This window comes from Herpetosiphon geysericola (assembly GCF_001306135.1).
Taxonomy (GTDB): domain Bacteria; phylum Chloroflexota; class Chloroflexia; order Chloroflexales; family Herpetosiphonaceae; genus Herpetosiphon; species Herpetosiphon geysericola.
In genome coordinates this window covers 1-57,671 of record NZ_LGKP01000012.1, presented here as the reverse complement: position 1 = coordinate 57,671, position 57,671 = coordinate 1, and the positions used below count along the sequence as shown (strand labels likewise).

Annotated in this window: 51 protein-coding genes (1 of these 51 running past the window's edge); 22 read left to right on the top strand and 29 right to left on the bottom strand. The window is 48.8% G+C overall.

The annotated features are described in order from the left end of the window. Together SE18_RS06565 and SE18_RS06560 are read left to right on the top strand one after the other, a co-directional pair. On the top strand, positions 1 to 379 hold the 3' end of the coding sequence (locus tag SE18_RS06565; RefSeq protein ID WP_054533637.1) for a discoidin domain-containing protein. The gene continues 1,445 nt to the left of window position 1, outside the view; 379 of the gene's 1,824 nt are visible here — the last part of the coding sequence; the start codon falls outside the window, past its left edge; its stop codon occupies positions 377 to 379. A gap of 89 nt (positions 380 to 468) precedes the next feature. After that, on the top strand, positions 469 to 834 hold the full coding sequence (locus tag SE18_RS06560; RefSeq protein ID WP_054533636.1) for a cupin domain-containing protein: 366 nt from the start codon (positions 469 to 471) through the stop codon (positions 832 to 834). A gap of 57 nt (positions 835 to 891) precedes the next feature. Here SE18_RS06560 and SE18_RS06555 read toward each other — a convergent pair whose 3' ends face one another. Both SE18_RS06555 and SE18_RS06550 read right to left on the bottom strand, forming a co-directional pair. Then, positions 892 to 1,239, bottom strand: a complete 348-nt coding sequence (locus SE18_RS06555) for a hypothetical protein (protein WP_152976566.1) — start codon at positions 1,237 to 1,239, stop codon at positions 892 to 894. 178 nt (positions 1,240 to 1,417) lie between these two features. Then, complete coding sequence (locus tag SE18_RS06550) at positions 1,418 to 5,758, bottom strand: hypothetical protein (RefSeq protein WP_054533634.1); 4,341 nt, start codon at positions 5,756 to 5,758, stop codon at positions 1,418 to 1,420. Positions 5,759 to 6,359: 601 nt separating this feature from the next. Here SE18_RS06550 and SE18_RS06545 point away from each other — a divergent pair. After that, positions 6,360 to 8,243 carry a cellulase family glycosylhydrolase gene (locus tag SE18_RS06545; protein ID WP_054533633.1) on the top strand — a complete coding sequence of 628 codons (1,884 nt, stop codon included), beginning with the start codon at positions 6,360 to 6,362 and terminating at the stop codon, positions 8,241 to 8,243. Between the two features lie 266 nt (positions 8,244 to 8,509). On the opposite strand, the gene SE18_RS06540 is transcribed toward SE18_RS06545, so the two are convergent. Continuing rightward, positions 8,510 to 9,061 (bottom strand): sigma-70 family RNA polymerase sigma factor, encoded by a 552-nt coding sequence (locus tag SE18_RS06540; protein WP_054533632.1) that lies wholly within the window; start codon positions 9,059 to 9,061, stop codon positions 8,510 to 8,512. Positions 9,062 to 9,369: 308 nt separating this feature from the next. Here SE18_RS06540 and SE18_RS06535 point away from each other — a divergent pair, with 308 nt between their 5' ends. After that, entirely contained in the window at positions 9,370 to 9,720 is a 351-nt protein-coding gene (locus SE18_RS06535) for a hypothetical protein (RefSeq protein ID WP_054533631.1), read from the top strand. 474 nt (positions 9,721 to 10,194) lie between these two features. Here SE18_RS06535 and otsB read toward each other — a convergent pair whose 3' ends face one another. The 5 genes from otsB to SE18_RS06510 form a co-directional block, all read right to left on the bottom strand. Further along, positions 10,195 to 11,013 (bottom strand): trehalose-phosphatase, encoded by an 819-nt coding sequence (gene otsB / locus SE18_RS06530; protein ID WP_054533630.1) that lies wholly within the window; start codon positions 11,011 to 11,013, stop codon positions 10,195 to 10,197. After that, positions 10,994 to 12,640: a maltose alpha-D-glucosyltransferase gene (gene treS / locus SE18_RS06525; RefSeq protein WP_054533629.1), complete on the bottom strand. Its 1,647-nt coding sequence runs from the start codon at positions 12,638 to 12,640 to the stop codon at positions 10,994 to 10,996. Before treS ends, otsB begins: the two co-directional genes overlap by 20 nt. 16 nt (positions 12,641 to 12,656) lie before the next feature. After that, on the bottom strand, positions 12,657 to 14,126 hold the full coding sequence (locus SE18_RS06520; RefSeq protein WP_054533628.1) for an alpha,alpha-trehalose-phosphate synthase (UDP-forming): 1,470 nt from the start codon (positions 14,124 to 14,126) through the stop codon (positions 12,657 to 12,659). A 340-nt stretch (positions 14,127 to 14,466) separates the two neighbouring features. Next, the gene (locus SE18_RS06515; RefSeq protein ID WP_054533627.1) at positions 14,467 to 15,048 is read right to left on the bottom strand and encodes an HDIG domain-containing metalloprotein; all 582 of its coding nucleotides are present in this window, start codon (positions 15,046 to 15,048) and stop codon (positions 14,467 to 14,469) included. A gap of 188 nt (positions 15,049 to 15,236) precedes the next feature. Next, complete coding sequence (locus SE18_RS06510) at positions 15,237 to 15,488, bottom strand: hypothetical protein (protein ID WP_054533626.1); 252 nt, start codon at positions 15,486 to 15,488, stop codon at positions 15,237 to 15,239. Positions 15,489 to 15,640: 152 nt separating this feature from the next. Between SE18_RS06510 and SE18_RS06505 the strand changes: the two genes are divergently transcribed. Beyond that, positions 15,641 to 16,846 (top strand): trehalase family glycosidase, encoded by a 1,206-nt coding sequence (locus SE18_RS06505; RefSeq protein ID WP_054533625.1) that lies wholly within the window; start codon positions 15,641 to 15,643, stop codon positions 16,844 to 16,846. Between the two features lie 83 nt (positions 16,847 to 16,929). On the opposite strand, the gene SE18_RS06500 is transcribed toward SE18_RS06505, so the two are convergent. Beyond that, positions 16,930 to 18,261, bottom strand: coding sequence for a M20/M25/M40 family metallo-hydrolase (locus tag SE18_RS06500; protein ID WP_054533624.1), 1,332 nt, complete (start codon positions 18,259 to 18,261; stop codon positions 16,930 to 16,932). Between the two features lie 284 nt (positions 18,262 to 18,545). Here SE18_RS06500 and SE18_RS06495 point away from each other — a divergent pair, with 284 nt between their 5' ends. The 5 genes from SE18_RS06495 to SE18_RS06475 all read left to right on the top strand — a co-directional run bounded on the left by SE18_RS06495 (position 18,546) and on the right by SE18_RS06475 (position 23,340). Beyond that, entirely contained in the window at positions 18,546 to 18,770 is a 225-nt protein-coding gene (locus tag SE18_RS06495) for a hypothetical protein (protein WP_054533623.1), read from the top strand. A 276-nt stretch (positions 18,771 to 19,046) separates the two neighbouring features. After that, positions 19,047 to 20,684, top strand: coding sequence for a DHA2 family efflux MFS transporter permease subunit (locus SE18_RS06490; protein ID WP_083469754.1), 1,638 nt, complete (start codon positions 19,047 to 19,049; stop codon positions 20,682 to 20,684). Positions 20,685 to 20,860: 176 nt separating this feature from the next. Then, the gene (locus tag SE18_RS06485) at positions 20,861 to 21,706 is read left to right on the top strand and encodes a substrate-binding periplasmic protein (protein WP_054533621.1); all 846 of its coding nucleotides are present in this window, start codon (positions 20,861 to 20,863) and stop codon (positions 21,704 to 21,706) included. An 82-nt stretch (positions 21,707 to 21,788) separates the two neighbouring features. Next, entirely contained in the window at positions 21,789 to 22,592 is an 804-nt protein-coding gene (locus tag SE18_RS06480) for an amino acid ABC transporter permease (protein ID WP_054533620.1), read from the top strand. After that, positions 22,582 to 23,340, top strand: a complete 759-nt coding sequence (locus SE18_RS06475) for an amino acid ABC transporter ATP-binding protein (protein WP_054533619.1) — start codon at positions 22,582 to 22,584, stop codon at positions 23,338 to 23,340. Before SE18_RS06480 ends, SE18_RS06475 begins: the two co-directional genes overlap by 11 nt. Here the strand turns inward: SE18_RS06475 and SE18_RS06470 are convergent. From SE18_RS06470 to SE18_RS06450, 5 genes are all read right to left on the bottom strand, one after another. After that, on the bottom strand, positions 23,337 to 23,645 hold the full coding sequence (locus tag SE18_RS06470) for a hypothetical protein (RefSeq protein ID WP_054533618.1): 309 nt from the start codon (positions 23,643 to 23,645) through the stop codon (positions 23,337 to 23,339). The genes SE18_RS06475 and SE18_RS06470 overlap by 4 nt on opposite strands. After that, positions 23,645 to 24,151, bottom strand: a complete 507-nt coding sequence (locus SE18_RS06465; protein WP_054533617.1) for a hypothetical protein — start codon at positions 24,149 to 24,151, stop codon at positions 23,645 to 23,647. The genes SE18_RS06470 and SE18_RS06465 overlap by 1 nt, the downstream gene beginning before the upstream one ends. Positions 24,152 to 24,282: 131 nt before the next feature. Beyond that, a complete protein-coding gene (locus tag SE18_RS06460; RefSeq protein WP_054533616.1) occupies positions 24,283 to 25,383 on the bottom strand; it encodes a M24 family metallopeptidase in 1,101 nt (366 codons plus the stop codon). A 44-nt stretch (positions 25,384 to 25,427) separates the two neighbouring features. Beyond that, the gene (locus tag SE18_RS06455) at positions 25,428 to 26,300 is read right to left on the bottom strand and encodes a class I SAM-dependent methyltransferase (RefSeq protein WP_054533615.1); all 873 of its coding nucleotides are present in this window, start codon (positions 26,298 to 26,300) and stop codon (positions 25,428 to 25,430) included. Positions 26,301 to 26,443: 143 nt separating this feature from the next. Further along, the gene (locus tag SE18_RS06450) at positions 26,444 to 28,009 is read right to left on the bottom strand and encodes a glycosyl hydrolase family 18 protein (protein ID WP_054533614.1); all 1,566 of its coding nucleotides are present in this window, start codon (positions 28,007 to 28,009) and stop codon (positions 26,444 to 26,446) included. A 618-nt stretch (positions 28,010 to 28,627) separates the two neighbouring features. Between SE18_RS06450 and SE18_RS06445 the strand changes: the two genes are divergently transcribed. Then, on the top strand, positions 28,628 to 29,074 hold the full coding sequence (locus SE18_RS06445) for a response regulator (RefSeq protein WP_054533613.1): 447 nt from the start codon (positions 28,628 to 28,630) through the stop codon (positions 29,072 to 29,074). A 41-nt stretch (positions 29,075 to 29,115) separates the two neighbouring features. Here the strand turns inward: SE18_RS06445 and SE18_RS06440 are convergent, their stop codons facing one another. After that, on the bottom strand, positions 29,116 to 30,903 hold the full coding sequence (locus tag SE18_RS06440; protein ID WP_054533612.1) for an ABC transporter ATP-binding protein: 1,788 nt from the start codon (positions 30,901 to 30,903) through the stop codon (positions 29,116 to 29,118). 164 nt (positions 30,904 to 31,067) lie between these two features. Between SE18_RS06440 and SE18_RS06435 the strand changes: the two genes are divergently transcribed. From SE18_RS06435 to thrS, 4 genes are all read left to right on the top strand, one after another. Then, positions 31,068 to 32,012, top strand: coding sequence for a hypothetical protein (locus SE18_RS06435; RefSeq protein WP_054533611.1), 945 nt, complete (start codon positions 31,068 to 31,070; stop codon positions 32,010 to 32,012). A gap of 496 nt (positions 32,013 to 32,508) precedes the next feature. After that, positions 32,509 to 33,117 (top strand): hypothetical protein, encoded by a 609-nt coding sequence (locus tag SE18_RS06430; RefSeq protein ID WP_054533610.1) that lies wholly within the window; start codon positions 32,509 to 32,511, stop codon positions 33,115 to 33,117. Positions 33,118 to 33,257: 140 nt separating this feature from the next. Next, positions 33,258 to 33,482, top strand: coding sequence for a hypothetical protein (locus SE18_RS06425; RefSeq protein WP_054533609.1), 225 nt, complete (start codon positions 33,258 to 33,260; stop codon positions 33,480 to 33,482). A gap of 144 nt (positions 33,483 to 33,626) precedes the next feature. Then, on the top strand, positions 33,627 to 35,438 hold the full coding sequence (thrS, locus tag SE18_RS06420) for a threonine--tRNA ligase (protein WP_054533608.1): 1,812 nt from the start codon (positions 33,627 to 33,629) through the stop codon (positions 35,436 to 35,438). Positions 35,439 to 35,485: 47 nt separating this feature from the next. Here thrS and SE18_RS06415 read toward each other — a convergent pair whose 3' ends face one another. From SE18_RS06415 to SE18_RS06395, 5 genes are all read right to left on the bottom strand, one after another. Beyond that, complete coding sequence (locus tag SE18_RS06415; protein ID WP_054533607.1) at positions 35,486 to 35,998, bottom strand: hypothetical protein; 513 nt, start codon at positions 35,996 to 35,998, stop codon at positions 35,486 to 35,488. Continuing rightward, positions 35,995 to 37,224, bottom strand: a complete 1,230-nt coding sequence (locus SE18_RS26680) for an AAA family ATPase (protein ID WP_083469753.1) — start codon at positions 37,222 to 37,224, stop codon at positions 35,995 to 35,997. Before SE18_RS26680 ends, SE18_RS06415 begins: the two co-directional genes overlap by 4 nt. Positions 37,225 to 37,335: 111 nt before the next feature. After that, the gene (locus SE18_RS28240) at positions 37,336 to 40,812 is read right to left on the bottom strand and encodes a S8 family serine peptidase (protein WP_054533605.1); all 3,477 of its coding nucleotides are present in this window, start codon (positions 40,810 to 40,812) and stop codon (positions 37,336 to 37,338) included. A gap of 271 nt (positions 40,813 to 41,083) precedes the next feature. Continuing rightward, positions 41,084 to 42,016, bottom strand: coding sequence for an aldo/keto reductase (locus SE18_RS06400; protein ID WP_054533604.1), 933 nt, complete (start codon positions 42,014 to 42,016; stop codon positions 41,084 to 41,086). A gap of 162 nt (positions 42,017 to 42,178) precedes the next feature. Continuing rightward, complete coding sequence (locus SE18_RS06395; RefSeq protein ID WP_054533603.1) at positions 42,179 to 43,354, bottom strand: phosphopentomutase; 1,176 nt, start codon at positions 43,352 to 43,354, stop codon at positions 42,179 to 42,181. A 492-nt stretch (positions 43,355 to 43,846) separates the two neighbouring features. Here SE18_RS06395 and SE18_RS06390 point away from each other — a divergent pair, with 492 nt between their 5' ends. From SE18_RS06390 to SE18_RS06380, 3 genes are read left to right on the top strand one after another with little or no spacing between them, the layout of a single operon-like run. Then, positions 43,847 to 44,854, top strand: a complete 1,008-nt coding sequence (locus tag SE18_RS06390; protein WP_054533602.1) for a metal ABC transporter substrate-binding protein — start codon at positions 43,847 to 43,849, stop codon at positions 44,852 to 44,854. 14 nt (positions 44,855 to 44,868) lie between these two features. After that, complete coding sequence (locus tag SE18_RS06385; RefSeq protein ID WP_054533601.1) at positions 44,869 to 45,735, top strand: metal ABC transporter ATP-binding protein; 867 nt, start codon at positions 44,869 to 44,871, stop codon at positions 45,733 to 45,735. Continuing rightward, the gene (locus SE18_RS06380) at positions 45,704 to 46,549 is read left to right on the top strand and encodes a metal ABC transporter permease (protein WP_054533600.1); all 846 of its coding nucleotides are present in this window, start codon (positions 45,704 to 45,706) and stop codon (positions 46,547 to 46,549) included. Before SE18_RS06385 ends, SE18_RS06380 begins: the two co-directional genes overlap by 32 nt. Here the strand turns inward: SE18_RS06380 and SE18_RS06375 are convergent. The 8 genes from SE18_RS06375 to SE18_RS06340 form a co-directional block, all read right to left on the bottom strand. Further along, positions 46,546 to 46,938, bottom strand: coding sequence for a response regulator (locus SE18_RS06375; RefSeq protein WP_054533599.1), 393 nt, complete (start codon positions 46,936 to 46,938; stop codon positions 46,546 to 46,548). The two genes, SE18_RS06380 and SE18_RS06375, sit on opposite strands and share 4 nt — an antisense overlap. Before the next feature lie 218 nt (positions 46,939 to 47,156). Continuing rightward, the gene (locus SE18_RS06370) at positions 47,157 to 47,909 is read right to left on the bottom strand and encodes a hypothetical protein (RefSeq protein WP_054533598.1); all 753 of its coding nucleotides are present in this window, start codon (positions 47,907 to 47,909) and stop codon (positions 47,157 to 47,159) included. Further along, the gene (locus SE18_RS06365) at positions 47,899 to 48,213 is read right to left on the bottom strand and encodes a hypothetical protein (RefSeq protein WP_054533597.1); all 315 of its coding nucleotides are present in this window, start codon (positions 48,211 to 48,213) and stop codon (positions 47,899 to 47,901) included. The genes SE18_RS06370 and SE18_RS06365 overlap by 11 nt, the downstream gene beginning before the upstream one ends. Positions 48,214 to 48,243: 30 nt before the next feature. Beyond that, positions 48,244 to 48,741 carry a 6-pyruvoyl trahydropterin synthase family protein gene (locus SE18_RS06360; protein WP_054533596.1) on the bottom strand — a complete coding sequence of 166 codons (498 nt, stop codon included), beginning with the start codon at positions 48,739 to 48,741 and terminating at the stop codon, positions 48,244 to 48,246. Next, positions 48,738 to 49,061, bottom strand: coding sequence for a hypothetical protein (locus SE18_RS06355; protein WP_054533595.1), 324 nt, complete (start codon positions 49,059 to 49,061; stop codon positions 48,738 to 48,740). The genes SE18_RS06360 and SE18_RS06355 overlap by 4 nt, the downstream gene beginning before the upstream one ends. Before the next feature lie 44 nt (positions 49,062 to 49,105). Continuing rightward, complete coding sequence (locus SE18_RS06350) at positions 49,106 to 49,621, bottom strand: CRISPR-associated protein Cas4 (protein ID WP_054533594.1); 516 nt, start codon at positions 49,619 to 49,621, stop codon at positions 49,106 to 49,108. Continuing rightward, positions 49,618 to 49,851 carry a hypothetical protein gene (locus SE18_RS06345; RefSeq protein WP_054533593.1) on the bottom strand — a complete coding sequence of 78 codons (234 nt, stop codon included), beginning with the start codon at positions 49,849 to 49,851 and terminating at the stop codon, positions 49,618 to 49,620. Before SE18_RS06345 ends, SE18_RS06350 begins: the two co-directional genes overlap by 4 nt. Before the next feature lie 4 nt (positions 49,852 to 49,855). Continuing rightward, complete coding sequence (locus SE18_RS06340; RefSeq protein WP_054533592.1) at positions 49,856 to 50,953, bottom strand: M50 family metallopeptidase; 1,098 nt, start codon at positions 50,951 to 50,953, stop codon at positions 49,856 to 49,858. A gap of 547 nt (positions 50,954 to 51,500) precedes the next feature. Between SE18_RS06340 and SE18_RS06335 the strand changes: the two genes are divergently transcribed. From SE18_RS06335 to SE18_RS06320, 4 genes are all read left to right on the top strand, one after another. Then, positions 51,501 to 52,658 carry a homogentisate 1,2-dioxygenase gene (locus SE18_RS06335; RefSeq protein WP_054533591.1) on the top strand — a complete coding sequence of 386 codons (1,158 nt, stop codon included), beginning with the start codon at positions 51,501 to 51,503 and terminating at the stop codon, positions 52,656 to 52,658. Between the two features lie 262 nt (positions 52,659 to 52,920). Then, positions 52,921 to 53,730, top strand: a complete 810-nt coding sequence (locus SE18_RS06330; protein ID WP_054533590.1) for a TrmB family transcriptional regulator — start codon at positions 52,921 to 52,923, stop codon at positions 53,728 to 53,730. A 34-nt stretch (positions 53,731 to 53,764) separates the two neighbouring features. Next, on the top strand, positions 53,765 to 54,886 hold the full coding sequence (hppD, locus tag SE18_RS06325) for a 4-hydroxyphenylpyruvate dioxygenase (RefSeq protein WP_083469752.1): 1,122 nt from the start codon (positions 53,765 to 53,767) through the stop codon (positions 54,884 to 54,886). 212 nt (positions 54,887 to 55,098) lie between these two features. Further along, positions 55,099 to 55,338 (top strand): helix-turn-helix domain-containing protein, encoded by a 240-nt coding sequence (locus tag SE18_RS06320; protein ID WP_054533589.1) that lies wholly within the window; start codon positions 55,099 to 55,101, stop codon positions 55,336 to 55,338. Positions 55,339 to 55,406: 68 nt separating this feature from the next. Here SE18_RS06320 and SE18_RS06315 read toward each other — a convergent pair whose 3' ends face one another. Then, positions 55,407 to 57,002, bottom strand: coding sequence for a peptidase inhibitor family I36 protein (locus SE18_RS06315; protein ID WP_054533588.1), 1,596 nt, complete (start codon positions 57,000 to 57,002; stop codon positions 55,407 to 55,409). Positions 57,003 to 57,671 lie beyond the last annotated feature (669 nt).

Here is a 57,671-nt window from a genome sequence, read left to right as displayed (position 1 = left end):
TTTGCCAGCAGGCCAAACCACTGGCGATTGGCATACCTACGCCGTCGAATGGGACCCAACCTTTATCAAATGGTTCGTCGACGATCGTGAAATTCTGAGCTTTACTCGGGCCCAAATCATTGCCGATTATGGTCAATGGACGTATGACAATCCCAAATTCTTCATCTTGAACTTGGCTTTGGGCGGCGAATATCCCGCTGGCTACAATGGCTGTACTGGCAATCCATTACCAGCAGGCTGTGCCTACTTCGGGGTCAAACAATCAACCGTCGATAGTATTGTGGCGGGCAATGGCTTGCTCGAAGTTGATTATGTCGAAGTTTGGCAAAAACCAGCTTTAGCAGCCCAATACTTGCCACTTGCCCAACAATCCAAATAGCATTAACCTCAATCAGCAACCAGACGGATATTGAATGGTATTCGTCTGGTTATCATTTAACCAGCGCATTCGCTGTAAGGAGCCAAGCTATGCCAGCAGTCATCAATCTGCTTGAGAAATTCGGTCACTTCAACGATTATTGGAATCCACGGGTAATTGGCGAGCTTAACGGTCAACAAGTTAAATTGGCAAAACTTCAAGGCGCATTCGAGTGGCATCATCACGAGCATGAAGATGAATTATTTTTCGTGGTGCAAGGCCGCTTGCGCATGCAACTGCGTGATGGCGACCAAGTGCTGAATCAAGGCGAGATGTTGATTGTGCCCCGTGGAGTAGAGCATTGTCCAGTAGCAGAAACCGAGGAAGTTTGGTTGATGATGTTCGAGCCAGCGACCACGCTCAACACTGGCAATTTGAATAATGAGCGCACTCGTAGCCAACTCGAACAGCTTTAGCCAAGATTTACAAGCAAGCCTCTCATAGTTTTGATCCTATGAGAGGCTAATGATCAATTAAACCGTGCCGCGCACGTAGGCCTGGCCAATTGTAAACGTCATAATCACAAACAAAAACGAGCCAACGGTGACCGCTGCTGCAAAGCGAGTTTTGATTTGCGGGCGGGCAATTGGAATCCAATAAAACAGCGAACAAAAGAAAAGTGGCGCTAGTCCACCGACATAATGAATATATAGCTGCACCACACCAAGCCCTTGATCAAGCAACTTAATCCCCAACAGCGCTTGAATCATAATCACCAGTTGCATGCTAATAATCGCCACATTCGCCCAGCGATTAAGCTCCTTACCTTTCCAAGCCAACCAACAGGTATAACCCATCGCCAAAAGGCTAACTATGATCACAAGCGACCCCATATGCATGTGAATAGTCGGCGAAAGGAACATGCGATCGATCACAAAGACCTCCTAAATAGATTCTGAGAACCATGCTCACCGCATCTCGAACTGTATCATAAAAATCTCGCTTAATAAAAAGCCGCCCTGTTTGTTGAACAAACAGGGCGGCTGAGCTTGCGCAGATTTATTCGCCTCTCATTGCGATTGGCAAGAAAATCTTGAATTGGGTTGGGACGTTCGTACTGGTCGCGGTTGGCACATTGGTTGCCGTTGCCGTTGCCGTTGGCACGTTCGTACTGGTCGCCGTTGGCACATTGGTTGCCGTTGCCGTTACAATTGCCGTTGCCGTTGCCGTCGGTACGTTAGTTGCCGTTGCGGTCGCAATCGACGTTGCGGTCGCAGTTGCAATCGCTGTGGCTGTTGCGGTTACGGTCGGGACCTCAGTCGCCGTCGCGGTTGGGACCTCAGTCGCCGTTGCCGTTGGGACCTCAGTCGCCGTTGCCGTTGGGACCTCAGTCGCGGTCGCCGTTGGCACATCGGTTGCTGTTGCGGTTGGAACCTCCGTTGCCGTTGGGACGTCAGTCGCCGTCGCCGTTGGAACCTCAGTCGCGGTTGCGGTTGGAACCTCAGTCGCCGTCGCCGTTGGAACCTCAGTCGCGGTTGCGGTTGGAACCTCCGTTGCCGTCGCCGTTGGAACGTCAGTCGCCGTCGCCGTTGGGACGTCAGTCGCCGTCGCCGTTGGCACATCGGTTGCTGTTGCCGTTGGCACCTCAGTAGCAGTTGCCGTTGGCACCTCGGTTGCCGTCGCCGTTGGAACCTCGGTTGCCGTCGCCGTTGGAACCTCGGTTGCCGTCGCCGTTGGAACCTCAGTAGCAGTTGCCGTTGGCACCTCGGTTGCCGTTGCCGTTGGAACCTCAGTTGCCGTTGCGGTTGGAACCTCAGTCGCGGTCGCCGTTGGAACCTCGGTCGCCGTCGCCGTTGGCACCTCAGTAGCAGTTGCCGTTGGCACCTCGGTTGCCGTTGCCGTTGGAACCTCAGTTGCCGTTGCGGTTGGAACCTCAGTCGCGGTCGCCGTTGGAACCTCGGTCGCGGTCGCCGTTGGCACCTCGGTTGCTGTTGGGACTGGTGTATTGGTTGCTACAGGTGCATCAAAGACTATTGGACTAGTACCATTGGCAAATTCTGTTGCATTGTCATAACTGTCATTATCAGGATTGCCAGCTGCACCATCATCACCAGTGCTGCTCAATGGATCAAGCCCATAACTTACTTCCCAGCCATCGGGCAAGCCATCGTTATCGCTGTCGCTATCGTTTGGATTCGTGTTATTAGCATATTCAGCTGCGTTATTCAAACCATCATTGTCAGGATTGCCAGCTGCACCATCATCACCAGTGCTGCTCAATGGATCAAGCCCATTATCAACTTCCCAACCATCAGGCAAGCTATCGTTATCGCTGTCGCTATCGTTTGGATTAGTACCAGCGCTGGCCTCAGCGCCATCATTCAAGCCATCGTTATCGGTATCGTTATCATTTGGGTTGGTGCCATTTTGATATTCTTGCAGGTTATTCGAGCCATCAGCATCGGGATCTCCTGCTGCCCCATCATCACCAACCCCACTCAATGGATCAAGATTGTTGTTGACCTCCCAGCCATCGGGCAAGCTATCATTATCGCTATCGCTGTCGTTTGGATCAGTACCAGCCAAAGCTTCAGCGCCATCATTCAATCCATCGTCGTCACTGTCATTGTCATTAGGATTGCTGCCATTTTGATATTCTTGCAAGTTGCTTGAGCCATCAGCATCAGGGTCGCCTGTTGCGCCGTCATCGCCCATGCTGCTCAATGGATCAAGGCTGTTATCAACTTCCCAGCCATCGGGCAAGCCATCGCCATCGCTATCAGCATTATTTGGGTTTGTCCCCAGGCTAGATTCTTCACCATCCGTCAAGCCATCGTTATCACTGTCATTGTCATTTGGATTCGTGTTGTTGGCATATTCGGCAGCGTTATTCGAGCCATCAGCATCGGGGTCGCCTGCTGCGCCATCATCGCCAGTACCACTCAATGGATCAAGCCCATTAGCGGCTTCCCAACCATCAGGCAAGCTATCGTTGTCACTATCACTGTCGTTTGGATTGGTGCCTGCTGCGACCTCATCACCATCGTTCAAGTTATCGCCATCGCTATCAGCAACCTGGGGATTGGTATTATTGACAAATTCAGCGCCATTATCTAAGCCATCGTTATCAGGGTCACCAGCAGCATCATTAGGATTCAATGGATTCAAGCCATTATTCAATTCCCAGCCGTCAGGCAAACCGTCATTATCGCTGTCGCTATCATTTGGATCAGTACCAGCCACAGCTTCAGCGCCATCATTCAGGCCATCATTATCGCTATCGTTATCATTTGGGTTGGTGCCATTTTGATATTCTTGCAGGTTATTCGAGCCATCAGCATCGGGGTCGCCTGCTGCACCATTTGCACCAGTGCCGCTCAAGGGATCAAGCCCATTATCGACTTCCCAGCCATCTGGCAAACCATCGCCATCACTATCAGCATTATTGGGATTCGTCCCCAATGTGGCTTCTTCACCGTCAGTCAAGCCATCGTTATCGCTGTCATTATCATTTGGGTTGGTGCCGTTTTGATATTCTTGCAGGTTATTCGAGCCATCAGCATCGGGGTCGCCTGCTGCACCTTGGGTGCCAGTTGGGTTCAATGGATTCAGGCTGTTGTTGACTTCCCAGCCATCGGGCAAACCATCGCCATCACTATCAGCATTATTCGGGTTGGTTCCTAAGGCAGCCTCAGCGCCATCATTCAAGCCATCGTTATCGCTGTCATTATCATTTGGATGGGTGCCTGCTGCATATTCGGCTGCATTATTCGAGCCATCAGCATCGGGATCGCCGGTTGCGCCATTGTTTCCCGTGCTGCTCAATGGATTCAAGCCATGGTTGACTTCCCAGCCATCGGGCAAGCTATCACCATCGCTATCGGCATTATTTGGGTTGGTGCCAGCACTAACTTCTTCACCATCAGTCAAGCCATCGTTATCGCTGTCATTATCATTTGGGTTAGTTCCATTTTGATATTCTTGCAAGTTGCTTGAACCATCAGTATCAGGGTCACCAGCTGCACCATTCGCGCCAGTTGCACTCAATGGATTGAGGGTGTTTGCAACTTCCCAGCCATCGGGCAAACCATCGCCATCACTATCAGCATTATTGGGATTCGTGCCCAAAGTCGCTTCTTGACCATCAGTCAAGCCATCGTTGTCGCTGTCATTATCATTCGGATTGGTACCATTTTGATATTCTTGGAGGTTGGTCGAGCCATCGCTATCTGGGTCGCCTGCTGCACCTTGGGTGCCAGTTGCATTCAATGGATTGAGGCTGTTGGTTACTTCCCAACCATCAGGCAAGCCATCGCTATCACTATCAGCATTATTGGGATTCGTGCCAATTGCTGCTTCAGCACTATCATTTAACCCATCGCCATCAGTATCGGCATTTTGGGGATTGGTACCATTTTGATATTCTTGCAGATTGCTTGAACCATCAGCATCAGGGTCACCAGCTGCGCCATTCGCGCCAGTTGCACTCAATGGATTCAAGCTGTAGGTCACTTCCCAACCATCGGGCAAGCCATCACTATCACTATCAGGATTGTTCGGATTGGTGCCGGCGGTCGTTTCAGCACCGTCATTCAAACCATCGCCATCAGTATCAGCATTCTTAGGGTTGGTCGATTTTTGATACTCTTGCAAGTTGGTCGAGCCATCGCTATCTGGATCGCCAGCTGCGCCATTTGCGCCAGTTGCATCGTTTGGATTTAGCGTATAGCCGACTTCCCAACCATCGGGCAACCCATCACCATCACTATCAGGATTATTCGGGTTAGTCCCATTGACGATTTCCTGGCCATCATTCAAGCCATCGTCGTCACTATCAGGATCGAGGGGGTTAGTGCCGTTGGTAATTTCATCGGTGTCATTCACCCCATCGTTGTCGCTATCGGGGCGGAATGATTTTGCCTCAACTGCATCAATTTGATATGCAGTTAACAGTGAGGTAAAGCGGACATAGCGGTAAGGGGTAGGCTTATTTGCATAGGTTACGGTAGTTGAATAAATCGAACCAATTGATAAACCAATCAGGCTTAATGGAGCCGTAGCAATTACTTGACGGCTACCATTGAGAAACTGAATATTTGGCGTGACTTGTACGCCAAGCCCAGCATAATAGACCACAAGGTCGCCAGTGCCTTCTTCGTTTAAGCCCATATCGAGGGTCAAATTTAAGCCAAGCGCACCAATCACAGTTGTTGTAGTACCATTTGGTGCACCAACCGCATTATTACCATTAACAATCACCCCACTGGTGCTTGAATCAACAGCATTAGCGTAAGGGGTCTCTCCAGCAGCTGCCGCAGAGCGTGCCATACCAAGATTAAGCACGACGATTAAGGCCAGTAAAAGCCGCCCATAATTGCGCTGAGACCGGAAGAAATTCATACGATTGCTCCTCTGAAATGGCTACATGTCGCGTTCAAGAATGCTGAAGTAATGAGTGATTTGGGCTAACAGCTGCATCACAGTGGTTAATCGCTGCATTCGATAAAAATCAATCGTACCGATTAGGTAATGCAGCACAATAAACTGGAACACTCACACATCAAAGCTACAAATATCAATCATATAGACCACAAGACACTGCATCAAATCATGGATGTCAGCATATCCATCACAAGCTTGTTATTGATCAACTTTGATCGACGACCGGCAGAAAATGCAGCTACATCCTATATCATGCTGATTCAAATTTCGGCAATCTTTAGTCCTATATGCTTGAATTACCATGGTAATACAGGGGATGGGCTAGTACCACTTCTTGCTTAACCGTTATCACCCTAAACGGTGGTTTATACCGCCAAGGGGTGATATACTTTTTTATGGCTCAATTGCCCAAAATAGGGCTTCACAAATCAAAACTATTAATGTATTTTTAGAATTATCAATAAGGGTTTTGCGAACCTTGAGGAATCGGTCTCAATAATGAGCATGCAGATGCGCAAACGCATCAAGCAAGATCAATTCAAGCACGAAGGGACAATGTATGTCACAGAAACACCGTTCGTTTCGCACTAGACTGGCAATGCTTAGTGGCCTCGTAGCGCTGGTTCTAGCCAGTCAGCCTGCAAGCACCAAGCCCACTGCCGCCGCCGCAGCCTGTGAGGTCACGTATACAATTTCTAATCAATGGGAGACTGGCTTTACCGCCAATGTAAGCGTTAAGAATATTGGAATCGGTCTCAATAGTTGGCAACTAAGCTGGGGGTTTGCTGGCAATCAGACAATTACGAATCTCTGGAATGGTACACTTAGCCAAACTGGGCCTAATGTAAGCGTGGCGAATTCAGCATGGGCCGCTAGTTTGCCAAGCAATGGTACCGCTAGCTTTGGCTTCCAAGCGAGTTATAGTGGTACTAATGCAGTGCCAACGGCGTTTAAGCTCAATGGAGTCAATTGTGGCGACGATCAGCCCAATCCAACCGTAACCAATACGCTTGTTCCAACCACACGGCCAGCAACGAGCACGCCAACAACCCCACCAAATACCACAATTCCCACATTAACTAGTACTCCGCGCCCAACCAACATTGCAACAGCCACTAGCACACCTCGCCCAATCAACACGGCGATTCCAACCAACATTGCAACGGCTACCAGCACGCCAATTGGCAATAACAATACTGACGATTGGTTGCATACCAATGGCAATCAAATTGTTGATAGTGCAGGCCGCCCTGTTTGGCTAACAGGAGTTAATTGGTTTGGATTTAACGCAACTGAACGAGTTTTTCATGGTTTGTGGTCGGCAAACTTAACTACAATGCTGCAAAGCATCGCCCAGCGTGGCTTGAATATTATTCGGGTGCCAATCTCGACCGAATTAATTTTGGAGTGGAAGGCTGGGGTTTTCAAAGCACCTAATGTCAATACTTATGCCAACCCCGAGTTAGAAGGCTTGAATTCACTGCAAATTTTCGATCGTTTTGTGCTGCTTTCAAAGCAATTTGGCATCAAAGTGATGATCGATGTGCACAGTGCCGAGGCTGATAACGCTGGCCATTATGCCCCATTGTGGTACAAAGGCTCAATCACCAGCGAACAGTTTTATCAGGCCTGGGAATGGATTACCGATCGTTACAAAAACGATGATACGGTTATCGCAATGGATATTAAAAATGAGCCACATGGCACAGCTCACGATAATCAAATCAGCGGCCAATTTGCCAAATGGGATAATTCCACCGACCTCAATAATTGGAAATATGTCTGCGAAACTGCCAGCAAACGGATTCTGGCAATTAATCCCAATGTGTTGGTCTTGTGCGAGGGCAACGAGGTTTACCCCAAAGCAGGAGCCAATTACAGCTCAAATAATAAAAACGATTACTATTTCACTTGGTGGGGCGGTAATTTACGCGGTGTGCGCGATTATCCAGTCAATCTCGGAGCTAACCAAGATCAATTGGTCTATTCGCCGCACGATTATGGCCCGTTGGTGTTCAATCAATCGTGGTTCTACCCTGGCTTCACCAAAGAAACGCTTTACAACGATGTTTGGCAACCCAACTGGTTCTTTATTCATGAAGAGAATATTGCGCCTTTGTTTATTGGCGAATGGGGTGGCTTTTTGGATGGCGGTGCCAATGAACAATGGATGAAAGCTCTGCGCGATTTGATCAAAGAGCACTATTTACACCATACCTTCTGGGTGCTCAACCCCAATTCTGGCGATACTGGTGGCCTTTTGGGCTACGATTGGGCCACGTGGGATGAGGCCAAATATGCCTTGCTCAAGCCAGCATTATGGGCTGATCGCAATGGTAAATTCGTCAGCCTCGATCATCAAATTCCGCTTGGTGGCGCCGCAACTGGCACAACGATCACCACCTATTATCAACAAGCAAATCCAGCCCCAACCAACCCCTAAGTAATCGTTTAAATAGCAAAAGGCCTTGACGATAGAGCATGTCAAGGCCTTTTATACTATGTCAATAAAAAGCTAGCAACAATCGCAGCAAGCGTCTGAGCAGCAGGTTGCTTGTTCTTCTGCTGAGCAGCAGTCGTTGTTCGATTGGGTGGGTTCGTTCGTTGCCATGAGTGGCCTCCTGTAAATAAATAGTGTTGCAGCATGTGCTTTGCATACTTCACATGCGTTGTATTATTAAAGACGGCCAATTAGCAAAAGGACGCAGCTTAAACGAGTTGAATTGGTTGAGGCTGTGGATAACAACCCAAAACATGGCCATCTGCATCGCGCTCGACGGCACAACATTGCTCAAACAGCAGGCGTAATTTCTGGCGCGCGCGCTGAACACGAGATTTTGTGCCCGAAAACGACAAGCCCAATTCGCTGCTCAAGGCCTGTTGGCTCATTCCTTCAAAGGCTGTACGCTGCAAAACTAAGCGATCTTGGGCAGGCAAACGGGCCAGCATGTGCTGCATACACTGATCAAAACCAGCTAAAATCGGCGGTGCTGATTGCGCTTCAGCTGCCACGTTTTCATCAAGCTCGCTGGTTTCGCGGCGGCTACGATAGCGATCGATAAGTTTGCGGCGGGCAATTTGCCACAACCAAGCCCGGCTCCGCTCAGGGTCGTGGAGTTGCTCGCGTTTAAGATAGGCAGCCAGAAAAATATCTTGCACCAAATCTTCAACCCCAGTGGAATCAGCCAAACGTGCAGCTAAAAATCGGCGTAATGGCTCGGCTAAGTTCAACCAAAGCTGGTTCAAATCAAACTGATTCATTGCCACACCACCCAGCAAAATACCCAATTACTAGTGTTTGATTATGCATTGCTTATACCTCGAATAAAATTTATTATTGTCGAATTGAAAATTTTCAATATCTAGCTGAAACAACAATCCACCAACCACCAAAAATAATAATGGATTGAATTTTTTCGATGGGACAATGATCGAAGTTCGTTAGCCTAGAGCTAGGCTTAGCTTAGCATAGAGATTGAAAAAAATCAATATAGAAATTGCACCTACCTGCTGATTGCTTCGTACTATTGCCTTGGATATAATAAAAACACCAAATCAGGAGAGAAGCAATGAAATTCTATCTTTCACTTAATTCGCTGCCAGAGCTTGACGGCTACGCTAAACCGCAAAAACGCCTTCTGTGGAAACAAGCACTAAAAGCAAATCGTAAAAATAAACAGGTTTGGCTTGGCTACGCTATACTCTATCTTGGGGTCATTACTGCGATACTTCTTTTTCCAAAGCTCGATAGTCTTTGGATGGGAATGCTGATGGGTGCAATCACGGGAGGAATTATCGGCTTAATCAGTAATTCGATTATTATTGCTGCGCTGCGGCCAACTTTAGCCCACTATCGCCGTGAACGTGAGCAAGTACAAAATCAGCATGATGATGATTATTTTGTACCTCATGCTTTTTAATTCCTATAGTTCAAATAATTTAGGATGTCATCGATGAAAATCTACTTTTTAACGACCTCAATACCCGAACTTCAGGATTATCCTAAAAATCAACATCGTTTATTAATTAAGTAGGCAACTAAAGAAAATACGCTGAATCCACTATTATGGCTTGGCTATGGCATACTGATTCTCAGCATGTTGATTTTGGTCCCAGCGGCAAGTATCTTCATGGTTTTTTATATGCAGCTAGTATTACCATTGTCATTCCTAATTAACACTCTTATCGGTGGAACTATTGGATTTGTAAGTGTCCAAATTATCTATGCTGCACTTCGGCCAACTTTAGCCCGCTATCGCCATGAACTTGAGCAGGCTACTGCTCAAACGATGATAACGATTATTTTGTGCCACCTGCATTTTAATCATAAAAGCTCCAATTCATAGCCAGTTTAGGCAATTGGCCATAAATTGGAGCTTTTAGCATGGAAATCGTTAACTGTTCGTCGCTTGAACCTGGGTCATGCGCTGCTCAAGAATCCATTGCAGCACTTCGGCGGTCGAACCAACGCCATCGATACAAATATCGGCAGTTTCGGCCACCGATGGATGCGATTCTGGATTGATTACGCCAATCGCCACAGCTTGGCAGCCACGTTCACGGGCAGCTGCGATCGCCCGAAAGCCATCAACATCGGTCAAATCGTCGCCAAAGAACATCGCCGCATCAAGTTTTTGATCGTCGATCAGCCAGCCAACTGCACTGCCTTTATGCCAACTAACTGGTGGCCGAACCTCGAAAATCATCAAGCCTTCAGTAATGATCAAATTGTGGGCTGAAGCTAATTCGCCCAGCACTTTGCGCAACCAAGCTTCAGCAGCAACTTGATCGGTGGCCAAACGATAGTGCAAGGTTGCGGTGATGCCCTTGGATTCGAGCACAACCCCTTCGGGCAGCTCGTAGCGCTCCATCGCCACCACGAACTCACGCACCGCAGCGCTAAACGGTTGAGCGGCAGGCACGAGCACACCACCATCTTGGCCCCACACTTCCAAACCATGGTTGCCGATATAGCGCATGGCTGGCAACTGCAACATGCGCTGCACATCGCGGGCCGCCCGACCAGAAACTGCCGCAACTAAGGGCAAATGCTCAGACAATTGGCTCAAAGCAGCGCGGCACAAAGGATCAACTGTCGCACCATCGGGCGTTGGCGCAATCCTGCTGATCGTTCCATCAATATCGGTGATCAATCCCAGTCGCTCGACGGCGATAAGTGGTTGAAGGCGTTGTTTAAGCGTCGTCGAGAGCAAGGCGCGCTCCTTCTAAGCGGAACCACATAAAACCATGTGGTGCTAACGAGAGAAAATAGGGAGTTTCAGCAACCGCTGGAAATGGCGTTTCGCCAATCAATTCGACCAAACGCATACCAGCAAATTCAGCCAAATCTAGCTCGACTGGCTGAATAAAGCGCGAAAGATTGTTGACAATCAGCACAATTTGGTCGGAATGGCTGCGCAAATAGGCCAACACTTTGCGATTTTGAGTTTCGAGAATTCGAATATCGCCGCGGCCAAAGACCGAATAGCGCTTGCGCACCCGAATGAGCCGCTTCATCCAATTCAGCAACGATGATTGGACTCGCTCTTGGGCTTCGACATTGATCGCTTGATAGCCATAAACCGGATCGATAATTACAGGGCTATACAAACGGGCAAAATCGGCAGAGGAAAAGCCTGCATTGCGGTCGCCATTCCACTGCATTGGGGTTCGCACCCCATTGCGGTCGCCAAGATAAATATTATCGCCCATGCCAATTTCATCGCCATAATAAATAATTGGTGAGCCTGGCAAACTCAATAGCATGCTATTCATTAATTCCATGCGGCGCCGCGCGTTATCCATCAAGGGTGCTAAACGACGACGAATGCCGATATTGATTTTCATACGCGGATCTGCCGCATATTCACGATACATATAATCACGTTCTTCGTCAGTAACCATTTCGAGAGTTAATTCATCGTGATTACGCAAAAATGTTGCCCATTGGCAATTATCGGGAATTTTTGGTGTTTGGCGCACAATATCAATAATTGGTGTGCTATCTTCCTTACGCAACGCCATAAACATACGTGGCATAACCGGAAAATTAAACGCCATATGAAATTCATCATCATCGCCAAAATAATGGCGCACATCATCAGGCCACTGGTTCGCTTCAGCGAGCAACACACAATGTGGATAATGCTCATCAACAAATTCACGCATTTTACGCAAAATTGTATGAGTCTCAGGTAAATTTTCGCAATTTGTGCCATCGCGTTCAATCAAGTAGGGTACTGCATCGACCCGAAAGCCATCAACTCCACGATCGAGCCAAAAACGCATAATATTAAACATTTCTTCGAGCACAGCAGGATTTTCATAATTTAAATCGGGCTGATGACTAAAGAAACGATGCCAATAATAGGACTCCGAAAGATCATCCCAAGCCCAGTTGGAGCGTTCAGTATCAGTAAAAATAATCCGCGCATCGCGATACAGTTGATTATTATCGCTCCAAACATAATAATCGCGATACGGCGAATCAGGTTGGCGCGCAGCTTGGAACCATGGATGTTGATCTGAGGTGTGATTAACTACAAGGTCGATCATCACCCGCAAGCCACGGGAATGGGCTGCTTCGAAAAAAGTAACTACATCCTCCATCGTACCATAACTAGGATGCACATTACAATAATCAGCCACGTCATAGCCATCATCTTTGCCAGGCGATGGATAGAACGGCAACAACCATAAACAATCGACCCCTAAACTTTGCAAATAATCCAAGCGCGAAATCAGGCCGCGAAAATCGCCATTCCCATCGCCATTACTATCTTGAAAAGCTCGTACATGCAATTCGTAAAAGATTGCATCTTTATACCAATCGTTTTGCATATAACTCCTTTAGTAGCTAGCGCGCTTCCAAGCCTGAGGCTTGTTCAACCGACTCTGAAGGCTTAACATTAGCGGCTTGTAAAAATGTATCAACCCACCAGTAAATATCATATTGATTGATTGAATGGCGTAATTTGCTAATGTGTTCCATTCGTTCAGCACGCGGCATTGTGACTGCATTATAAATTGCTTGAGCCGTGCCAGTAAGATCATACGGATTAACGGTCAATGAATGTTCAGATAGTTGCATTGCAGCGCCAGCAAATTCACTCAGGATCAGCACGCCATCATCAGGGCCGCAAACCGCATATTCCTTTGCTACAAGATTCATGCCATCCTTTAATGGCGTGATTAATGCAGCATGAGCAGCGCGATAATAGGCTAATAATTCTTCGCGGGGCAACGAGCGATAAATATAATGAATTGGCACCCAACCAATTTTAGTATACTTTCCATTAATTTCGCTCACCAATTGCTGAATTGTTTGCTTCAAATCGGCATATTCGCTAATATCTTCGCGGCTTGGCACGACTACTTGAGTTAATGAAATTGCTTGCTGAAGATCAGGATAGGTTTCGAGCAAGGTACTAAATGCTTGCAAGCGTTCAGGAATCCCTTTGGTATAATCCAAACGATCAACCCCAAGAATTAATTTACGGGCTGGAAACGATTCGCGAATTTGGCCATAGAGGCTATCGACATCTTGGGTATGCGCAGCTGCGCGAAATTCGTTCGGATCGATACTAATCGGAAAGAAACCAACTTTAGTTGGATTGCGATCAGCATGCAAAATTAATGGATATTCACCAGAACGATCGATCTCAGCATCAGGCAATAATGCTTCAACACAAATCAAAAAATTATTCAAATCGCGATTAGTCTGAAAGCCAAGCAAATCGTATTCGAGCAAACCATTGAGAATTTGATCGCGCCACGGCAATTTGAGAAAAATATCGATGTGTGGAAAAGGAATATGTAAAAAGAAGCCAATATGGGCATCGATGCCAAGTTGGCGTAATTCACATGCCACATTAATCAACTGATAATCTTGTACCCAAATATAGGTATCATCGCGATAATGTTCAGCGATGGTTTCAGCATATTTACGATTAACTTGCTCATAGGTTGTCCAATAACTTGGGTCAAAATTACAGCGCGATTGCAAATCGTGAAATAATGGCCAAATAATTTCGTTGGAAAAGCCCAAATAAAACTTTTCCTGCTCTTCTTGGCTCAAGTGAATCGCATGCATATCATAGCCAATGGAATTGGTAGCATCTTCGAGCAATTGATCAACCGTTTGATCAGCATCATTGGTTCCCGACCAGCCGATCCATGTGCCGCGAGCTTGACGCAAAATTGGGTCGAGCGCAGTAACCAAACCACCAGAGGCAGGTTTGAGTAGCGGCGTGCCATTGGGCTGCTCAGCGATTGTAATCGGCAGGCGATTAGAAACAATCATCAGTCGATTCGGTAACTCTTGCATGATTTGCCATCCTCCTTAAAAAACACAGCTTTTATATCAATTCACAGCAAAATACGCAGCAATACAGCAGTATTGCAGGCAAATACAGCACAGCGTTGAGCAGATTCAGAGGTTGAGTAGCAGGGATAATGCCAGAAATAGCAGGAATTTCGTGGGTTAAGCGGAGCGTTTAAGCGATTAGAATGGGCTATTTCGTGGTTTAAGCACAAGCGTATACTGCAATCTAATGTTAATGGATGTTCAAAGATGTAACGTTTTTAACCACGAAGAGTACGAAGAAACACGAAGTTAAGTATTCCAATTTAGCGATCCTTCGCGTTCTTCGCGGTTACGTTAAAAGCTAGATTCCATTCAAGCCGAGGGCGACCGCATTGCCGCGCAGAGCCATAATCACTTCCTCGATCAAGGTTTCGAGTGGTACGTCGAGTTCTTGGGCGCCGCGCAGAATATCATCGCGATTGACGGCGCGGGCAAAAGCTTTATCCTTCATTTTCTTCTTGACCGAGCTGACTTCAACGCTATGCACGCTTTTATCGGGGCGCACCAACGCCACAGCAGTCACAAAACCAGAAAGTTCATCGACCGCATAAAGCGTTTTTTCCATAGGCGTGATCCGCTCAACATGGCAATAATCGGCATGTGATAAAATAGCGCGACAAATCTCCTCGCTCCAGCCGAGTTCACGGAGCACCCGCACTGCTTCGGAGGGATGTTCTGCTGTAGGAGATTGGGCTGCATTGGGAAAACGCTCATAATCGAGGTCGTGAATCAGGCCTACAGTTGCCCAAAGCTCGGCATCAGCCTGTTGACGTTGCGCCATATGACGCATGGAGGTAGAAACCGCGAGGCAATGTTTGCGCAAACTTTCGCTTTGCACCCACTCAGCAAGTAATGCTTCGGCGGCAGCATAACTATTCACCATACAGATCTCCTAAAAATAGCGAGCAAATTGGAGCATATTGCGGGAGCTAAAAAGCAAAGAACACAGAACCAACTCGTTCTATGTTCTTCTTGTATCCATCGCTCCAGCCATATCCACGCAAATGAAACACGAGGCACTGGAAAACGCATTTGGGGTTATAGATGGGTCATTGGCATTGCAGCAAAGGGTTATAAGCCTTCGCCATCAAGCCATGCTTGAACCGCAGCATCATCAGCGCCGGTCTGACCACCTGAGATATAGCGAAAACGTTCGCCATAGCCTTCCATAATATCGTTGCGCTTTGCTTCGGTATCAGCGTCGGAAGCCGTGTCATCAATGCTGATAACACTCCCCGACTCAAGATCGAGATAACAACTAATCGTCGTATCGGCGGTGCGCAAGGCCTCCAGAATTTGTGCGCGGTCAATGGGCGCAGCCATGGTTGAGTCCTCCTAAGGGTTAGTTGAACGTCGTGGTTCAAACATAGCTTAACATACAAACGCGCCCCGAACGGACAATGGAGCGCGGAAGTACGTGCGGCATCGCGATCATACTACAGCACACGGTAGAAGTCAAAAAGAACAGGAAGCGTATGCGACAGCCTGCAATCACGCAGTACATCGATACTTATTGGGACAAACTTGTTCGTCAACAGCCGGAAGATCGAAAAACCTTAATTGGCTTGCCCCATACGTTTATGGTGCCAACCCACGACCCAACCTTCCAAGAAATGTTTTATTGGGATAGTTTCTTTATTGCCTTGGGCTTGGGTGGCACGCGCTACGAAGCGGCGATTGTGGGCATGGTCGAAAATATGGCTTATCTCTACCAGCGTTTTGGCGTGATTCCCAACGCCAGCCGCTATTATTTTCTTTCGCGCAGCCAACCACCGTTTTTCACCCAATTAATTTGGCTGGCCTACCAAAGCAAACAGGCAGCTGGCGATGCTGATTGTGCAACCTGGCTGCAAAGCATGATGGCCTTGGCTGAGCAAGAACATGCCAGCGTTTGGCTCGCAACCACCCACCCGCATCAACGCCAAGTGCATCGCGGCTTGTCGCGCTATTTTGATATTAATTATCTTGATACCTTAGCCTGCTGTGAAAGCGGCTGGGATCATTCGACCCGCTGCAATGGCCAATGGATGAGCCATTTGCCAGTTGATTTGAATAGTATTTTGTATCTGCGCGAATGTGATTTTGCCCAAGCAGCCCGTCTGCGTGATGATCAAGCGGCTGCTGAGCAATGGCAAGTCCGCGCCGCCGAACGCGCTACAACCATGCAAGCAGTCTTTTGGGATGCAGCCAGCGGCTTTTTCTACGATTACAATTATCTTAATGAAGAACTAGATTTGGAAAACCCATCGTTGGCAGGGTTTTACCCGCTCTGGGCTGGCTGGGCAAGCGAAGCCCAAGCAGCGCAGGTTGTTGAACAATGGCTACCCAAATTTATGCGCGCTGGTGGGTTGGTGACGACGCTCAAAACCCATTCAAGCTATCAATGGGCAAGCCCAAATGGCTGGGCACCCTTGCAATGGATCGTAGTTGAAGGCTTGTTGCGCTATGGCTATCAGCAACAGGCTCGCGAAGTGATGCAAGCATGGTGCTCGCTCAACGAAACAGTCTTTGAGCGCACCAACGCTATGTGGGAAAAATATAACGTGGTTGATCCAGCAGGCGAGGTCGAAGGTGGCAAATATGGTTCGTTGCCAGGTTTTGGCTGGTCGAATGCAGTCTATCTCGATTTCAAACGCCGCTTAGATCAAGCAACCATTGAACGTTGGCAGCTTGGCGAGTAGCTTAAACTCCTGGACTCCCCTCGTCCACGGAACACGGGCGAGGGGTCGCCATTGGCTCAACCTAGGCTAGGCCTTGAACGGCGCTAGCCAACATTATTAATTAGATACTCGATCAAGCGTGCCATCGATTTTAGGTCGGCGAAAGCCACATGTTCATTAATCACCCGTACATTGCTATCGGAGCGCTGAATACCCATGGCCACTGCTGGCACATTCATGCCTGCGGTAAAGAAGTGTAATGGCACTGAGAATGGCGCAAGCGGCACAACTTGCGGCGTAGCGCCATAAACCTGCTCGACGGCGGTTGCCAAAGTATTTAATAAGGGTGTACTCAGCGCATTCATGGCTGGTGGATACGCACCTTTGACAATTTCTAAATGCACATCGTGGAAATCGGCACTATTTAAATGCTCACGCAGCAAACGCACAACTTCAGTTGGCCGTTGTTCTGGCACAAGGCTAAAATCAATCAGAACTTCAGCACTCGCCGGAATGGTTGGCGGCGGGCTGTGGCCAGTATCAACGGTTAAATCGGCAATATTACAGGTTGGGTTAAAGGTTTCGGCACGGGCTAGGCCAGCACCACTCATGCCGAATAAAAACTGAGGCATGCCCCATGCTTTGAGCCGCGTCGCTTCATCAAGCTGCAAACCACGGGTCAACTTATTGGCTTCACGCGAAGGTGGCACAACCGCATCGTAAAAACCGTCGATCGTCACTTCTTCACTATCGTTTTTGATCCGATTAACGGCCCAGAGAATCCGCCACGCAGGGTTTGGCACGCTGGTAGCCATATCGGCACCAATCGGAATTTTGGCTCCCTCAGCGCGTAAACGGACTAACAAGCGCCCACGAACCCCAGCATACAAATAGGGCAAGCGCGCCTGATCAAGCCCACCACCATAGCCCACAACGAGGTCGGCAATTAAGTTGTTAGCTTGATCAGCAATCAAATTGGCTAATGATGGGCTACCACTATACCCATCACCTTCGATTAAAAAGGTAATGCCAACTGGTAATTCGCCAGTTTCGGCCAAAATATGGGCCACTGCTGCAATCCGCGCTGCCAAATTGCCTTTATCGTTAGCAACGCCACGCCCATACAACAGGCCTTCACGCTCGGCCAGCGTAAATGGCTCATGAAACCAATCGCGCCAAACGCCCGTTGGCATCACATCGTAGTGATTGAAAAAAAGTAAGCGTTGAGCGCTTTTGCCAGATCGATGGGCTAAAATAATCGGCGCACCTTCAGTCGGGTGAACATTGACCTGAAAACCAAGGCCGCGCAGAAGATCAGCAATTGGCGGCGCAGCGTGTTCTAAGGCCGGTTCGTCGCCAGTAACACTTGGTAAGGCTACCAAGGCACGGACATAATGCAAAATTAGGTCATCGAGAGTGGATAGGGGAGCAACCACGGAGCTTCCTCGCAATCGCACGCCGAACAATATCAAGCGGGTATCTTCATTATAACGGATAACCGCCAAGCCAAAACGACAATCGCTAGCAGACTTTGGCCCAATCACTGCCTATCAAGTGCGAGATGCAGCCATCCGGAAGCCAATGCGCCAAACTTTATTCACGAGCAAGGGTAAAATTTAGCGCTCTGAATTGATGCCGCCGCCACAACCAACTATTAACCTTGAACCAAGCAATACTCGTTATAATTAATCGTCCTTGATTCAACTTAGTGGAGTAACTCATGATTCTTTCGGGAACCCGCCCAGCGGTCATTCATAGCGTCCAGGCTGTTAGCTTACATGGCAGCGTTTTTTATGATGTGATGTTTGCTCACGATGAACAACCTGAGCGTTTGATCAAAGCGCGGCTTGGCAGCGAAGTGATGTATGCCAATCCGCAAGCTGGCGATCTGGTAACGATTAGCTACCTGATGAATATGCCAACCCAAGTCAGCAAACGCGATTAACCCTGAGTGAAGAGCGAGGAAAAGTCAAACCTCAAAGGGTTGAAGGCAAAAAAGCGCCTAGAACTTGTGTGGATTAAAGCCAATAACCAAAACCTATCCAATCCTGATCCCTCATCATGCTTGACAAACAAATTTTTCGGCGTACCATTTGCTTAGTTAGATTAACTAAGCAAATAGTTGCAATCTATCAGCAGTAGTTTGCATGGTCGCAAGCACCCACAGACTGCTGTTTTTTGATGTGGACGAATTTGGACAGGCTAATTGCGAGGGTATTTCATGGCAGCGACAGCACAAGATTCAGAGCAATCACCAAAAGGTGGCTTAGACTACAAATGGAAGGTATTAATTTCGGTGATATTCGGAATCTTCATGGTGATTCTGGATACGACTGTCGTCAACGTGGCATTTCGCACTGTGCAACAAGATCTCGGGGCCACGATTAACGAAGCGCAATGGATTTTGAGCATTTATGTGTTGATGTTGGGGATTAGCACGCCAATTTCTGGCTACATGGCCGATCGGTTTGGCCTCAAACGTACCTATGTAATTGGGCTTTCAATTTTTGTGTTTGGCTCGTTTTTGTGTGGGGTTGCGCCAACGATTGAAACCCTCGTGATTGCGCGGGCAATTCAGGGCTTAGGTGGTGGGTTATCAACGCCACTTGGCACGGCCTTTATCTACGGTGCGTTTCCGCCCAACGAGCGCGGCAAAGCGCTTGGGGTATTTGGGATTGCCATGGTGCTCGGGCCAGCCTTGGGGCCAATTTTGGGCGGATTGTTAGTTGATAACGATCTTTGGCGCTGGATTTTCTTCATCAATGTGCCAATTGGCGTGCTTGGGGTAAGTTTGGCAGTGCGCTGGCTCAAGCCAACTCCGCCAACTGGCAAGCCAAAACTCGATGTTTTGGGTTTAATTACCTCAACTGTTGGTTTTGGTTCAGTGCTCTACGCCGCCACGATTGCCGCCGAACAAGGCTGGGATTCGGGCAATGTAACGATGTGGTTTATCATCGGTGGCATTAGCTTGCTCTTGTTTGGCTTAATCGAATTATTCGTTGCCAAAGAGCCATTGCTTGATTTACGCTTATTCAAAAAGCCAACCTTTGCCATGGCCAATTTGGTTGGCTGGGTCAGCGTATTGGCCTTGTTTGGCGCAGAATTTTTGTTGCCCTTGTATCTGCAAGTGTTGCGGGGCCGCACCGCTCTAGAAACTGGCTTTATTTTGCTGCCATTGGCAATCGCTGCTGGTTTTGCAACACCGACCGCTGGCCGTTTGTACGATAAAATTGGTCCGCGTCCGTTGATCGTCACTGGCTATGCGATTTTGATTTTGAATACTTGGCAACTTTCGCAGCTTCAAGCAGATACCTCAATTGGCTGGATTATGTTCTTGCTAGCGCTGCGCGGTTTGGCACTGGGCATGACTGTTCAAACAACCTTCGTCACAGCACTTTCCGATGTTGATTTGCCCAAAGTGCCACGTGGCTCAGCCTTGATCAATGCTACCCGCCAAGTTATTCAATCAATTGGTGTGGCCGTGTTGGCAACGATTCTGGCGAGCACAACCTCGGTTGCAACCAAAGAATTTCAAGAACAATCGCAAGCCCGCGCTGCAGAAAATGCTCAGGCTGGGATTCATACGCCAGCTTTTGGCTTGTGCGAAACCCCAGGCGTTGATCCGGCTAATAATTTGCCAGCAGGCGTGGCCCAAGCTCCAGCCGAGGTACAAAACCAAGTGCGTAGCAGCATTCAAACCGCGTGTGCTGAACAAGTGGCGGGCTTTGAAAAAACCTATCACTTTACCTTCTATGTTGCGATGGTTGCGCTATTGCTTGGCTTGTTCTTGCCTGGCTGGCCGCTCAAATGGGTTGGCAGAGGTGGCAATGCAGAATCTGCCGTAGCTGCTGGCCATTAATAGCTACTAGAATAACGATTAACGCAATGGCGCAGAGTTAAATGAAAACTCTGCGCCATTGCGTTAATCTGATTCGCTACACAATGGCTCATTAATAGCATTTTTGGCCTAAAACTTGTAAACCAAGCCAGCCATTGACGGTATAATACCAACTCTATATCAGGAGGAACTTACAGATGAAACGCCTCAATCTTGTGGCTCTGTTGAGCTTACTGTTGGTGGTACTGGGAGCGTGTGGCTCTGAAGCAGCAACCCCAACGACTGCACCAACAACTGGTTCAAGCACCGATTCAACGACCGCTCCCGTGACTGGCAAAATCGACCTTGCTGGCCGCGAAGTCACCATCGCCGTCGAAAACTTGTACCCACCATTCAACTACATTAACCCAAAAACTGGCAAAGGCGAGGGCTGGGACTACGACGCATGGAATGCGATTTGTGCAGAATTGAACTGTAAACCAGTTTATAAAGAAGCTTCATGGGAAGGCATGATCCAAGCGGTCAGCGGTGGTCAATTCGACGCTGCTGCCGACGGGATTACAATTACCCCTGAACGAGCTGAACAAGTGGCTTTCTCCGATGGCTATATTAAAATTAACCAACGCTTGTTGGTGCGCAGCGACGAAACCCGCTTCGCGAGCATGGACGAATTCGCCAAAACCGAATTTCGTTTAGGCACCCAAACTGGCACCAGCAACTACGAAACCGCCAAAGGCTTGCTGCCAGAAGCACGAATCCAAGGCTTTGAAACCTTCCCATTTGCCGTAGCTGCCTTGATCAACGGTGACGTTGACGCGGTAATTATGGACGAAACCGCAGGCCAAGGCTATGTTGGCAACAACAGCGACCAATTGAAGTTGGTTGGCGACCCAATCAAGAGCGATGAATTGGGCTTTATCTTCCCCAAAAACAGCGATTTGGTTGCGCCAGTCAATGCAGCCCTCAAAACGCTGCGCGAAAACGGCAAATTGGCCGAACTTGAAAAGAAATATTTCAGCGCCGAATTCAAATTGCCCGAATAAGCGTGCTTAAGCTTCAGTGGTGTAGCGCAAGCTGCACCACTGAGTTATTTCATCCTCGCCTCTGGATCAACAAGGAGTCCGAATGGCTGTTGACCTTCCGCCTTCAACCTCGCTGCAACCTCCGACCAACAAACGCTTTAATTGGCGCACATTTCCCTGGTGGCTGGTGGCAATTGGCCTGATCATCGCCTACATGGGCTATCGAATTATCGACGACCCTGAATATACCAGCATCTTCGAAGCGATTCTGACCGGACTTGGCACAACCTTGATGGTCACAGGTATTTCATTTATTTGTGCATTAATTTTGGGTTTAGTGCTGGGGCTGGGGCGGGTTTCACGCAATGTTATCTTGCGCAATCTCTCAATTGGCTACATCGAATTTATTCGTGGCGTGCCCATTTTGGTGCTGATTTTTACAATTTCATTTGCAATTGTGCCAGCCTTATCAAATGGGCTTGGGTTAAATGCCAGCAATGTATCGCTAACAGTTCGGGCAATTATTGCGCTGGTATTGATCTATGCTGCCTATATTGCCGAAATTTTTCGCGCAGGGATCGAATCAATTAGTCGTGGGCAGATGGAAGCAGCCCGTTCGTTGGGCTTGACTCATGCTCAAGCTATGCGTTATGTCATCTTACCGCAAGCCTTTCGGAATGTGCTGCCAGCCTTGGGCAACGATTTGATCGCTATTCTCAAAGATTCGTCGTTGGTTTCGGTCTTGGGCGTGCGCGAAATTACCCAAGTTTCGCGCCTTTCGGTTAGTTCGTCGTTTAAATACGAGGAAACCTATTTTATTTTGACCGCCTTCTATTTGACCATGACTTTAGTGCTGTCATTGCTGCTGCAATGGTTGCAACGAAAGATGAGCAGCAATGTCCACTAAACTTGCCACAACTAACCAACCAATGATCAGCATCAATAACATTAGCAAGTTTTTTGGCGATTTTCGGGCCTTGGATAATGTGAGCCTCACAGTTGATCGCGGCGAAGTGTTGATGATCGTCGGGCCTTCTGGCTCAGGCAAATCGACCTTGCTGCGCTGTATCAACCACCTCGAAGTGCCCGATGCTGGCAACATTATCATCGATGGCAAGCAGGTTACGCCCAAAGAACGTGAGTTGAATGCAATTCGGGCTGAAGTCGGCATGGTGTTTCAGCGCTTCGAGCTGTTTCCGCATCTCACAGTATTGGAAAATATTTGTTTAGCACAGCAAAAAGTACGCAACAGCTCACGCAGCGAAAGCGAAAAGGTTGCCCGTGGCTTGCTCGAAAAAGTCGGCATCCCCGAGCAAGCCAACAAATATCCACCAAAACTTTCTGGTGGCCAACAACAGCGCGTTGCGATTGCCCGTTCGTTGGCGATGCAACCAAAAGTTATTTTGTTTGATGAGCCGACCTCGGCGCTTGACCCAGAGATGATTAACGAAGTGCTCGATGTGATGTTGACCCTTGCGCGCGAAGGCATGACGATGGTGGTGGTATCGCACGAAATGGGTTTTGCACGCAAAGCAGCGCATCAAGTGGTCTTTATGGATGGTGGCACAATTGTCGAGCAAGGTACGCCCGACCAAGTGTTTGGCGCACCCCAACATGAACGCACCAAGCTGTTTTTATCGCGAATTCTGCACTAAACGCTGGCTAAAGCCAAAATCATAGCCCAAACCCCTAAGCCGCTAATTCCCAGCCAACGATGCCACCGCGAGCTAGCGCGACGTAAGGGAAATAAGGCCAGAATTGGCATGATTAAGCTTGCTAACCACCAACGTTCCAGTTGATACCACCAAGCCCAAGCTACGGCTGCACCGGTGCTGAGCCATGTGGCAAAAAAAAGCGCATGATGCAGCCAACGCCAACGCCCCAAGCGCAAATGCAAATATTGCACGCTTGCGCCAAGCGCCAAAGTAGCACAATAGACCGCGCAGGCCAGATAGAGCATTATTTTAGTTGCTCGGCTACATCGGCGAGCGCTTTTTGCAAGCGATCAAGATAGCCGCTAAATGGGGCTTGGTTGAGGTCAATCGTAATCGGCACATTCAAATCAACCGCTACGCTGGTCGAAATTGCCACAGTTTGGTTGAAGGTAATGGGCACGTTGGTCGAAACGGGAATTGTCACATCAATCGGCACGGGAATCGTCAACGAGCCAAAGCCAGTATCAACTGGCAAATCGATGGTATCTTTAATCTTCACCGAGGTATTGATTGGAATATCCAACGATTGATTGATTGGCACATCGAGGTTAATCGGCACTGTTTGATTGATTGGAACTTGATAGACCAAGGGCTCACGACGTGCTTCATCAAGCGCAGTTTGCAATTGGCTTAGTTGTTGGCTAGCAGTTGAGCGCACCTGGAAAAGCGTGCTAATTGTCCAAACATGCAGCGCCAGCGAACCAATCACCAATAAGCCTAATGTCCATAATGAAACACGTCGTTTTTGCATATGCTACTTTCTAGTGGCAGAACGGCGCCGCCACCACCAAATGCCCAGAATCCCCACCAGATTGCCCAGGCCAAGTGCTAGAATCATGACCCACAGCGGTGGATCTTGGGCAATAGTTTGTGCCAACACGATCATTTAACAATCAGCTCCCGTGGAAAGTTGGTCAAACATTCTGCCCCGTTGGCGGTCAACAGTACATCATCTTCAATTCGCACCCCGCCAATTCCAGCAACATAAGTACCAGGCTCAACCGTAAAGACCGTGCCAATGGGCAAGGCCACTTTGTTGGTACTGGCGATATAGGGTGGTTCGTGGATTTCCATACCCAAGCCATGGCCAGTGCGATGGATGAAATAACGGCCTAATTCTGCATCTTCAATGACTTGACGCGCCAAACGATCAACTTGCGCACCGCTCATCCCTGGTTTGGCTCCTGCACAAGCAGCTCGATTGGCCGCCAAAACCGCGTCATACAATTTGCGTTGTTGCGCCGTTGGCTCGCCCACGCTCACCGTGCGGGTAATATCCGAGCAATAGCCGCGATACAAAGCCCCGCCATCGAGAATCACCAGATCGCCAGTTTGAATTTGGCGCTCGCCCGTGGTGTGATGCGGATTAGCACTATTTGGGCCACTCGCCACAATCGTGGCAAACGATGGGCCTTCGCCACCAGCAGCCTGCATTGCTTCTTCCCACATGCGAGCAATTTCGCGCTCAGTTCTGCCTGGCTGAATCGCCTCAATCGCAGTTTTAAGCCCAGCTTCAACAATCCGCACGGCCTCGCGCATCAGCTCAATTTCGTCGTTGCCTTTTTGCATGCGCAAGCTGGCAATTGCCGCACTGGCATCAATGCTATGAATTCCGGCAACTTCTTCTAAGGCCCGCAATTCCATCACGCGCATCGTCGTATATTCTACGCCAACCGTGCGGCCAATCAAGCCAGCGGCGGCGTTGCGCAAGGCATTCATCGGGCCTTCATCATCGCTCCATGGAAACCAACGCACTGCAATCTCGCCGCTATATTCGGCCAAAGCGCGCGGTTGCTCCAAGGCTGGCAACACAATATGAATGCTCTGGGCATCGGCAGCAATTAAGGCCAAGGCCAAGCGCTCGCTTAAATGCAAGCTCAAGCCGGTAAAATACTGTAAATTAGCCCCAGGCATCAGCACCACATAATCCATCCCTTGCGGGCGGGCAGCGCTGGCCAATCGTCGAATTCGAACACCACTCATAAGCCAAACCTCCACCAAGATAGAATATGCTCAGTATAGCACTCTCACTCAAGCATTGAGGCAGGCTTACGGCCTAGCGCGAGCAACTCCAGGTGGTTCGAATAGAAGCTTGGCTGGTTAAACATGCTGTCGGGATTCTTGGGATTAATCAAGGTTTCAACCTCGGATAGCATTGTCGGCTCAAGCTGTGAATCAACATGTTGCAGCAAATCAACAAGATAGTGGTGCATAAAGGTTTGTTCATCAACACTCAAAGGGTATTGGTGATCGATGGTATACGAACGCATTGCGCAGTCGCTCAAGCCAGCATCGGTAAAATAGCCCAGCAAATTGCGTCCAAGCTCATATTTTTGCAGCTTAATTGGCTCATCGGCAATATCGGCCAATTGGCTATTGCGAATGGCTAGCTCAATCTCTGGCGGCCATGGAAACACATGATGATGCATCGTGTCATTTTCTAGAATTGCCACCCAGCCGCCAGGCTTGGTTACCCTCGTTAATTCGGCGATTGCTGCTTGCGGCTCGGGCAAGCTATATAAACTATGCGCACACCAAACCAGATCGAAATGATCGTCAGGCCAAGGCAATTGGCGAATATCAACCTGCTCAAAGCTGACCCGCTCGGCAAATTTGGTCGCGCCAAGCGCGTTTTGGGCCAAATTCAAATAGGCGGGCGATGAATCTGCGGCAATAACCTTGCCACTTGTGCCAACCCGTTGGGCCAGCAGGGCTGAATAAAAACCATCGCCACTGCCAAGATCTAGCACTGCCATGCCCTCATTCAGCGGCAACGAATCAATAATTGCAACCAACGAAACTGCACACGCTCGATGAAATGCTTGCAACATCGGGGCATACGCTGGTAATTCATCATCACCAAGCGTAGCTTCATTGCCAAATGCATGCTCTGCGGCCATCGCACCACTCCTTGCCAGCTACAAAATGCTAGGCTTGGTAAATCAAGAAGCATACCGCAAACCAGCTTAATCGCCAGTTAAAAACCAAATGACGCAAGCATTGCTGCCTGCGCCATTCAGCCTCACCGATATGAGTTTGAAAACTAGCGACCTTGATAGAGTGCGTTGATCAATTCGCCATCAGTAGTGTCGCCGCTCAATTCCCAGAACATTGTGCCGCCAAGACCTTTTGCTTTCACGTAGTCGGTCTTGATTTTCATCACTGCTGGGTCATCGTAGGTCCAGAATTGGCCGTTGCCGTAGAGCCAAGCAGCGCCAGCAGCGCTATTTGAGTAGCGGGTCAAGCCTTTGGTTTTGAGTACTTTGTAATCTTCGATGCCTGCTTCGTAGGTGGCTGGAGCAGCCGAGCCTGGTTGGAACAAGCCATTGTTGGTGCTTGGCACATTTTGCCAGCCGCGACCATAGAATGGCACACCAACCACAACTTTATTCGCTGGAGTTCCACCGTTCAACCAAGCGTTTACGCCTGCGTCAACCGAGTAGACTGGGCCTGGATCGCCAGCAATTGAATATAAGTTTGATTGGAAGTTGGTGTTGGCTTCCCAAGCACCGTGCAAGTCATAGGTCATAATGTTGATGAAATCGAGATATTGGTGAATCTGGCCAACTTGAATCTTGGCGATCTTCGCTGGGTCAGCAGGCGCTGCAATCGTCAACAACAAGCCTGGGCGAACTGCATTCAATTGGCTGCGGAATTCGCTCAACAAGGCGGTGAAGTTTTGGGTATCTTCTGGGCGGAAGTTACAGGTGTTACCACATGAACCAGGGTATTCCCAGTCGATGTCGATGCCATCGAATACGCCGGCCCAACGTGAATCCTTGATGAACAAATCGACACATGATTTGACGAACGCAGCGCGGTTTGCTGGCAACGCAGCATCCGAGAAGCCAGCCGACCACGTCCAACCACCCAATGAGATCATCACTTTCAAGTGCGGGAATTCTGCTTTGAGCTTGCGCAATTGGCCGAAGCTGCCGCGCAATACGCCAGTATCCCAAGTGTCGGCTACGCCATCGACGCTTTCAGCAGCGCTATATGCTCGATCATAATCGGCGTAGGTGTCGCCCAATTGGCAGCGGCTATTGACGACGTTGCCAAATGCGTAGTTGATGTGGGTCAACTTGGCAGCTGAACCGCTGGTTTTGATGTTGCGCACATGATAGTTGCGACCGTAGACGCCCCATTCGGCGAAGTAGCCGATGATGCGCTTGCCGCCGCCAGGCGTGGTGGTTGCGGTTGGCAACACCGGTGTTGCAGTTGCAGGCCGTGGGGTTGCGGTTGGGTTATTCGGCGTTGGCGTTGCCGTACCGGGCCGCGGCGTTGCCGTCGCAGGTCGCGGGGTAGCAGTTGCAGGCCGTGGGGTTGCGGTTGGGTTATTCGGCGTTGCGGTTGGATTGCTTGGTGAAACCGCGCGCCACAAGGCTGGCACATCAACCGGATTCCAATTGGGCAATGAGGTGTGGGCTTGAATACATTCATATTCGCCACCAGCATAACTTACCCGATTGCCAATCGCATAGGCGTGATTGTTGCCATCCCAGGCTGGGGCGGCAGCTTGAACCTTTTGCTGACTCAAGACCATCAGCATAACAAGAACGGGGATTAAGATAAAGGCTAGAAACCGAAAACGACGATGGATCACATTCATAATCGTCACTCCTTCGTGCTTATCGAGAGTTCATCCGTCACGAGCGTTCCATAATGCTAGCCAACTCAGAGGGTTACTAAATAATTTCATTGGAATTACAAAGACTTTAACTGATTTTTAAACATTTGTCAAGGGTTTTAATTAACAAAATTTAAGCCCATCTACAAAGTACGGCAATGCTGTTGGCAGGCAGTTTGGGCTAAACTTCGGTTAGGCAACCAAGCACAATCAAACGTGTCAAACTCATTTATCTGCATATATTGATATCATAATTACTTAAATTGGTTAATAGCTATTAATTAGCCGAAAGTTGATACCAAAAATCGAAGATTTTGCCTAAAAGCGGCTATTGAGCGCAGTAATCAACACAAAATAATCTTTTTGGAGTGTATTTTTGATTAAAATGGGTGTAGGCTAGATTGAGCTATGCTATAATCAAGCTCACTGAGAGCAGCATCGCCGCAAACAATCACCTTCTGCAATTCAAGCATCGAAGCGCATTAATCACGCAATCAGCCAATTTTCAGCCTTATGTGGTGCTAAAGTCACCAATAGAGCTGATTCGGTATATCAATATTCTAGAAATAGAATAGTATGATCTGGAGCAAGGAGCATGGCATGTTAGCCAATGTGTGTCTGGTGGAGAGTACTCGGGTTTTACAAATTATGGCCAAAACCCAATTTCGCGGCGCAGAACAACTGTTAACGCAATGCAATTTATCAACAGCAATTAGCATTTGCAGCACCAGTTTTCAGCTATTACAATGGCTCGAATATCAACCGCAGCACTATGCGCGCTTAATTTTGATTGATCAACGCTTAGCTGATGGCGTAGGAATCGCTGAGCTGATGCCACAAATTCGTTCTGAGCATTTTAAGCATCGGGCCTTGGCCGACGATGCTAAAATTATTGGCTGGAGCCGTGATGAGCAAGCCCAAGAATTATTCTATCAGGCTGGGCTTGATGGGTTTATCTCCAAAAATCGTCAATCACAGCAATTGATTCGCGATATTGTGACCGTATTTGCCAACCAGACCGAACAGCCGTGGCTCCAACTGACTTAAATGCAATGCGCCACCAGAATCAACTGATGGCGCATTGGATTCTAGGCCAAAACTGCTTGTTCAATTGGTGGCAACGAGCTTTCATAGCGGGCAAAGATTCGGCGATAATGGTTGGATGTGCGCAGCAAATGTTCGTGATCGCCTGCTGCCACAATTCGTCCGCCATCGAGCACCAAAATTACATCGGCCCAGCGAATTTGCGAAAGTCGGTGGGTAATCAGCAAGGTGGTGCGGCCACGTTGGGCCTCGCGAATTGCACGTTGAATTTGATCTTCGGTCGCACTATCGATGGCGCTGGTCGAATCATCCAAAATCAAAATCCGTGGATTGCTCAAGAAGGCGCGGGCCAAGGCGATGCGTTGGCGCTGACCACCAGAGAGCGTTACGCCGCGCTCGCCAATTTCGGTATCGTAGCCATGAACAAACGAGCTAATAAAATCGTGAGCTTGGGCGGCCTTGGCGGCTTCGATAATTTGCTCGCGGGGGGCGTTGGGCGCCCCAAAAGCAATATTCTCGCCAATTGTGCGCGAAAACAAGAACACATCTTGCTCGATTTTGGAGATTTGTGAGCGCAAGGTATTGAGATTCCACTCGCTCACATCAATCCCATCGATTAATACGCTGCCTGCTTGCACATCGTAGGTGCGATTGACCAATTGGGTTAAGGCGCTTTTACCAGAGCCAGTTTGGCCAACGATCGCCACGGTTTGGCCTGGCTTTACGCTAAACGATACATCGTGCAAAATTGGCTGAGCTTCGTAGCCAAATTGGACGTGATCAAAGCGTAACTCACCTTTGATTGTTGCTTGATGGCCTTGCAGATTTTCGTCAAGCTCGGTTTCTTCCTTGATCACATTCAAAATCCGGCCTGCGCTGGCAACACCTGTTTGAACCAAGGTAAAGGCAAACAATGAGATAAATGTCGGGAAGCGCAACAAGCCAATCAAGCTCATGACCGCAATAATATCGGCAATGGTGATGCGACTTTGATCGAACAAAATCATCGAGTGCAAGAAGGTTAAACCGAAGGTAATGCCAAAGAGCAACAATGGAATATAGCGGGCTTCGATGCGACCTTGTTGCACAAACAAATCGCGGAAGCCACGAGCGTGGCGGCGATATTTAAGCCGTTCAAAGCCTTCGCGGGCGCTGGCCTTGACCACTTCAATGCCCGAGATGGTTTCTTCGAGGCCAGCATTGAGCTTACCAAATTGCTCGCGCTGTTCGGCAATAACTGGGTTTAAGCGCCGCACATAGCGCCGTACTGCGATGATATAGCAAGCCACAAAACCAAGCGGAATCAAAAGCAATTCGATCTTAATAAAAGCAATGTAGGCTAAAGGAACCACAATCCCCAAGATACTTTCAAAGATCATGGTGCTGCCAGGCACGATCATGCTAGCCAGTTGGCTGGTATCATCGGTAGCGCGGGCCATCAAATCGCCGACGCGTTGGCGGTCGTGGTAGGCTTGGCTTTTGCCCAACAGACTGGTATATAACTCTTCACGGGCATCGGCCTCGAAGCGAGCAGCAATTGTTTCGCCAGCCAAACTGCCGAACCACAAACAAAAGCCATCAGCAACTAAAAGAGCCAAAATAATCAGCGAGAGCCGCAACAATACGCTGCCATCGAATGGCACTTCGAGCATTGCCGCCACGTCGCCGATGACCACTCGTGCTTGCGAGTAGGTTACCCACGAACCAAGAAAACAGATTAACACCACACACGCTAAAAACCAATAGCGCCAAACATGCGCTATAATCCAGCGAATTGGGCTACTGCGTGGGTAGCTATATTCATGTTCAACCGAAAATTCACGTTTGGCCATTAGATACTCCCAGATTTAGCACACGATGGCATAGTTTGGCCACCAATCTTGCCATGATTGATCTGATGTCATCCAAAACATTAGAGCTAGAAGCTAGCTTAACCGAGTTTGGCCACACTGAGATCGGTCTATCTACTGATTCGCTAGTCGTTTGGAGGAAAAAAATGCGTCGTCTAATTGGAGTATTAGCCATCGGCATAATTGTGCTTGGGGCTTGGCCGCAAGCAAGTTTTGCGCATAATTTATGTTTTGAGCAAACAGGCTTTTGCTTGGAAGAGCCATTTAGCGATTATTGGGAGGCGAATGGTGGCCTGCCAGTTTTTGGCTATCCGCTTGCAGCTGCTGCCGATGAAGTTAATCGTGATACAGGCCAAACCTATAATACGCAATGGCTTGAGCGCAACCGCTTTGAAGTGCACCCAGAAAACGTTGGCACGCCCTACGAAATTCTGCTTGGACTACTTGGCAAAACCCGCCTCGAGCAACTTGGGCGGATAATTGAGCCAGCAGTTGAGGCCAAAGATGGCTGTCTGTGGTTCAAAGAAACTGGACACAATGTCTGTGATCAAGCCCAAGGCGTAGGGTTTAAAAGCTATTGGCAAAGCCATGGACTGAACATCAATGGCTTGAATGCCTATGAGCGCTCGTTGCAATTATTTGGCCTGCCCTTAACCGAAGCCCAAACCGAAACCAACGCCAACGGCGATACGGTCATAACTCAATGGTTTGAGCGGGCGCGGTTTGAGTGGCATCCCAATAATAGCGCTGAATTTAAGGTTTTATTGGGTTTGTTAGGCAAGGAAGTCAGCACTTACTCAGCTCCTGAACCAAATCCAAGCAATACACCAATACCAACCAATACGCCAACAGCAACGCCTACAGCGCTACCAATTACCCTAACACCAACCGAAACCCCAGTACCACCACCAGGTAAAGATAGCGATGGTGATGGAATTCCTGATAATCGTGATGAGTGTCCGCATCATGCAGGTGTGCCATCACGCAATGGTTGCCCATATACGCCAACCTCACTCCCAACGCCAGAGCCAACCAGTTCGCCGCGCCCAACACCAGCACCATTACCCAAACCACTAGTCCTTAATCCCTAGATTGAGCCTGCTATTCAAACAGCTTTGGCTAGAGAGGAAAATCGCGAATAATCCAATACTTGTAATTTAGGGGAACGCAGGGGGATTAAAGCCCCTTGTGTTCCCTGCCTTAATGCGGGGCGAAAGGGTGATAATCATGATAAACAGATATTCATTCGCAGGACTGATTGACGAAGAGCGCCAAGGTATGGTAGCATCTAGCACAATTGAATAGCCGAACAGTGATGAGGCCATGTTGTTTGGGTAACACCATCAGGGAAGCAGCGCCATAGATTGCGAGCGTTGCTGGCACGAACCAAACAATACCCCCTCTGAGTTCATCGCCGAACGTCCTTGGCTAGTAGATCGATGCGATTTGTCCCCGCTACCGGACAACTTAAGCAAATTAGTGCTTACTAATTTGGAAATTAGGTGGAACCACGAGGTTTATGTTTGCCTTCGTCCTATGTATATGCAGGACGGGGCATTTTTGTTTAACCGCGATCCAGGAGGTTTTATGGGTTATGGCTATGGCTATGCACCACCACCGCCACCACGCCGCCGCCGCGGTTGTTTGTTTGGTTGTTTGACAACGCTAACGGTGTTGGTTTTTTTGGTCTTGGGTGGTTTGTTGGGAGTCTATTTCTATCTACGACCCATGCTCAGCGAGCAAGCAGGCAATACCTTGGGCGGCCAACTCGAACAACAAATTGATCGTAAGCTCGATGAACAACTTGGCGGCCCCAACAGCGAAATTCCTGCTGGGTTCCAGGGCACTGTCCAAGTGACCGATAGCGAAATCAACCAGTTTTTGCAGGCCAATCCTAATGAAATTAGCCCATTGGATAGTGCGACGGTGCGCTTTACGCCAGGCCGTTTGGGCGCAACCGTTGGCGCGTATGGCATAACTGGCACAGCAACAGCAGGCGTGCAAGTAACCGCCGATGGTCGAATTGATGTGGTTGATGCCCAAATTGATGGCGCACTTGGCTTTTTGCTTGACCCAGAGCAATTGGCCCAAACCTTAGAGGCCAAACTCAACAATCAACTCGCCGCCAATGGCCAACGGATTACGGCAATCGAAGTAAGCGACGGCGTGCTAACTGCCACCGTTGAAGCACAATAACAGAGCATAGAACAAAGAGCATAGAACATAGATTAGCCAATTTTGCCTTTTGTTTTTTGACTTCTGCTTTTTCAGAAGGGGGGTGATTGTTCTGGACGAAAGTGATACTGACACTGGTACGCACTTAAAGGAGCAGAACTATGGTGGAATACTTAATTGCCTATGCCCCGGTTCAGGGCGACGCTCCCTGTGCCGCCGAGGCTCGTGAATGGTCGGATCGGGCGGCGATGGAAGCCGAACTCCAAGCTGAGGGCTGGCACTTGATCGAAAGCGCTGAATATCGCGCTGCAATGCTCAAATTAGTCTATCAACGCGATTTGGCGCAACGCCAAGAAGCCCCGCGCCATCTCATGCCGTGTTGGTAAAAGTAAAGTCAAAAGTCAAAAGTTAGAAGTCAAAATCGCATGATTACCTTGACTTCTGATTTTCGTAGGGATTTTTGACTTTAGATGGTCGTAGGACATTTTTGATTTTTGACTTCTGACTTCTGACTTTCTAGGAGTTTCCCAATGGCACCAGTTAACCCAGATAATGACCCGCTGTATCGGTTGCGCCACTCGACGGCGCACGTGTTGGCCCAAGCTGTGCTTGAAATTTTCCCCGAGGGCAAAATTGCGATCGGCCCGCCAGTTGAAAATGGCTTTTATTACGATTTTGATTTGCCGCGGCCATTAACGCCCGATGATCTCAAAGACATCGAAGCCAAGATGCGCAAAATTATCAAGGCCAAACATCGCTTTGCTTATCGTGAAGTTTCAGCAGACGAAGCCCGTGAATTATTCAAAGATCAGCCCTACAAGCTCGAATTGCTCGCTGGCTTGGCAAAAGGCGAAGATGAATATGGCGAGAAAGCCGCCGCCGACACGATTATCTCAACCTACAAACATGATTCTTTTGAAGATTTATGTAAAGGCCCACACGTCGAAAGCTTGAGCGAAATTCCAGCCAATGGCTTTAAGTTGTTGCGGGTTTCGGGCGCCTATTGGCGCGGCGACGAAAAACGCCCAATGTTACAACGTATCTATGGCACGGTCTGGCCATCAAAGGAAGAACTTGATCATTATTTGTGGCAGCAAGAAGAAGCCAAAAAGCGCGATCATCGCAAACTTGGGCGTGAGCTGGGCTTGTTTACCTTCTCGCAAAAAGTCGGCGCTGGCTTGCCGTTGTGGCTGCCCAAGGGCGCAATTCTACGCGATGTGTTAGAGCGCTTTTTGCGTCAAGCCCAAATTGACCGTGGCTATTTGCCTGTCGTCACGCCACATATGGGCAAGATCGATCTCTACAAAACGAGCGGTCACTGGTATACCTATCGTGATGGCATTTTTCCGCCAATGAGCGAAATTGCCAATGATGACCCTGAAAATCCAGAGGGCGAAATTTATCTACTCAAGCCGATGAACTGCCCGCATCACATTGAAATTTATGCCAGCGAACCACGCTCGTATCGCGATTTGCCCTTGCGCTTAGCCGAGTTTGGCACGGTCTATCGCTACGAGCATAGCGGCGAATTAACGGGTTTGCTGCGGGTTCGCTCGTTCACGGTCGATGATTCGCACCTGTTCGTCACGCCTGATCAGCTCGAAGCAGAGTTTTTGAAAGTCGTTGATTTGATTCTGTTTGTGTTTGGCACGATGGGCTTGAAGGACTTCCAAGCGCGGGTTGGCTTGCGTGAGGTGGGCAATCCCAAGTACATCGGCTCTGATGAAGTGTGGGAAAAAGCCCAAAACGCGATTATCAATGCTGCCGAAAAGAAAGGCTTGAATTATGTAGTCGTTGAAGGCGAAGCCGCATTCTACGGGCCAAAACTCGACTTCATCTTCCGCGACGTGCTTGGCCGTCAATGGCAACTTGGCACGGTACAAGTCGATTACAACTTGCCAGAGCGCTTTGAAATTGAGTACACGGGCGAAGATGGCCAAAAGCATCGGCCAATTATGATTCACCGTGCGCCATTTGGTTCGATCGAGCGGTTCGTCGGCACGTTGATCGAACAATATGCAGGGGCATTTCCGGTCTGGTTGGCGCCAGTACAAGTCACGTTAGTGCCAATTACCGATCGCCACGTGGCCTACGCTGAATCTGTGGCCGCCAAGCTGAATGCTCAAGGCTTGCGAGTTGAAGTTGATGCCAGCAACAACCGTATGAATGCCAAAATTCGCGATGCCCAAAAGCTGAAGATTCCATATATGTTGGTGGTGGGCGATAAAGAAGAGGAAAACGGCGCAGTCGCGGTACGCCAACGTGCTGGCGGCGACCTCGGCTCAATCAGCGTCGATGAGTTTATTGTCCGCATCAAGGATGAAGTGGCGAACTATCAATAATTCGCGAAGCAAGCCACCCCGATCACGTTTGTGATTGGGGTGGCTTTTTATTTGCGATGGCGGCGAGGAATCAAAGTTAAAGGTAGGTTGGGTGGCGCTGGCTCAAACGATTTCAATTGAGCATCACCAGTTAATATTTCAACAGCATAATTTTTTGCATAAAATGCTGCCACATCAATAATCATTGCATCACCAAACGAAAGTTTGTGTTTGGCTTGTTCAGGCCATGAGTTAATTAATGATCGCAATTGTTGCTCTAAGTTAGGCTGACCTGTAAATGCAGCCCATGGGCTTTCGTCATTTAACGTTTTACCCACTATATCCATCAGTCTCTGAGCTATAGGAAAAATATCCCCATCAGCCTGAGCAATATGATTACCTGTTTCAATCAACGAAGCCAAGGGCAAAACAATCGTAGCACCCTGCTCGATGTACTTTTCAATAATTGTTTTAACTTTTGAATAATTCCATTTATGATCATGGGAGCCACAGGTTGTTTTACCTGGAACTTGAAGCCAAACACAGAGAATTGAGGTATCAATAACTAAAACTTGCTTCATTCCCCTTGCTCCTGCTCAGCCTCAATTGCTTGATCAAGTTTGCCAGTCGTTGCCAAATAACCAACGCCACCGCTCGCCAATAGTTTAGGCAATGCATCAAGCTCATCGAGCAAGGTTAATTCGCTATAGCCTTGGGGATTGCGGTGGGCAACCGTGATAAAGCCAATGTAATCAGGAGTCATTGCATCGAGCAAGGCAGGATTATGGGTCGTAACCAGCACATCAATATTCCGTTTGACTGCAATTTCACGCAACATCTCCAGCAGTAGTTTGGCACGTGATGGGTGCAAGCCATTATCAACTTCCTCGATAATCAAATTACTGCCTTCTGGCCGGGTCAATAAAGCCGTCAGAATTGCCAAAAAGCGCAACGTTCCATCAGACATGCCGCGAGTATCAATGGTAAAGGTCTGACCATTTGGCCATGTTTCTTCACAATAGATCATTGCATCACTATTAAATTTACCAACTTTTTCGACCCATACCTTACCAACATCATGCTCAGGGAGACGTGTTATATAATCAGATATTTGTTTTTGTAGACCTTTGCGAAATTCCTCATCAAAAGAAGCAATGATACCACTTATATTAGAGCCATCTTTTATCAATAAAGATGATATTTTTGAGAAACTACGCATTCTATTAGGTATTGGATCGAAAACAAATATATTACGAAATATTTGAATGATATATTTAATGGTGCTATTAACTAATTTATTATCATTTATTTTAAATACTTGACTTAGTATACTTTCTCCTGATGTTGTAATTCCAATTTTATCATAAGAATTATTTTCACTTAGAATATCTAATCTGAATATATTAGAATCATCATTATTGGTTTCTGTTCTATATAAAAATAATCCTTTATCTTTTTCTTCATATAATTCTAAAGATTCATATTCAATATATATGTTATTTTTTACATTAATCCTAATCGTATATATATATTTCTCTTGGATGTTATCCATTTCATTCTGATGAATCTCAACCTCTAATTCGAACGAACCGTAGCCCTGTAAAACACACCACTCAGCTCCGCCACGCAAATTGCCTAGAGCTTCTTGTAATTCTTCGCCATCGGCTAAGGCTTTTAACAAGCTCAAAGCATCAAGCACATTCGATTTGCCGCTAGCATTCATGCCAATTAAGACCATCATTTGGTCGAGGTAGAGGGTTGTATCCAGAAAGCTTTTCCAGCGGCGAAAGGTTATTGAGTGAATCATAAGCAACCTCAGGCATACGGAGCAGTTGGCTCATTATACTCTAGGTAAAAAAACGCCAGGCGCTTGGGTTGAACCAAGCACCTGGCGAGAAGATCAGCCAACGACTAAAGCTTAGTTGCGGCCAACCACCGGTAAGTAGACAGTTTGAGTTGCGCCTACTTCTTTGGTTACAATCGTCTTGTTGCCATAGCTATCGGTCACTTCTACCCGAACCGTGTAGGTCATGTCGGGGTCAGTATAGGTATGGCCAACTGGTGTGCCAGCTGGCGTCGTAACAATGGCTGAGCCATCGCCGAAGTCCCAGCGATATTCGACTGGCACTGCATCGTACTCTGAGGTCAAATCAACATCGAACATGGTTTGTGAGCCACTTGGGGTGGTCAAAATCATGCCGGTTGCATCGTCCCACAAGACTTTAAAGAAGGTTTCGAGCAATTCTTGGCGGCTAGTGGTGCCAGTCAAGTTGTTGACCCCTTCTAGGCCGAAGGTGGTGTAGATTGAGCGACCCAAATAGCTGATGCCTGGGTTTTCCAAGGTTGGTTGCGCACGATGGTAGCGACCAGTCGTCGCTTCTTCTTCACCAGCAACCGAGAACAATGAGCGAATCAACTGATCGCGGTTTGGATCGAAGTCGGTGCCATACAGCGACTCAAGGGCATCAACACTGCGTTGGTTGCGAGCGCCGTCGCCCAAGTTAGCATTGATGTTAATTTCCATGTCTTGGAAGACTGCTGGAGCTTGGGTGGTAGCGGTCAATGGTTTGGTAACCGTAACCACGTTCGATGAGTTAATGTTAGGGCGCAGGAACTCACCACTCAAGACACTCGCATAGAAGAATGATTCAGTGTCGGTGCTCGTTGAATTGAGCACTTGAGCCAAATTCTGACCCATCGCGATGATCGTCCCGCCATTGTTGGCGTATTCGGTCAAGCGATCCATATCCAGCGCGGTCAATGGGGTTGCAACCGTAAACTCACCGTTGCGGCGGTCGTAGTTGCCAGTGAAATAGACAATCGCTTTATATGGATACAGTTCTTCAGCTGGTGGCAAGAAGGTGCTAACGCTGCCAGCCATATCATCAACATCCAAGACTTGGTAGCTCAAGCCAATTTCTTCAAGGGTTTCAGTGTAGTAGCGAGTCACATCGATGTATGCACCACCAAGCGATGCGCTACCGTCGTTATCAATCACCAACACATCAACATTAGCAGCGGGCTTGGTTACCCGTGCCCAAGCTGGCATGTGGGCATCGTGGGTTGGGCCATCAAGCACAATAAAGCCTTGATTATCGCCATAGCCACGTCCAGCCAAGCTGTTGAAGGTTACAGTGAATTGAGCGCTCCCATTTGCTGGGACAGCAATCGTATTGGCAGCCAGCGTTACGCCAGCCATTGGGGTAATGTTGTTGAAGCCAGCACCAGTGTATTGGGTGCTGATGCTATAGGTTTCGGCAACGTTGGTTGCGTTGGTGACCGTCACCAAGATTGATTTGGTCGTGCCACTCAAGACTTGGCCGAAGCTCAAACTTGGTGGGCTTAAGAAGACACCTGGGTTTGAAGCTTTGCTCAAATCGATCCGGCCAGCGCCCATATCTAAGGGTTGAGCTGGTGAACCATCAGCGACCGTAACCCCAATGTACTTCGAGGTACTCATCAATGCCGATTTAATTTGATCGTTGGTCCAGCTTGGGTGCGCTTGGCGTAACAAGGCTGCTGCCCCTGCAACATGCGGTGCTGCCATCGAGGTACCCGATGCAGTGCCATAGCCAAGGTGACGGGCTTCGCCAGTCGCGCCTGGGGTGTAGCCATGCGAAAGGATATTCACGCCAGGAGCGGTTACGTCAGGCTTCAAAACATCGCCAACGCCTGGGCCACGGCTGCTAAAGCCAGCAATGACGTCTGGGGTGCTTGCAGCGATGTAGGTCGATGGGTTGATTTCAGCAACTGAAGCAGCGCCATGTTGGTTATACCAGTTGACCAAGCCAGTGCCTGGGGTATAGCCAATCATAATCACTGGAATAGTTACTTGAGCACCAACAGCACCAGGAGCCATATTGATTAAGGTATTGCCATTAGCTGCATTGTTATAAATCACGACAAAGCTAGCACCGGCGTTTTGGCCATTCAAGGCCTTAACCCCGAATTCACAGCTACCACGTTCGATCAAGGCAATTTTGCCAGTGAATGTCCCTGCTGGGAATGCATTACAGCCTAAGTTATTCGCTGGCTGAGCTACCCCTGCTGGTAAATAAGGCAAGGTTGCAACGCTATTGACTGGCGCGCCAAACCCAGCAGCTGCAATCGGAATCGTTTGCAAGGTTGGTGAGATTGGGGTTGGTTGGGTCACATCCAAACGCCCAGCAGCAAAGGTGCCTTGGGTCGTGCTGGCTGCTACCACAATATATTCATCTGATGGGTGATCTGAGGTGCCTTTGTTAGGGCCAGCATTCCCAGCCGACATTGACACAAAGATCCCAGCATTTGAGGTATTGATCAAGGCAGTATCAAGGGCATCGAATTCGCCACCGATGCTCCCTGGGCCACCACCCCATGAGTTGTTAACCACGTCGGCTTCGTCGGCCACAATATCTTCAAGGGCTTCAATCCCTTCAGCATTGTAGAACGAGCCAATCCCGTTGACACTTGCATAGAACACGCGATAGCTCATGATCCATGCTTTAGGTGCGACGCCGCTCATTGATGGCAAGGTCAAGCCGCTAAAGGTTGCGGTTACAACATCGCCAGCAGCAATCCCAGCGGTGTGAACACCGTGAGGCGTGCCATTCACACCTGGCCATGGGTTTTGGTCGCCATTAGCTGGGCCGTCCCAATCGCGGAAGTAAGTCCGTGAAGCAATAATTTTGCCGTTATTGTTTTGGGTATCACCCAAGCCGTTTGGCTCATAGCCTGGTGGGTAGCTGTAGCCTACACCGCTAAACATTGGCGCATCTTTGTGCACGCCACCGTCCATCGAGGCAATTTTAATCCCAGCCCCAGCATTGCTACGGCCCCCAATTTCAGCACTGTTCCACAGAGCTGGTGAACCAATCAACGTATTGCTCAAGTGCAAATCTGCTTGTTGTGGCAAGTCAAGGTGCACAGCTTTGACGTTTGGCAATGAGGCTAAAATCTTACGGGCATCGTCACGTTTGGCATCGCCAACGTTCACGGTCATCCCGTTGAAAACCACGCTATAACGCAGTTCGTCTTTAGCGCCAAATTCATCGATGAAGGTTGCAACGCTTGAGCCTGGCAATGCTTTGCTCATATCTGCCACAAAGAGGGTTTGTTCAGCCTCTAATTGTGCCAGATAGGCTTTGGCATCGGCAGCCTTAAGGTCTAAACGTTGGTTAGCGGTACGAGCCTTATTGGTACTTTTGCTCCAAGCAGCTAAGGCAGGTGATTCCAACTCTACAATCAAGCGGGGCGAAGCTTTCACAGCCTCAGCAACACCATCACTGGTTATAGGATTCGTATCAACCGTTACTGGAGCTTTTTGCGCTGTTGTAGCGACTGGCTGTGCAAATAAGCTAATCACCAAGGTGAGTAAGCTGAAAATCACAGCCCAACGTGGAAGGAAACGATTCACCAGTCCTCCTTGTAGCGCTTTGCCAAACCCTACCAAATGACCGTAGTTAGCAGTGGAGTTACCTGTGGATATTTCATTGAGGTAGGCGGCGCTAAAAATGCAGATACTGAATATTATGCACTGATCTCTTGAGTTATGCAAATAGGTCTAGCGAAGCTACTACTGAGCTACAAACACCCCTACCATTGATCGTTGGAGCAAGAGATGAAGCCACTAGCAAAGCGGCTTCACCTCTAAAATCAACGCTCATAATAGCGAGCCTGAAAACGATTTATTGGCTAGCTTGGTTCAAATAGTCAAGCGCAGCAGGGGTTAATTCGAGCTTGGCGGCCTTGATCAGATCGTTAACTTGATCAAGCGTAGTAGCACTGGCAATTGGTGCAGTAATGCTTGGCCGCGCAATTTGCCATGCCAAGGCCACTTGCCCAGGCGTTGCCTGCAATTCAGCAGCAACCTCATCAAGCGCCTTGAGAATCGCCCAACCACGTTCATTCAGATAACTCCGCACGCGCGAACCACGGGCACTTTGGCTCAAATCGGCTTCACTGCGATATTTGCCAGTCAAGAAGCCTGAGGCCAAGGTTGAATAGGGAATCACGCCCACATCTGCTTGTTGGCAAACTGCTTCTACATCGCCCTCATAACTGTCACGATCATAGAGGTTGTACAACGGTTGTAGGCTTTCATAGCGAGGCAGATTATGCTGCTGGCTAATATCCAGCGCTGCTTGCAAGCGTTCAGCGCTATAATTCGAGGCCCCAATTGCCCGCACTTTGCCTTGTTGAATCAGCTCGCCAAATGCAGTTAGCGTTTCTGCCAACGGCGTTTCAGCATCATCAACATGGGCTTGATAGAGATCAAGGTACTCGGTTTGCAAGCGTTGCAATGAGCCATCAATCGCTTGAGCAATATTGGCCTTAGAAAGGCCTGTGCCAGCGCCAACTTTGCTCAAAATAAGCAGATCGTCGCGGCGCTGCCGTTGTTTAATCCACTCACCAATGATGGTTTCCGATTCGCCACCCTGGTTGCCCTCGACCCATGCAGAATAGACATCAGCAGTGTCGATTGCATTCAGGCCTGCATCGACAAAGGCATCAAGCAAACGAAAGCTTTGCGCCCGATCAACCGTCCAGCCAAAAACATTACCCCCAATCACGAGCCGAGGAATTCGCAGTTCCGATTTACCAAGTTGACGTAGTTGCATCAAAAAAAATCCTTCTATACCCACAGCAATAGTTGCTAGTTGGTTGATATATTAATAGTAGCACCAGAAATTCCGCTGAGCCATGCTAGTTTGCTGCTTAATCAACAAAACCTACCCCTTTTCAGGATAGGTTTTGCGAACTATCAACTAAGAGCTAAACCGTTATTGCAGTTCAGCCAAGAAACTCGTGCCATGCAATGGCGCTTCTAGCCCAAAGATCTCAGCCAGCGTCGCCGCCAGATCGCTCAGGGTTTGGCGCGTGCCTAAATTAACAGCTTTCGCCAAGGCTGGGCCAAACACCAATAGCGGCACATACTCGCGGCTATGGTTTGAGCCAGGCGTGGTTGGGTCAACACCATGATCAGCAGTAATCACCACCAGATCGCCATCCTTGAGTTTGGCTTGAATATCCGGCAAGCGCTGATCAACCGCATGTAAGGCGTTTGCATAACCAACTGGATCATTACGATGGCCATAGATCATATCGAATTCGATTAAGTTGGCGAACAAAAGCCCTTCAAAATCTGCATCAAGGAATTCGATAATCGCTTCCAAACTTGCAGCATTATCAACGGTATGGTTTGAAACGCTAATCCCACGATTGCCAAAAATATCGTCAATTTTGCCAACTGAGTAGACGCTTTTGCCTGCGGCGACCAATTTATCCAAAATCGTTGGCGTTTCTGGAGTTAGGGCATAATCGTGGCGGCGTGCGGTACGTTTAAAGGTTGCTGGGCTATTGCCAATAAATGGCCGCGCAATCACCCGCCCAACTGCATGCTCGCCCACCAACAGCGCACGGGCTGCTTCGCACATCGCATACAATTCGCTTGGCGGAATCACATCTTCATGGGCTGCAATCTGAAACACGCTATCTGCCGAAGTGTAGACAATTGGCGCCCCAGTTCGAATGTGCTCCATGCCCAATTCTTCAAGAATTTCGGTGCCCGAGGCCGATTTATTGCCAAGCACATCGCGGCCAATCTGTTGTTTAAATGGTTCGATAATTTCAGCAGGAAAGCCATCAGGATAGACTGGAAATGGCGTTGCTAAGACAATCCCCATCATCTCCCAGTGGCCAGAAACTGTATCCTTGCCCTTCGATAAGGGCTGCATTTTGCCATAGCTACCCTGCGGCGCGGTTGGGCACGCAACACCTTGCAGCTCGCTAACACAGCCAATCCCAAAGCTAGCCATGGTTGGCACGTTCAAGCCATTGACTGCTGCCGCTGTGTTGGCCAGCGAGTGGCTGCCAACATCGCCATATTCAGCAGCGTCAGGGGCTTCACCAATCCCCACGCCATCCAAAACAATCACAGTTACCCGTTTAATATCCATCTAAATTCTCCTTATAAGCCATAAAGGGGCCGGGGGCTGGGGATCGGGATTCCGTCCTATGCCAACCGCCTGTTGCCAAACCCTCTAATTTCCTGATAGCCAAAGTCCGAATACCTTATCCTCTCTGCGCCTCTGCGTTAAAACTCCTCTTCGTGTCCTTCGCGGTTCCGCACGAGGGATCGGGTGTCAGGGGCTGAGGATCAGTTGCTTGTACCATTCCCAATCCTAATCATTTTTCGCTAGCCGCTAGCCTTTCATCCCTCATCCTTCGGTTGTTCTGCGCCGCTACGTTAAACTCCCTTCACGCCCTTCGCGTTCTTCGCGGTTCCGTCCCTTCGTGCTCTTGGTGTACTTCGCGGTTCCAGTGATGCGCAATTATCCCATCTGAAAAACCGCTTAACCCTATGCCTCACTATTATACGAGATCGACCTGAACAAACGAACGATGGTAGAATACTCGTCGGATTCATGTAGTTGAGGATGGATAGAACTATGCGGCGCTGGTCGATTACGAGCTTATTCTTAATCCTGATCTTGGCAAGTTGCGGAGCCGAACAAGCTGCTCCAACCAGCCAAGGCCAAGCAGGCAAACTCAAGGTTGTTAGCACGGTTTCGCCAATTACCAACATTATCTACAATATTGCTGGCGATAAAATTAGCTTAACAGGCATCGTTCCCGAGGGCGTTAATTCGCATACATTCGAGCCTGTGCCTTCGGATGCCAAAACCTTGGCCCAAGCAGATTTGATTTTCATCAATGGACTTAATTTAGAGGAGCCAACCCACAAATTGGCCGAAGCCAACAAGCAACCAAGCGCCGAAATCATTTTGCTCGGTGAGCAAACGATTACCCCAGAGCAATATGTCTACGATTTCTCGTTTCCCAAAGAGGCTGGCAGCCCCAACCCACACCTCTGGACACACCCGCTCTATGGCTTGCGCTATGCAGAAATTGTGCGCGACAACTTAGTGCGTCGCGATCCAAGCAACGCCGAGTATTACAACGCTAACTACGCAGCGTTCAAAACTCGCGTCGAAGCCTTTGATGTAGCAGTAAAAAAGACGGTTCAGAGTATTCCCGCCGAAAACCGCAAGTTACTCACCTACCACGATTCATGGGCCTATTTCGCGCCGCATTATGGCATGACGGTGATTGGGGCAATTCAGCCAGCCGATTTTTCCGAGCCATCGGCCAAAGATGTTGCTGATTTGATCACCCAAATTCGCAAGCAAAAGGTGCCAGCGATTTTTGGCTCCGAGGTATTTCCTTCGACAGTCTTGGAGCAAATTGGCCGCGAAACAGGCGTAAAGTATATCGATAGCTTACGCGACGATGATTTACCTGGCGAGGTCGGTACACCCAATCACTCCTACCTCGGCTTGCTCACCGAAGATCTGCGAATTATGGCCGAGAATCTTGGCGGCGACCCAAGCTTAATTGCCAATTTCGACACCAGCAACATTCCAGGCAGCGATAGCAACGTTATCCAACAACAATAGGGAGCAAGGCTTGTATGCAGCCAATTATTGAGTTACGCAATGTCGGGTTGCGCTATGCAGAGCGCCTCGTGCTCGATCAAATTAATATTCATCTGCACCACGGCCAATTTGCGGCGCTAGTTGGGCCAAGCGGTGCTGGCAAAACCAGTTTATTGCGCTTAATTTTAGGCTTGCATGCTCCCAGCCATGGCCAGATTCTGACCCATGGCAAGCACCCAGTCGATGGTCAAATTCCCACGATTGCCTATGTGCCACAGCTTGAAACGGTTGATTGGAATTTTCCGGTGACAGTTGAGCAAGTTGTGGCCATGGGCTTGGTGCGTCAAGCTAATCCTTGGCCATGGTTGCGCAAAAGCGAGCGCCAAGCAGTGCAGGCGGTGCTGGCCCAACTTGAAATTGAACACCTGGCCAAACAGCATATTCGCAATCTTTCTGGCGGTCAGCAACAGCGGGTCTTTTTGGCCCGCGCCTTAGTTGCCAAACCAGCCATGTTGGTGCTCGATGAACCAACGACTGGGATTGATCCACGGTTGGCTGAATCAATTTTGCATCTGCTGGCCGAGCTGAATCAACAAGGCATGACGATTTTAATGACGACCCATGATTTGAATGCAGCGGCGGCCCATGTGCCATGGATTATTTGTCTGAATCAAACCATCATCGCCCAAGGCACGCCCGAAGCGGTGTTTACCCCCGCCGTGCTCGAGCAAACCTATCATAGCGATATGGTTGTAGTGCAGCACGAAGGCATGCTGTTAATTCAACAACGCCCGCATGGTCATAGCTACCGCGATTTAATTCCCAACCCAATTATTGGCGAAGTGCTGAACCCAGCCATGGAGAACCCAAGTGAACCAGCTTTTAGAACCGCTGAGCTTTAGCTTTTTTCGCTATGGCATTCTTGCCGCAGTGCTAATTGGCAGTTTGTGTGGCCTGTTGGGCGTATATATTGTGTTGCGTGGCATGAGCTATATTGGCCATGGCTTATCGCATGCAATTTTTGGCGGCGCAGTCGTTTCGTTTGTGCTGGCATGGAATTTCTACCTTGGCGCTGGTTTGTGGGGTTTTGCTGCCGCAGTATTAATTAATCAAACTGCACGCCGCACCAAAATTAATGCCGATGCAGCAATTGGGATTGTTACAACCGCAAGTTTTGCGATTGGCGTGGCCTTAATTAGCCGCTATCGCAACTTTACTCGCTCGTTTGATGCAGCCTTGTTTGGCAATATTCTAGGCGTAACCAACAGCGATCTTTGGGCAATTGGCGGAGTATGCATTATGGTTGGGTTAGTTGTATTTTTCAGTTACAAACAACTGCTGTTCATGACCTTTAATAATGATGTGGCCCACGTTTATGGTGTGCGTACCAATTGGCTGGATACCCTGTTTTCGTTGATGCTGGCCGCAACCTTAATCGTTTCAATGAAAATTCTGGGCGTGACGCTAATCGCTGCTGCCTTGGTTATTCCACCTATTACTGCGCGGCTCTTGACCGATAGTTTTCATCGGATGCTTGGAATTTCAACCGTCATTGGCGGTTTAACTGGCTGTGTTGGCATGTACCTGAGCTATTTCTTCGACCTTGCTTCGGGAGCGACGATCGTATTGACCCAAACTGGTTGTTTTATGGTAGCCTTAGGTATCGCCGCCTTGCGCAAACAACTGCGCAGCCGCATGATTCACACCCACGTTTAGCGCGTCAAGGCTCGCAACTGGGTTAGATTCTCAATATAGCGCGTCAAGATGCTCCGTAATTCAGCCAATGAGAACGGTTTCGCCAGAAAATCGGTAAAACCTGCTTCGCGGCAAGCTTGGCGCGTGTCCTCACCTGCATAGCCACTGACGGCAATCACCGGAATATCAAGGCACTGCGAATAGCCGCGCAGTTGTTGCAACAGCTCAAAGCCGTTTTCGCCAGGAAATGAGAGATCAAGAAAAATTAATTGGGGATGGAGTGTGGTAAGTGCCGCCCGCATTTCATCGCCACTACTGACCGTCACCACCGTATGCTGCGAGCGCGACAAAATACGCACCCAAAACGCCTGCATCAAGCCACTGTCATCAATTGCTAAAATAGTTGCCATCTATGTCCTCCTTGGCAATGCTCCATTCACGCTAAAATGCAGCCTCGCGTGCAACAGCACAACTTCAATATGGATAGTCTACCCCTAACACGTAGGCAGAAATGAGGCGCAATAGTGTTGTCTTCAACGGACGGAGAGTAATATAGCCATGGGGGACAATTGGCCTATGCAGTATAGTTTTGGCAGTTATCAAGCTGAGGCGGTCTAAGCTGCTATGATCATTGCTGGTTAAAATGAATTTGGGCTACATCGTGAGTGCTGGTTGTCCACAGCAGGCTATCCAAAACAATGGCTTGAACGCCAAGCGCTTGCAGGCTAGCAAGGCTAGCAAGGCTGGCAGCACTACAGATTAATGATGTATTGCTCAATTCGCGCAACCGTTCAACCCCCCAAAGCAACAATGGCTCAATCGCCGGCCCGAGCAAGCGCCCATAGTGCTCTCCATGCTTGGCCCGCGGCCCCGAACCAAGCATGATGCCATCGATTGATTGGGGAATGCTGGTTAATTGGCTAATTTGATCGGTTGCAACTTGCAGCAGTAGCGGAGCTTCCCATTGATTGCGCACCAGTTCGACCCAGCGCACAAGGTGCTGCAATTCGCCACTTTGCTCCACATCGAGCACAACCGCCGCCCACTCGCCTTCCTGCAAATTACGCAGCAATTCTTGGAGGTCTTGCAGGTTGCGTGGCTGTAACGTCAGCAACACTGGCAGATTAAGGGTTTGCCAATGGGCAGCATCGCGTTGCGCCCGCCGCCATGTGCGGGTCGATGAGCGATACAACACGCCGCCAGTGGTTGGCAGCAGTTGCAGTGCTTGATCGCGGGTTCCCAGCGGGTCGGTAATAATTGCCCCAAGATTCGCCATATTTGCCAAGCGATCAGTGCCTGCGCCAAAGCCACCGCAGCGCCCAAGTACAGCGTTGGTCAGCGTCAAGCCATATGGGTTGTGAGGCGCAAGATCAATTGGCATCGCTTGGGGTTCCTTGGGTTTGGTCGTGCTTTTTCAAGGCTTTTTCAATATCATCAACCAACGTGCGCGCTTCTAAAAGATCCAAGTGGGTTTGTTCGTGGGCATATTGAATCGCTGCCAAACGATCGCCGCGAATCAACAAGTCCAAAATATCTTGGCGCACATCATCGCGAATGTTGGTTGTGCGCACATGGCGATCCATCGCTCGCGCCTGAAAACGCAAGCGTTCGCGATAGGTTTTGGTGCGCATAATTAGCAGGGTAATTAAGCCAATTGCCCCGATAATGACGACCAGTGCGCTCATAATTCCATCCATAAATATGCCCTCGGTACGTTAAGCTTGCGGCCATTCAATGTTGGCAAACGCTTGTTGGCCAGGCCCTTCGGAAACCCAAACCCCAACCATCTTGAGGGTATTAACCCCATCGTGGTGCAAGCGCTCGCTTAATTCAGCACAAAAATAGCTTGCCAATAGTTCAGCCGTAGTGTTTTCAATTGGCAGCAGAATTACTTCGGCCAGCGGAAAAACATAATATTTTTCTTCGTAGCACACCGTAATGTGCTGCTCGTCTTGGCTATAGGCAATTTTCGCATTCTCAGCGGCCAACAACACCCGATGATCGAGTGTGCGTGCAATTTCAGTAGCATGTTTTTTCAACACGCCAAAATCTACCACATACTTATCTTCACCCAAAAAGCCTTCGACCTCGACGGTTACGCGATAATTATGCCCATGCAGGCGTTCACATTTGCCGCGCATGGTAATAAAATGCGCCGCTGCAAACCCAAGTTGATCCTTGGTTACTTGCAAGCGATAAATACGTTGGCTCATGCCAGAGACTCCTCAATGTGGCAGGTATAACACTGTTGGCACAACCGAAAGGGTACGCCTGTATGACACGGAGTAACCAGATTTTCCCGCGAGCCACAACAGCGACAAACACTGAGATTTTCAATATCATCAGCGCGCCAAAGTTGCGCCCGTAGCTCCAATTTGGGAATTGGCTCAGTGCGGAGAATTGCTAAATTGACACAAACCGCCGCCGGAAAAATTTCCTCGACGTTGGCATACAGCAATTGGGGATTCCACACCACCTCGTCACCGACACAAATATCTTTCATGCGTGGATGTTGGCGAATTTTAAATTTCATAATGTCACAACGACTACTAGGAATGGGCTGATTGATAAACTGTGCTAGTCATATTCTAGCGCATCTGTGCAGCGGTCGCCAAATCCGCAGGCGTTACAACGCCATGGTTCTTCGTGCGATCGTTCAACCTCTGTTAACGTCAGATCAGCGCGCATTATGGCGAGCGTTTCGATCAAGGCCTGATAGAGTTGATCAGTCCAATCGACCTGGAAGGTATGTTGGGCATACCGCAACAAACCATAGCGCGGGGCAACCCCAGTTGCTTCTTCAAGCAACAAGCAATAGGCCGCCAGCTGCAAAATATCGCCTTGGCGTGGGCTGGTTGCTTGGCGCTGCGGCTTAACCTCAACCGGAATCAAGGCCTTGCCATCGGCCAAAACATAATCGGGCTTGCCAGTTAATTGATAACGGGCTGAGAATAAGGGTTTGCTCAATTCGCGCCGCGTTGTATCGTGATAAACCACTGCACGCCAAGGCAGGCCCGTGCTAGCACGCAAGGCATTGCTTCGTCGCCACAGCCACAGGCCAAGCAAGCCCAAAATGATCGCTAGCCAAATCATGCAAATACCAAAGCTAAGCCAGCCAGCAACAACAAACCAATGGCTACAGTGCGCAACCATTGGCTTTGTTGAAGATCCCGGCCATGGCGTTGATGCGCCACTTCGCCTTGGGCTAAACGTTCAGGAAAGCGTCCTTGCCAGCCGCATTCACGCCGCAACCACCAAGCTCTGGCACAAAAATCATATTCGCCAAGCTCGCTGGCGCGGATAATCGGCTTACGCGCTGGCATTGGCTTACGGTCTAACGATTGGGGTTGGCGTTGGCGGCATGGTAATCGCTGGCTCGCCACTAATGATATTGCGCACGTCGGAAACCGTAATTAACAGCATCAGACCAAGCAACATCATCATGCCAATTGCATGCACCACTGCTTCGCGCTCGGGCGGAATTTTTTTGCGTCGAATGGCTTCGATCAAGGCAAAAATAATCCGGCTACCATCAAGCGCTGGAATTGGCAGAATGTTGATCAAGGCCAAGTTCAAGCTCAACAAGGCGGTAAAATTCAGGTAATCGCGCAAGCCTGAGCGGGCTACTTGCCCCGTCAGGCGGGCGATACCGACTGGACCAGCCAAGCCACCTTCTGGCGCTGGATTCGTGCCCAGCAAACCGCCAATCAACATCGCAAAACCCATAAACATCTCGCCAAGCAAGCGAAAACTATAGGTAAACCCATTGACGATTGCTTGAAAAATATTAACTGATTCGCGGGGATTGCCCAAGCCAACCCCAAAGCGATAGCGTTGCGCTTCGGCACTATATTGGGGCGTAACGCTCAAGGTTTGTTCAACCCCATCACGCTGCACAATCACATCGACTGGTTTGCCTGCACTGGTTTCGACCAAACGGCGCACATCTTCATCGGCACTAATCGGCGAGCCATTAATCGAGACAAACACATCTTCAACCACAAAGCCTGCTTTCGAGGCAAATTCGTCGGTTGAAGCAACCATCACTTTATCAAGGTTTGGGTAGCCCCAAATTGCAAAAATAACTGCAAACATAATGATTGCAGTAATCACATTGGCAATTACGCCAGCTGCCATCACTGGAATCCGGCGCCGGGGTGGTGCAGAAGCAAGGCTATCGGGGTCGTCAAAGCCGCCTTCTTCGCCAGCAAAGCGCACAAAGCCGCCAAGTGGTAGCCAGTTGAGCGTAAACGGAATGCCCTTGCGCACGAACAACACTTTGGCGCGTGGCGGTAACCCAATGCCAAATTCTTCGATCTTAATGCCCATTTTGCGGCCAACCCAATAGTGGCCCAGCTCATGAACAACAACTAAAAAGCCTAAAGCGGGAATAACCGCAAGCCACGCCAAACTGCTAAAATCCATAAAGATCTCCCGTGGATAGTGGTGTACGGCTACGCAAGCCGCGATTGAATCTTACTTGAGTTACCTAGTAGCGTCAACCGCTTTTGATGAGCAAGTTGTTAACAAGGATGAAGTCAAAAAAGAGCATAGAGCATAGAACATAATCCTCACCATCTGTAGCAATCTGTGCCAATTTATGGCCAACGGCAAGGATGAAGTCAAATTCAAAAGGCAAAAGTCAGAAGGCAAAAGCTAAAATGGGGATCGGGAATCGGAGATCGGAAGTCAGGGGGCAGACACTAATTTTATTAATAGAAGCATAATTCGTGCAATTCGTGCAATTCGTGGCTAAAGCTTTTGGTCGATCATGGAGAATCCCAACCAACTTCCGCTACCCCAAAGCCTATAGCCTATCGTCCTTCGTGTAGCTTCGTGTCCTTCGTGGATCAATATTTTCTATGCTCTAACTTTACCCAACGTGCCAATTTGGATTATAATCAACGTGCTGGCCAATACAGAAGTAGGGCTGAATTGGTCTTGTCGTTTTCATTTTTGCGGGAGGTCGAAGATGCCCTTCTACCACAAACTTGGCAACATTCCACACAAGCGCCATACCCAATTTCGCAAGCCAGATGGTTCGTTGTATTCGGAACAGTTGATGGGAACCAAGGGATTTAGCGGGGTCGAAGCCCTGTTGTATCACCATTATCCACCAACTGCGATTCTCAAAGTCGAAGACCTTGGTTCAACCGCGATCGAGTTGGAGCCAGATGGGGCGCTGCGCCATCGCCACCTCAAAACCTTTGCCCACAAACCAGGCGGCGATCCCATCGGTGGTCGCAGGATGTTGTTGGTCAACAACGATGTACGCATGGGAATTGTCCACCCAACCGAGCCGCAAACGTATTTTTATCGCAATGGCGAAGGCGATGAAATGCTCTTCATTCACGAAGGCGAGGGCGTGCTCGAAACGATTTTCGGCAATATTCCCTATCGCCGTGGCGATTATTTGGTGATTCCGATCGGCACAACCTATCGGGTCAACACCAATGGCACGCCAACCAAAATGTTGGTGCTTGAAACCATGGGTGAAATCACCACCCCCAACCGTTATCGCAACGAACATGGCCAATTGCTCGAGCATGCACCGTTCTGCGAGCGCGATATTCGGGTGCCGCTAGAGCTTACACCGCATGATGAAAAAGGCGAGTTTGCCGTGCATGTGCGTGCCCATGGCCGCATGACCAAGCATGTGCTCGACCATCATCCATTTGATGTGGTTGGCTGGGATGGTTATCTCTATCCATTTGCCTTCAATATTGAAGATTTCGAGCCAATTACTGGGCGTGTGCATCAACCGCCACCAGTGCATCAAACCTTCAGCGGACCAAATTTTGTAGTCTGCTCGTTTGTACCACGCATGTTTGATTATCATCCTGAGGCGATTCCAGCACCCTACAATCACTCAAATGTTGAGAGTGATGAAGTGCTGTATTATGTTGAAGGCAATTTTATGTCAAGACGCGGCGTTGATCTTGGCTCGATTACCTTGCACCCATCGGGAATGCCGCACGGGCCGCACCCAGGCACCGTCGAGGGATCGATTGGCAAGGCAGCGACCGAAGAATTGGCAGTGATGGTCGATACCTTCAAGCCACTGTATTTGACCAAAGAAGCCTTGAGCCTCGAAGAACCAAGCTATACCTATTCATGGGTCAACCACTAAAAAGCTCAATCGCTAAACCAATCAACACCCCTCTTCCATTTGCTGGAAGAGGGGTCTTCGTTTAAGAGTTTAGGCATGAATCAAGCTGCATTTTTGCGAGTCACCCGGCGTAGTACAATTTGGCTATGCAGATCGCGCCAATCATACACTTGGTAACGATCCCATCCTGAATCAAATTTCGGTGCTGACTGTGGCCTTTGCGCATGATTGACAAGCATTCGACAACTCGCTACAATAGCACCACTAGGCAGTGGTGACACCAATGCACGATGAATCTCTCATTGATCAACTCAGTGATTTAGGCTTAAGTCGCTATGAATCAACGGCCTATTTGGGGCTACTTGGTCGGCAATCGTTCTCGGCGGCGCAACTCGCAACCCATACCAGCATTCCGCGCCAGCGAATTTACGATGTGTTGCAATCGTTGTCTAGCAAAGGCCTAGCTCATGAACGGATGGGGCCACGCCGCACCTTTGTGGCGGTCGCTCCAGAACAAGCTTTGCCAGCCCTACTTGCCGAGCGGCGCAGCGTGATGGAACGCGAATTGGCCGATGCCCAAACCATCGCCCAAAGCTTGGTTGCAACCATGCAACCGATCTACACCGAAGGCAGCAACGAAGATAATCCGTTGGATTATATTGATGTGTTGCTTGACCCACGCCAGATTAGCGCCCGTGCTTGGACTTTGGCTCAACAAGCCGACCACGAAATTTTGGCCTGTTTCAAACGGCCCCTGGTTTCGAGCCTAGAGGAAAATGTGGCCGAAGTGCGAGAACCACGCTCGCGCGGCGTGCAATATCGGGCTTTATATGAGCTGAGTGCCTTGGAAGATGAGCAATTGCGGCCAGTGTTGGCCCAATTTCGTAGTCTTGGCCAAGAATTGCGGTTCGTGCCACAACTGCCAATTAAAATGAACTTATTTGATGGTCGGGTGGCTTTGCTTTCACTGCAAGATCCCATCACGGGGCGACCATCGATCACGGCGTTATGTTTGAATCACCCATCGCTAGCGCAAACCCTGCGGGTAGCGTTCGAGGCATTCTGGGCGCAAGCTCAGCCCTATAGCGAGTAATTGTTGCGGCGTTTTCATCAGAAGGAGCCTATCAATGACGATGGCAGAACAAGAAACCACCACTACGACTGATCCTTTAGCGTTACGTGGCATCGATTATGTCGAAATGTATGTTGGTAATGCGCGCCAAGCAGCTCATTACTATCGGACGGCCTTTGGTTTTACGCCGGTTGCCTATGCAGGCTTGGAAACTGGCAGCCGCGACCGCGTTTCGTTTGTCATGCAACAACGCAATATTCGCTTGGTCCTGACTGGCGCGCTTAATCCCGATTCGCCAATTGCCGAGCATGTAAAATTGCACGGCGACGGCGTAAAGGATATTGCGCTCGAAGTTGAAAATGCGACTTCGGCGTTTGAAGCAGCCTTAGCCCGTGGCGCAACCGCTGTGCTTGAGCCAACTGTCTTGGAAAGCAAATGGGGCAAAGTCGTCAAAGCAACGATTCGCACCTACGGCGATACAGTCCATACCTTCGTTGAGCGCGACGGCTACACAGGCACGTTTATGCCTGGTTACAACAAAGTCAAAAACCCACCCAAGTCGGAATCAACAGGCTTGGCAGCAGTTGACCATATCGTGGGCAACGTCGAGCTTGGCAAAATGGATGAATGGGTCAATTTCTATGCCCGCATCCTCGGTTTTAGCCAATTGCAACAATTTACCGACGACGATATTTCCACCGAATATAGTGCCTTGATGTCGAAAGTCGTCCAAAACGGCACAGGCCGGATCAAATTCCCAATCAACGAGCCAGCAGAAGGCCGCAAAAAATCGCAAATCGACGAATATCTCGATTATTATTGTGGCCCAGGTGCTCAGCACATTGCCTTGATTACGCCTGACATTATTCAAACTGTCAAGCATTTACGCGATAATGGCGTAGAATTTTTGCGCACCCCAGATACCTACTACTCAGCGTTGGCAGGCCGCGTCGGCCATATCGACGAAGACTACAATACTTTACAAGAATTGGGTATTTTGGTTGATCGCGACGACGAAGGCTATCTCTTGCAAATCTTCACCAAACCAGTTGGCGACCGCCCAACCGTGTTTTACGAGATTATTCAACGCAAGGGCAGCCGTGGCTTTGGCGCAGGCAACTTTAAAGCCCTTTTTGAAGCGATTGAACGTGAACAAGCCAAACGTGGCAATTTGTAATTAATCGCCAGCACCAAGCCCGCAGCGCTGCCCTACTCAGCACTGCGGGCTTGGTGGTTTTAGGCAGGTTTTGGGTATGCACTAGTAGGATTCCCTAGCTGGATTTTAATCCCGTCAATGCTAAGGTATAACGAGCCATATCTACCACCAATAGAGCTGTTGATCGCTATCGCACGATCATGCAGTTAAGGCCTTAGCAAAGGGAGAATCCTATGCCTCCATGGATCGACCAGCCAACCCCACGTGAGCTAGAAATCGCTGAAATGAGCATTATTGGCTATAGTTGCGAAGAAATCGCAGGCCACTTAAGCATTAGCATCACCACCGTGCGCACCCATTTGCGCAATATTTACGCCAAAATGCAGGTTTCAAATATTCGCGCATTAACCATCTGTTTATACAAACTTGAGCGGCGGAGTGGCTTCGATTGGAAAGCTCAACCTCGGCAGTAAGTAACGTTCTGCTACTGGACACCAATTGTGTTTGGTATTTTAGCCAATGGCAGAACATTATCCAAAGCTTATTGTGCCAAAATCACAAATGGGACAACAACCGAAAACTGTGGTTCAGGCACGTCAACAACTGGTACAATCGTCGATTGCACAATCGCGCTAGTTCCTTTTGAATTGCGAAATTGAGCATAGACTGTATCTGCCTTTGGTAAACTCACATACTCGCTAAACGGTTGCCATTGGTCATTAGACATGCCGTCAATCCAAACGACCATCTCTACATTCGCTACTGAATCACCTGCAATTGATAAAGCAATCGTCATAGTGGTATCAGTTCGCTCATAAATCTCAACCGCTCCCGTCAGCGGATTGGGCATGGTTTGGGCTGGTTTAATCAATGGGGTTGATGCAACTTCATACTTGGTGAAAACCTTGGCTAGATCAACCATTGGCAATTGGGTGAGCATTGTGGTGCGTTGATAGGTCACAATCCTCTCATACGTCCAATTAGCATAATTCCAACTCAGCAAATCCGCAGCTCCACCCATATAACCAGGATCATTAATCGTGTAGTTCGCAGCGCTTGAACCAGAACCCTTGTAGACGACAACCCAATGGGTATTCGACCCACGGCGCATACCCAATATTACTGGACCAGCTGCAACCAATTGCTGCAACCTAGCCCAACTAAATCCATAGTTTTGGGGATTACGCGCCGTTCCCATACTACAGTTCGCCCCAACACGCCAATCAAAGGGACACGCTTTATTACCCATGCACTGACTTAAGATAGCAGGATTCGTATTCGCCCCATAATGTTTAAAAATCATGGCGGCTGAGGTTAAGGTACAACCACAAGCCCCGATTTTATTACAGGGAGCCGAACAACCACCCAAATTGGCATTGCGCCACGCAGGGTCAACTTGCGAAAAGAAAGGCATTTCAGTTGAAGGCGGTTGTGGGGTTGGCACAGGGGTAATCCCACAACCAGGCTTTTGATAGAGCGTAAAAGAGGAAGCACTATCATTAACTACTGAGCCATCACTATAGAAATTATCGTTGAGGAATGAATCTGTTGTATTCAAACAAACGCTTGGGCCAGCTTGATTTGGATCACGAAACAGCCAGATCGACCAGCCTGGCCGTAAATTTATTGACGAAATCGCATTATCACAGCTGGCATGAAAATTAGCACGCTCTGCACCAGTTGAGAAACAGGTTTGGCCTTGAAAACTCGGATCATTAAAGACTTCTAAAGGGTTTAGCGGACTACAAACTGGACTATTGCTTACAACGAATGACGACATCGAATCATTTAAACCACTTCCATCCTGATAGGTGTTATCGGTCAAAACCGGATCGTTTTCAACAAAACAACGACTTGGGCCGGTTAAATTTTGGTCACGATAGACCCGAACTGACCATCCAGCTAAAACTTTTAATGAAGAAATTTGATCATTACAACTCGTATGGATATTGCTTGATTCTGCTCCCGTTGACCAACAGTGTCCTCCACCAAAATTTAAATCAGTGTAGACATCAAACACGTTGACAAGCGCTTGATCAACCTGACTGAGCTGCTCATTAGAAGCAGCAAGCGAGCTTGGAATGGCAAAGAGTAGGCAGAGTAGCAAGGTGATCACTAACCCGAAGCGGTTTTTCATTAAGCAACCTCACTGACTAAGATAATAGATGCTATGGGGCAATAACGGCTCGGTATTACCCCATAATCACTATAGTCAATGCATAATCGCTAGTACATCGTATTAATTAGGTATTATTGAACATTGTTCCTCACTCGTGGCCAATTTTGCCGATAGTTTACGGAATTTTATTCGTGAAATGTAGGTAATTTGTGGTTAAGCAGAATATCATCATGCTACTCTGTAGCATTTGTGGCTACAAATAGCCTTCGCGCCCTTCGCGTGCTTCGTGGTTTCGCTGCTTCGTGGATGAAATTTAACGCAGAGGCGCAGAGTTGCGAAATTATGAGGATGAATCCCATAGGCTATAGCCAAAAGTCTATAGCCTAATCATCATAATCTGTGCTCATCTGTGGCTAAAAACTTAACCTTCGCGATCTTCGCGTGCTTTGTGATTTCGCTGCTTCGTGCGCTTCGTGCGCTTTGTGGATCAAATTTAACGCCCAAAGGACACGAAGCAAAATGTTCGTGCCCTTGATGGTTTAAGACTAACCTACCTATCCCATAGGTGGTAACTTAAGCTCTGACAGGCTTAGGGATAGGCATACAAAGAACCTCGTGGTATGCTGGAAGCAATCACCCAACCAGCAGCACGAGGTTCCCCATGCATTCTACCACACCACCCGCCCA

What these genes read in the sequence shown, in the direction of transcription:
- SE18_RS06495 (WP_054533623.1), top strand. Translation starts at nt 18,546, where the DNA reads ATGATTCTTTCGGGAACCCGCCCAGCGGTCATTCATAGCGTCCAGGCT.
- SE18_RS06485 (WP_054533621.1), top strand. Translation starts at nt 20,861, where the DNA reads ATGAAACGCCTCAATCTTGTGGCTCTGTTGAGCTTACTGTTGGTGGTA.
- SE18_RS06335 (WP_054533591.1), top strand. Translation starts at nt 51,501, where the DNA reads ATGCCCTTCTACCACAAACTTGGCAACATTCCACACAAGCGCCATACC.
- SE18_RS06445 (WP_054533613.1), top strand. Translation starts at nt 28,628, where the DNA reads ATGTTAGCCAATGTGTGTCTGGTGGAGAGTACTCGGGTTTTACAAATT.
- SE18_RS06455 (WP_054533615.1), bottom strand. Translation starts at nt 26,300, where the DNA reads ATGGCCGCAGAGCATGCATTTGGCAATGAAGCTACGCTTGGTGATGAT.
- SE18_RS06460 (WP_054533616.1), bottom strand. Translation starts at nt 25,383, where the DNA reads ATGAGTGGTGTTCGAATTCGACGATTGGCCAGCGCTGCCCGCCCGCAA.
- SE18_RS06470 (WP_054533618.1), bottom strand. Translation starts at nt 23,645, where the DNA reads ATGCTCTATCTGGCCTGCGCGGTCTATTGTGCTACTTTGGCGCTTGGC.
- SE18_RS06350 (WP_054533594.1), bottom strand. Translation starts at nt 49,621, where the DNA reads ATGATTTGGCTAGCGATCATTTTGGGCTTGCTTGGCCTGTGGCTGTGG.
- SE18_RS06385 (WP_054533601.1), top strand. Translation starts at nt 44,869, where the DNA reads ATGCAGCCAATTATTGAGTTACGCAATGTCGGGTTGCGCTATGCAGAG.
- SE18_RS06435 (WP_054533611.1), top strand. Translation starts at nt 31,068, where the DNA reads ATGCGTCGTCTAATTGGAGTATTAGCCATCGGCATAATTGTGCTTGGG.
- SE18_RS06400 (WP_054533604.1), bottom strand. Translation starts at nt 42,016, where the DNA reads ATGCAACTACGTCAACTTGGTAAATCGGAACTGCGAATTCCTCGGCTC.
- hppD (WP_083469752.1), top strand. Translation starts at nt 53,765, where the DNA reads ATGACGATGGCAGAACAAGAAACCACCACTACGACTGATCCTTTAGCG.
- SE18_RS06430 (WP_054533610.1), top strand. Translation starts at nt 32,509, where the DNA reads ATGGGTTATGGCTATGGCTATGCACCACCACCGCCACCACGCCGCCGC.
- SE18_RS06560 (WP_054533636.1), top strand. Translation starts at nt 469, where the DNA reads ATGCCAGCAGTCATCAATCTGCTTGAGAAATTCGGTCACTTCAACGAT.
- SE18_RS06480 (WP_054533620.1), top strand. Translation starts at nt 21,789, where the DNA reads ATGGCTGTTGACCTTCCGCCTTCAACCTCGCTGCAACCTCCGACCAAC.
- SE18_RS06390 (WP_054533602.1), top strand. Translation starts at nt 43,847, where the DNA reads ATGCGGCGCTGGTCGATTACGAGCTTATTCTTAATCCTGATCTTGGCA.
- SE18_RS06465 (WP_054533617.1), bottom strand. Translation starts at nt 24,151, where the DNA reads ATGCAAAAACGACGTGTTTCATTATGGACATTAGGCTTATTGGTGATT.
- SE18_RS26680 (WP_083469753.1), bottom strand. Translation starts at nt 37,224, where the DNA reads ATGATTCACTCAATAACCTTTCGCCGCTGGAAAAGCTTTCTGGATACA.
- SE18_RS06415 (WP_054533607.1), bottom strand. Translation starts at nt 35,998, where the DNA reads ATGAAGCAAGTTTTAGTTATTGATACCTCAATTCTCTGTGTTTGGCTT.
- SE18_RS06475 (WP_054533619.1), top strand. Translation starts at nt 22,582, where the DNA reads ATGTCCACTAAACTTGCCACAACTAACCAACCAATGATCAGCATCAAT.
- SE18_RS06550 (WP_054533634.1), bottom strand. Translation starts at nt 5,758, where the DNA reads ATGAATTTCTTCCGGTCTCAGCGCAATTATGGGCGGCTTTTACTGGCC.
- SE18_RS06330 (WP_054533590.1), top strand. Translation starts at nt 52,921, where the DNA reads ATGCACGATGAATCTCTCATTGATCAACTCAGTGATTTAGGCTTAAGT.
- SE18_RS06515 (WP_054533627.1), bottom strand. Translation starts at nt 15,048, where the DNA reads ATGGTGAATAGTTATGCTGCCGCCGAAGCATTACTTGCTGAGTGGGTG.
- SE18_RS06535 (WP_054533631.1), top strand. Translation starts at nt 9,370, where the DNA reads ATGAAATTCTATCTTTCACTTAATTCGCTGCCAGAGCTTGACGGCTAC.
- SE18_RS06360 (WP_054533596.1), bottom strand. Translation starts at nt 48,741, where the DNA reads ATGAGCCAACGTATTTATCGCTTGCAAGTAACCAAGGATCAACTTGGG.
- SE18_RS06355 (WP_054533595.1), bottom strand. Translation starts at nt 49,061, where the DNA reads ATGAAATTTAAAATTCGCCAACATCCACGCATGAAAGATATTTGTGTC.
- SE18_RS06320 (WP_054533589.1), top strand. Translation starts at nt 55,099, where the DNA reads ATGCCTCCATGGATCGACCAGCCAACCCCACGTGAGCTAGAAATCGCT.
- SE18_RS06490 (WP_083469754.1), top strand. Translation starts at nt 19,047, where the DNA reads ATGGCAGCGACAGCACAAGATTCAGAGCAATCACCAAAAGGTGGCTTA.
- SE18_RS06340 (WP_054533592.1), bottom strand. Translation starts at nt 50,953, where the DNA reads ATGGATTTTAGCAGTTTGGCGTGGCTTGCGGTTATTCCCGCTTTAGGC.
- SE18_RS06375 (WP_054533599.1), bottom strand. Translation starts at nt 46,938, where the DNA reads ATGGCAACTATTTTAGCAATTGATGACAGTGGCTTGATGCAGGCGTTT.
- SE18_RS06520 (WP_054533628.1), bottom strand. Translation starts at nt 14,126, where the DNA reads ATGCAAGAGTTACCGAATCGACTGATGATTGTTTCTAATCGCCTGCCG.
- SE18_RS06540 (WP_054533632.1), bottom strand. Translation starts at nt 9,061, where the DNA reads ATGAATCAGTTTGATTTGAACCAGCTTTGGTTGAACTTAGCCGAGCCA.
- SE18_RS06315 (WP_054533588.1), bottom strand. Translation starts at nt 57,002, where the DNA reads ATGAAAAACCGCTTCGGGTTAGTGATCACCTTGCTACTCTGCCTACTC.
- SE18_RS06505 (WP_054533625.1), top strand. Translation starts at nt 15,641, where the DNA reads ATGCGACAGCCTGCAATCACGCAGTACATCGATACTTATTGGGACAAA.
- SE18_RS06545 (WP_054533633.1), top strand. Translation starts at nt 6,360, where the DNA reads ATGTCACAGAAACACCGTTCGTTTCGCACTAGACTGGCAATGCTTAGT.
- SE18_RS06345 (WP_054533593.1), bottom strand. Translation starts at nt 49,851, where the DNA reads ATGCCAGCGCGTAAGCCGATTATCCGCGCCAGCGAGCTTGGCGAATAT.
- SE18_RS06440 (WP_054533612.1), bottom strand. Translation starts at nt 30,903, where the DNA reads ATGGCCAAACGTGAATTTTCGGTTGAACATGAATATAGCTACCCACGC.
- thrS (WP_054533608.1), top strand. Translation starts at nt 33,627, where the DNA reads ATGGCACCAGTTAACCCAGATAATGACCCGCTGTATCGGTTGCGCCAC.
- treS (WP_054533629.1), bottom strand. Translation starts at nt 12,640, where the DNA reads ATGCAAAACGATTGGTATAAAGATGCAATCTTTTACGAATTGCATGTA.
- SE18_RS06510 (WP_054533626.1), bottom strand. Translation starts at nt 15,488, where the DNA reads ATGGCTGCGCCCATTGACCGCGCACAAATTCTGGAGGCCTTGCGCACC.
- SE18_RS06395 (WP_054533603.1), bottom strand. Translation starts at nt 43,354, where the DNA reads ATGGATATTAAACGGGTAACTGTGATTGTTTTGGATGGCGTGGGGATT.
- SE18_RS06425 (WP_054533609.1), top strand. Translation starts at nt 33,258, where the DNA reads ATGGTGGAATACTTAATTGCCTATGCCCCGGTTCAGGGCGACGCTCCC.
- SE18_RS06365 (WP_054533597.1), bottom strand. Translation starts at nt 48,213, where the DNA reads ATGAGCGCACTGGTCGTCATTATCGGGGCAATTGGCTTAATTACCCTG.
- SE18_RS06370 (WP_054533598.1), bottom strand. Translation starts at nt 47,909, where the DNA reads ATGCCAATTGATCTTGCGCCTCACAACCCATATGGCTTGACGCTGACC.
- SE18_RS06450 (WP_054533614.1), bottom strand. Translation starts at nt 28,009, where the DNA reads ATGAATGTGATCCATCGTCGTTTTCGGTTTCTAGCCTTTATCTTAATC.